Origin of the sequence: Thermoleptolyngbya sp. C42_A2020_037, from assembly GCF_015272455.1 — a bacterium.
In the GTDB taxonomy this organism is placed as follows: domain Bacteria; phylum Cyanobacteriota; class Cyanobacteriia; order Elainellales; family Elainellaceae; genus Thermoleptolyngbya.
In genome coordinates this window covers 1-57,671 of record NZ_JACYLP010000027.1, presented here as the reverse complement: position 1 = coordinate 57,671, position 57,671 = coordinate 1, and the positions used below count along the sequence as shown (strand labels likewise).

Genomic DNA, 57,671 nt, shown 5'->3' with positions numbered 1-57,671 from the left:
AACTCCATTGGCGGCTTGCCCGTCAGCAGATATAGGCAGGTCACACCGACCGCGTACAGGTCGCTGGCGTAGGTGGGGCGCAGGGCAAGCTGCTCTGGCGGCGCAAAACCCACCGTGCCCACAAACTGCGTCGTTGCGGTTTTGTGGGTGGTCTCGCCAGCTTCCACAATCCGCTCTTTTACTGCGCCAAAATCAATCAGCACCAGCCGCCCGTCGTCTTCGCAGCGGATCAGGTTGGGCGGCTTGATGTCGCGATGGATCACCTGCTGCTGGTGGACGTAGCCCAGAATCGGCAGCAATTCTCGCAAAAAGTGCTTGACGGCCAGTTCCGAAAAGGGGCCGTTTTGCTTGACCTGCTTCGCTAGGGTATATCCCCGCACGTATTCCTGCACCAGATAAAACTCACCTTCTACCTGAAAGTAATCCAGCAAGCGGGGAATACTCGCATGGCTGCCCAACTGGCTGAGGGTCTTGGCTTCCCGCTCGAACCGTTCAGAGGCCCGCTTTAGCACGGCAGGATTGTCCATCTTTGGGCAAAGCTGCTTGATGACGCAGAGGGGGCTGCTGGGCAGCGACACGTCTCGCGCCAAGAATGTGATGCCAAAACCGCCGCGTCCGAGGGCCTTCAGCACCTGATAGCGATCGCGAAACAGTTGGCTATTTTGGCAAAGCTGGCCGGGCTGAGTTAGCAGTTGCCGGGAGGATCGGGCTGCATTTAGGGGGGTGGTGGAGGACGCCATCATTAAGTTTGAGATGTGAAGTCAAAATTAAAGAAGCCAGCGCTGATCCGAAAAATCCCTGAGTCCGAGCCAGATGGTTCTGATACCTGCGCCAACGAAACGCACGAGCGGACTCTTCAACTGTCTGGAGCAGCGTTCGCTGCCCTTCACAACCTACCCAGTAGCATAAACCAATTTAGGAAATTCTGTGGATTTTCAAGGGATTTGCCCATCTCCAGATAGGCTTGGCATTCCTGATGCTCCCATTACATTTCCAATAGATTTCCAACCTTGGGATGATTCTGGTTTTAAACTGCATTCCCTCATTCTGGATAGGGGCTATACCCAAGCTTCATCTACTTAAATCCCTAGTAAAATTCTGACCCGCCTTGCCGGATAAAGCCTGCGTGGATTTGGGGAAATTCGTCTTGAGAGCTGGAAAGGCTGGTAGGCAAGGCGAAGCGCGAATCTCAGGGGACAAATTGTGAAGCGTCCTTTGAAGGAAAGCGGGGCTGGTGATGCGAGGCTAATTGGGGCAGGCGCAGCACAATCATGGCTCGATGCCTAAGACATAAGGTGAGGCGAAGGCAATGTGAACCAGGACAATGGGCGAATGACAGGCAAATGACAGGCAAATGACAGGCAAAGAGGGCTAGAAATTTATTCTGGTGAGGGCGATCGCCACCCGGAGGCTTCCCTGCCAGGTCTGGGCGAATTGCGCGATTATTGCGAAGTCCACAACTCGTGACGATATCGCGATCTAAAAGTGCTAAGGTTTTAGCATTCGAGTGTGTGTAATTCCACAAAGCGCAACTATTATGACCAAAGGACAGGGATTCGGCGGCTTTGGACTCGGCAAAATGAAAGAGCTGACCGAAGCGTTCAAAAAAGCTCAACAGGTGCAGGAGGGTGCAAAGCGCCTGCAAGAGGAGCTAGAAGTCATGGAAATTGAAGGCGAAGCGGGCGGCGGGCTGGTGAAGGTGGTGCTGAGCGGCAACCAGGAGCCTCGCCGGGTCGAGATTACGCAAGACGCAATGGGCGAGGGCCCAGAGGTTTTGGCAGACCTCGTGCTGGCGGCGGCCAAAGATGCCTACAACAAGTCCACTGCCACTATGCGTGAGCGAATGGAAGAATTGACGGGTGGGCTGAACCTGCCTGGAATGGGCTAGTCTAGCGGGGACTTGTAGCCAAAGTCTCAGGCTCAAGGGTTTGGGTCTTCAGGTTTTGAGCGCCTGTAGTCCTTGACAGTTCTAAGTCTCAGCAATTCTGAGTCTTGTCAATGTCTTTGTAACTCTGAGAGGAGGCGCAGTTTGAGGCTGCGTCTCTTTTGTCGATCCAAGATGTGTTGGTGCGTGAGGAGGGGGCGATCGCCCTTCCCTCTGCCTCTTTGCAACTTTCTGCAAAACGCCCTGGGACAGTCTTGTAACAAAATTCCTACAAAATTCCTACAAAATTCCCGCCGACTCGTACAGCCGCCGCACCAGCGCCATAATCTTGTCGCCATATTGTGGATCGGCTGACCAGCGCCCGCTGAGCTGCCCCACCAGCGGCGCAACCCCCCGCGCCACAAACCGAAAGCGCGGATCGACTAGCCCCTGCACCAGCGGAGCTGTGCTGCCGTAGGCCTTGAGGTGCTGAATGTGGGCCCGCACGCCTATGCGAGCGCTGGGAAAGGACGCACCGCTGGGGCTGCCCGCTGCATCGCCCAACCCGCCGAAGTTGTTTTGTCCTGGCTGGATTGTGCCGCCAAATTGCAAAAAGCTCGTCTCGACGCACATCTGGCAAAAGGCAAGGTCATAGTTCACGCCCTCCACGCTGCCCTCTTCGCGGTAGAGGCGCGGCAGATCAGGAAACTGGTTCAGCCCGGCTTCGTTATTGTTTTTCAAAAACATCCGCAGTTGCAGTTCTGAAGTCTGCCCAAGTCCCATAATTCGGTCGATTTGCCCCGGACAGATGCCAGAGTTTTGCAAAATCACAGTGCGCGTGGCTGCGTCCCAAGTGACGGAGATATTGAACGGCCGCAGTTCCACCGCCCGCACGTAGACAATATTGCGATAGGTGACACGACGGATGTCGGGCGACTGGCTGATATCGATGCCCAGGCGATCGACCAGATCGGCGGGAATAAAGGCATTGCCGTTGACGATAATGCCGCGCTCCTCATACAGCCCGCCGTTGATATTGATGCTGATGCTGGGGTAGGTTTCACCGCCGGGGTCGGGGGGCAGACCGGCCACGGCCCGGCTCCAGGACGAGAGTCCGTCAGCAATGCCCAGCGCCAGGTCGCGGCGCTGGTTTTGCAAAATGCTGCGATCTTCTGGACTCGTGAGAAAACCGACATTCATCAGCAGCGAGGGCACAATCAACTGGCGGCAGAAGGCGAGGCTGCCTGTACCCGAATCGGTGTCGGGCTTTGCGCCGCGATTGGGCAGTTGGGGAACGCGCCGCAGCAGTGCCAGCAGCAGCAGTTCCGCATGGGCTTTGCGCTGGCTGTTGGTGGGGATGTAGAACACGGTTGCGCCGCGCACGGAGGGGTTGGGGGAGGCATCGGCGTGGATTTCCAGCGCCACATCCAGGTTTTGCGCCCGGGCGTTGATCCAGGCGAGAGTCTGGGCCATGCTCAGGTCGTCCGGCACGGACAGCACCTCCAGCCCCCGCGCCCGCAGTTCGGCCACAATCAGGTCGCGGGTCAGGATCATCTCCCGCGCCTCCGTTGTGCCTGCTACCACAATGCCGGGGTCGATGCCTGCGCCTTCTGTACCGCCATGCCCCGCAGAGATAAAAATCCGTCCCATCGACTGCTGATCCTCGTTTGCGTGCCCGTTTCTAATTTGGCGGCGATCGCCCCTTGCACTCTAGAACCTGGAGACAGGGCGACCGCGCTACCCGTAAGACTAGCTAAATTCCGCACCCTTGGCGCAGGTTTATTGACCGCAATGCCCCCGGCCATTCGGCGTTAGAAATATTAGAAAACGCAATGTGCAACTCTGCTGATCCCCCTCCCCCTTTGCTGGGATGCCGAAGGCTTTAAGCCCTCTCCCACAGCAGAAGAGGGAGTTCAACCCTCTCTTGCTCCCCTTCTCCTAGCTTGGGAGAAGGGGTTGGGGGATGAGGGCAGATTGAGAATTGCACATCGCGTTACCCGTGCAAGTTCGTAGAAAAGCGTCAAAATAAAGGATACGCCCTTGCCCCCTCCAGCCGCATGGTTACGCCACGCCTCCACCCCGACACCATCGAAGACGTGAAGCAGCGGGTCGATATCGTCGATATCGTGTCTGAGCATGTGGTGCTAAAAAAGCAGGGCAAAGATTTCACCGGCCTGTGTCCGTTCCACGATGACAAATCGCCCAGCTTTTCTGTCAGCCCCAGCAAGCAGTTCTACTACTGCTTTAGCTGCGGAGCCGGGGGCAACGCCATCAAGTTTTTGATGGAGATCGGCAAGCAGTCTTTTGGGGAAGTGGTGCTGGAGCTGGCGCGGCGCTATCAGGTGCCTGTGAAGACGCTGGAACCGGAGCAGCGGCAGGAGTTTCAGCGGCAGTTGTCGCAGCGAGACCAGCTTTACGAAATTCTGGCGGTGACGGCCAAGTTTTTTGAACATGCGCTGCACCAGAGCCAGGGGGCGATCGCCCTCGACTATCTGCGAACCCAGCGCAAGCTGTCGCCCGAAATCATCCAGCAGTTTCAACTGGGCTATGCCCCTGGCGGCTGGCAGACGCTCTACGGCTATCTGGTGGAGCAAAAGCGCTATCCCGTGGAGCGGGTGGAGCAGGCGGGCTTGCTCGTGCCCCGGCAGGGCGGCAGTGGCTATTACGACCGATTCCGCGATCGCCTGATGATTCCCATCTGCGACGTGCAGGGGCGCGTCATTGGCTTTGGCGGGCGGGCCCTGGGCGACGAACAGCCCAAGTATCTCAATTCCCCAGAGGGCGAACTATTTGACAAGGGCAAGACGCTCTATGCGCTGGATCTAGCCAAAGGGGCGATCGCCAAGCGAGACGAAGCGATCGTGGTGGAGGGATACTTTGATGTCATTGCCCTGCACGCCGCAGGCATCACCAACGTCGTCGCGTCGATGGGCACTGCGCTGACCCAGGGGCAGATCAAGCAACTGCTGCGCTACACCGAATCCAAGCGGATTATCTTTAACTTTGACGACGACAAGGCCGGGCAAAAAGCCGCTGACCGGGCCATTGGCGAACTAGCAGATCTGGCCTATCGCGGCGAGGTGCAGGTGCGGATTCTGAACTTGCCGGAGGGCAAAGACCCGGATGAGTTTCTGAAGGCTCACTCCCCATCTGCCTATCAGGACTTGCTGCAAGACGCGCCGCTGTGGCTCGACTGGCAGATTCAAAAACTCCTGGCCGACAAAGACCTGAGCCAGCCTGACCAGTTTCATACCAGCACCCAGGCGATCGCCCAGCTCTTGGGCAGCCTGCCCAACGCCACCCTCCGCACCCACTATATCCACCGCTGCGCCGAACTGCTGAGCCGGGGCAACGCTCGCCTGTCCGTGCAGCTTGAGCAAGACCTGCGAACCCAGGTGCGGGGGCAGCGCTGGCACGGGCGATCGCAAAAATGGCAAACCCCGGGCGATCGCACGCTGCTAGAAGAAGCCGAAGCCCAACTGCTGCGCCTCTATCTACACCAGCCCGAACACCGCGCCGAAATCCGAGCAGCGCTAGAGTCCCGCGATCTGGAATTCAGCATCGCCCACCATCGCCTGCTGTGGCAGCAGATTTTGGAGATTGAGAACTCTGCCACAGCGCGGGATAGCGCGGAGCCGGAGAGCGGGACAGAGTGGCATACCAGCGCTCAGCCGCCCAACCCCGTCTCGCTCCTCACCCGTCTGCAAGACCACCTCGCCGAACTGCCGGGTCAGCACGAAGCCCTCTACTCTCTCTTTCAGCTGGACGAAAAAACGCGACGCGACCTGGCGCGAGCCGCCCTGGTGATTCGCACCGCCACAGCCTGCATGGAGATGGTGATGTGCGAAAAGCGGCGGCGGCATTTCCTCGACCTGTGGAAAAAAACGGACATCACCACGTCGCCGGAATTGGGCCAGTATTATCAGCAGCAGCTTTATCTGGAAGATCAGCGCATCAAGGTGCTGGAACAGGAGCAGCGCAACACCACCTTTGCCGATTTGGCCCAAACTCCGTGGGTCGGGGTCGGCCTCATAGAGTCATGAGGGATTCCCCTAATTCCCTATCTACTACCTATCTTATCCACTACCTATCCACTACCTATCACTACCTATCTACTGCGCCGAGTGGCGTGACCAGTCCATCCAGGCTGACGCGATTTTTCGTCTGGCGATAGATGTTCAGTCCGTCTTCGCCTTTCTGGCTGGCCCAGTCTACGAGTTCATTGCGCTGCCCTTCGTAGCCAAAGCGGGGAACCCCCATGCCGCAGGAGGTCTGAACTTTGGCAACCTCAACGTGGAGGATTTGTCGAGCGCCGGACAGCGGCGGGAACAGTGGGTAAAGCGTGTCCCATTCGGGAGATTGAGGCAAAACCGTCGTGCCCTGGCCGTAGATTCGCAGAATCATAGGCGACCCCTGAAAGGCGCAGAACATCAGGGTAATACGACCATTTTCCTGGACATGGGCAGAGGTTTCATTGCCGCTGCCTGTGAGATCCAGGTAGGCGACGCGATGGGGCGACAAAATGCGAAAGCTGTCGAGTCCTTTGGGGGACAGGTTAATATGCCCTTCGGCGCTGAGCGGGGCAGTGGCCACGAAGAAGATTTGCTGCTGGGCAATAAAGTCCTGGAGTTTGGGCGTGAGGGAGTCGTATTGCTGGGCCATGGGAGTAAGGGCGATCGCCCGGATTACAAGAGAATGGCAGCCATCCTAGCGCATTCCCCACATCGCTGCGCCCCGCCCCATTGAGGCATTGGATTGAGACCCACAGCCTAAGACAGCGCTCCGGAGTTTTTCAGATAGGAATACACCTGCGACAGCACTTGTCGCGCTGGATTGAACGTGATCTTTTTCACTGCATCGTTGTAGGGCAGCCAGGCATAGTCTTTGATTTCTTTTGCCTGACAGGTGACGACTGCTGACTTTACGAGCGCGGGAAAGTAGGTCACGGTCTTATCGACGGGCTTTTTGTCCCGCATGAAGCGATAGCGTTCCATAAAAGCGTCTTCGCTAAGCAGGTCGTAGGCGGTGATGCCTGTCTCTTCCTCAAACTCGCGGCAGGCAGCGGCGATCGCCGTTTCGCCGGGGTCGGCATGGCCTTTGGGAAAGCCCCAGTGGCCGGCGTGGTGCTGAATTAGCAAAAACTTGTCGCCGTCCTCTTGGCGTAAAATAGGCACAATGCCAAAAGCCTCGTCTTTCATAGCAAGTTCAGTCGTGTGGGAGTCAAACCTGGTCGTTTGTCTAGAATGCTTGCATCACAGTTTAATCGATGCGGATTCTAGGATGTCGTATCTTGCGACAGAAAAATGCACCCCAGTCCTACTGACCTGAGGTGCGTCGTGAATTAGGGGCGCTGAAAGTGGCGTAATATCAATTCTTCTAAAGAGCGCTGCGACTTGAACTGTCGGAAGTTCTGCTACAGCATTTTCTTGCGGGGTGAGGCACATGCTGCCCTCACAAGGCAAGGGCTTATTGACCATCCGTGCGCCTCACTAGCTTCAAAAACGCTGTAGCGGCTAATTGGCAATCCAAAATCGCCAACTCCAAAATCGAGAATCGATATTGCCCGTATGCTAAAAACTCGGCACTGGACTAGACAAACAGACCTGCGTTGATTTGGGCGACGCTGAAGTTTTTCAGAATGGCGATCGCATCACTGCCCACGCCGATCGTGGCTTCGCGGTTATTGCCTGTCACCGTCAGGTCGGCAAAGGTGAGGCCGCCGGTGAGCTGAATGCGATCGTTTAACCCGAAGCGGTTGATGGTGGCCACACCGCTGCCTGCCCCCAACACGAAGCGATCGCTGCCACTGCCTGCATTAATCACATCGTTGCCGATGCTGAAAATCAGGTTATTGCCTTCCCCGGCATTAATGGTGTTGTCGCCTGCTCCCCCATAAATCGTGTCGTTGCCTGCCCCCGCAAAAATCAGATCGTTGCCGTCGCCGCCGTCAATCCAGTTGGCCCCTTCGCCAGCGTAGATTGTGTCGTTGCCTGCGCTGCCCAAGATTTCATCATTGCCTGCGCCTGCATAGACCAAATCGTTGCCGTCGCCCGCCAAAATCAGGTTATTGCCCTCTCCGGCATAAATTTTGTCGTTGCCCGCGTTGCCATAGATTGTGTCGTTGCCGCTGCCTGCGTACAGATTATCATTGCCGTCGCCGCCATAGAGTCGGTTCTGACCTTCGCCGGCATAGAGGTCATCGTTGCCTGCGCCGCCATTCAGCACATCGTCGCCGTTGCCTGCATAGACCTTATCATTGCCGTTGCCTGCATAGACGCGGTTGTTGCCATCCCTTGCAAAGATATCGTCATTGCCATCAAAACCGTAGAAGATTTCGGTGGCGCTAGTTCCATTCAGGCGGTTGTTGCCGCTGGTGCCATTGATGACGGGCACAGTGCCTCGGCCGCTGGCGGTGGCAATTTCGTAAGTGGTCGTGGTATTGCTGACTTCGTGGGTCACAACCAGCAGCGGCTTGCCCGTGGGACTGTCTTCAGCAACCACAAACGCCAGTCCTTCTGGTGAGACATCGTCGGGCGTGTTGATGTATTGCACAAAGGCGGGGCTATTGGGATTCGTGACGTTGTAAACCATTACCCCGCCGGTGCGTTCTAGCCCGATGAAGGCATAGGTCTGACCATCAATTACCCCGATTACCACACCTTCGGGTTCGGGGCCCTTGTTGTCGCTGCGGGTGTCGAAGGTGCTTGCGGTGCCATTGGAGTTAAACAAGTCCGGCACTTGGACGGCGGTAATCTGCTCAAACTGGTCGCCGCTGTCGTAGACTAGATTGCCGCTGGCGTTCCAAATTGAAAAGGAGCGAGCGCCAAATACATAGATTTGGTCGAAGTCGTTGTCGCCATCCGGGTTGCCCAGTGCATTTGTAACAGTGAGCCGTCCTAGATTTGCATTGTTTTTGAGTGTGGCAGCGTTGGGGAACGCGGTTGGGTCGAGCCGATAGCTGTTGGCTCCTACGCGCACTTCTTCGGCAAAACCAGTGTAGTCGCGGGCATCGCCTTCATTGGCGGTGATTAGATAAGTCTGCCCGTTGACCGTGAAGCTGGCGATCGCATCGGGTTGATACATCCCCAAGACGGGCCAGTTTTGGATGTTGATGCCACTGTCGCGATCGCTCGCATCTAGCCCGTTCCCTGACAGGCTGTGATCTTTGAAGCCCAGCGGCTTGATTTCTTTCACCGTGGCCGTTTCCAGGTCAACGATCGCCAGGGCGTTGTTTTCTTGCAGCGTCACCCAGGCCGTTTTGGAATCGGGCGACACGGTGATGTATTCTGGCTCCAGGTCTTGGGCAACGGTCGCATTAGGCCCAAAGATTCGTACCCCAGCGGCAACCAGTGCGTCTTTTAACGCATTAAAGGCAGAAAAATCCGCCGTTTTGACGCTGCTCTGATCAAGCCGCAGCACGCCTTTTGACAGGTCGATAATGCTAATCGAGCCTTCTGGGTCTACAGAGTCAGATTGGTTATAGCTACTTGGCTCGCCTTCGTTGGCAACGACAATCTTTTTGCCGTCGGGGGTGAAGGTGAGCATATCGGGCAGTGCGCCGACCGTGACGGAATTCAGCAAATTGCCATCTAGGTCGTAAAAAGCCACAACGCCCGGAGCCTGTTTGCTCGTGCCGTTTTCAATGGCCACGGCGACAATGCCGTTTTTGACCGCGATGCTGTTGGCAATCCCAAAAGCAGAGGTGTCGATGGTTTTCACGAGCGTCGGCGCGGTGGGGGTGCTAACGTCTAGCACCTCTAGCGCACTAGTGCCTGCCACGACGTAGAGGCGCTGTGTGGTTACGTCATAGGCTGAGATTTCTGAGCCTGCGCCTTGATAGGTTCCAAGTTTTGAGAGCGTAATTGCCATAATCTTCGTAAAAATTAGAACTACGGTTGAGCGATCTACGTGAATTTACTTGGACAAGAGATGACCGTTCTTGCAAAGCAGTCTCAAACGCGCACCAAAACTTAAGGGCTGCAAAGGCAACCCTGAAATCTGGTTCCAAGGACAAGCTGAAGCCGGATGCCCGATCTCATCAGCAGATCGTCACCCTGATCCAGTTGCCATATTTCTGAGGAAATACTTAGCTAGAAAATACCATTGGTCTTTTCACTGACTCATGTATTCCTAAGCACAGAAGTCAACAAGAATGTGTAAAGCAATACTTTTTTGTAAACGGGCTTCACGTCCAGGGAATTGTTTGAGCCGGAAAGGTTTGATCAGGGAATCGAGCAGAACTTCCTGTGTTCCTTCTTGGAGTACTGGTATTGGAGTACTGGAGGGCTGACTTTAGGCGGGGGCTGAGGACATGGAACGCTGGGAGCGCAACGCCTGCACTGCCTGCAACACCGCTGCGCCTGCCTGCTCAATTTCCGCCTCAGTGTTGAAGCGCCCAAGGCCAAACCGCAGCGAGGCGAATGCCAAGTCGGGCGATCGCCCAATCGCCGTCAGCACATGGGAGGGCGCGATTTTTGTGGAACTACAGGCCGCACCGGAAGAGACTGCGATTTGCGACTGCAACGCCAGCAGCAGCGCCTGGCCGTCCACGCCTTCAATGCTGATGTTCAGGTTGCCAGGAAGCCGCTGGGTGGGATGGCCGTTGAGATACACGCCGCCAAGGGACTGGATCAGGGAAAAGAGGCGATCGCGCATTTCTGTCACTCTGACCGACTCCGCTTCCCGACTCTCCAGCGCCAGTTCCACCGCCTTGGCAAAGCCCACAATCTGCGGCACGTACAGCGTCCCCGACCGCATCCCCCGCTCATGCCCGCCGCCGTGAAGCTGCGCCGCAAGCTGCACCCGTGGGTCGCGCCGCCGCACGTACAGCGCCCCAATGCCCTTTGGCCCGTAGACCTTGTGGGCCGTCAGCGACATCAGGTCAATCTGCATCGCCTGCACGTCTAGCGGAATTTTGGCGATCGCCTGCGCTGCGTCCGTGTGAAACAGCACGTTGTGACGATGACAAATCGCGCCAATTTCTGCCAATGGTTGCAGCACGCCGATTTCGTTATTCGCCGCCATCACCGACACCAGGATCGTATCGGGCCGGATTGCCTTTTCTAGGACGGCTAAATCTACCAAGCCGTCGGGCTGCACGCCCAGCCGCGTAATTTCAAAGCCCAGAGATTCCAGATACGTGCAGGGATCGAGAACGGCGCTGTGTTCCGTCGCCAGGGTGATGATATGTCGCCCCTGTGAAACATAGGCTTCCGCTACACCCTTGATCGCCAGGTTGTTGGCTTCCGTTGCGCCGCTGGTGAAGATCAGTTCTTCAGGGGTCGCGTTGATCGCGGCGGAAAGGATGGAGCGCGATCGCCCCACCGCCGCCTCTGCCGCCCAGCCGTAGGAATGTGTCGTGCTAGAGGGGTTGCCAAAATGCTGCGTGAAATAGGGCAGCATCGCCTCCACCACTCGCGGATCGACGGGCGTAGTCGCGTGATAGTCGAGATAAATTGGCTGATGAGGCATTTCGTCTAAGAGGGCTAAACATCAGGGCAGGCAGCGCCCACCCTGTGCCTAAAGCCTCTCTTAGCAAAAATTAGCAAAGAGGCATTGGGAGGATCGCTCCTGCCCAGTTCTACACCAGCTTTTTCACTTTGTCGATGATGCCCACGGGGTCGATGCCTTGGTGGGGGAATTGTTCCCATAGCCCGCCACAGCCCTCTTCGTGCGTGCCGTAATAGGCGAACTTCGGCGTGTAGCCCCGCTCTAGCAGCCAAGACCCAAAGCGACTGCCCAGCCCTGTCCGGCGGTTAAAGGCTTCTACCACCATGACAAAGGGCGACTTGCCGATCTTCGCCATCACGTCTTCATCCACCACGTTTAGCGTGGACTTGTTAATCAGACCCACATCCAGCCCCTCTTGCTTCAGCCGCTCCACCGCATCCAGGGCGCGATAGACCGCATCGCCCACCGCAACGATGTAGCCCGCCGTGCCTTCCCGGACGACTTCATCTTTGCCAGGGACAAACGTGTAGTCGCCGCCGTAAAGCTCATTGCCGCTGCTGTCCAGCAAAATCGGCGTTTTGGAGCGGGTCGAGAAGATGAACCGCAGACCGGGGTCAAAGAAGATCGCTTCGACGCAGGCCTTCATCTGGTTGGCATCGGCGGGGAAATAGAGCTTGGTGTCGTAGCCGTCGTCTAGACCGTTGTCGGCAAAGAAGTTGTTGATCCCAAAGTGGCAGGTGTTGTCTGCCATGTCGTCGATGCCGGAGTGCGAGAAATGGCACAGCAGGTTGGAATAGTTCAGCCGCGCCATCGTGATTTCGGAAATGCACATTTCCAAGAAGGCGGCGAAGGTGGCGAAGATGCCCTGCTTGCCCTTCTCCATGCCAAAGCCCGCCGCCGCCGACAGGTTGCCCCGCTCCATGATGCCGGAGGGAATGAACACTTCCGGGTAGGCATCGTGAATTTTCTTCAGACCGCAGGAGCCTTCCAGGTCGCTATCGACCACCAGCACCTTTTCCTTGCGCTCGGTTTCGCTCATTTTGGCTAGCATTCCATTCACCGCGTCGCCAAACACGTTGCGGTTGGAATCCCATTTGTCGCTGATGCCCAGGAAGGTATAGTCTTGCTTGGGCTTTTGAATGCCGTTGAGGTGGGCGACGGCGGCGCTGTGGCCGCGGCTTTCCAGATATTGCAGCGCCAGCTTCACGGAGATCACGTCGTGCCCGTGGTTCGAGCCTTCCAGTCCTTCGATGCCGGGGCACATGGGGCGCTTGCAGATCACGGCGATTGGCCCGGGCGTGTTCACGGCTTCGCAGATGGCGGCGTAGAGCGCGTCAATGTCTTCACCGTTGACCTCCAGCACCTTCAGCCCGTGCCCTTCCAGGGTGCGCTTGACGCTGTAGCCGGGGAGGTACTTGGAGGGGTGTCCTGCGATGGTGACATCGTTGTCGTCGATGATCAGCTTGACGTTGAGGTGCTGCGCCACCGCAAGGCGGGCCGCTTCCGCATCGTTGCCCTCCTGCTGGGAGCCGTCGGAGCCGAGGCAGAAGACCGTCTTGCCAGGGTTAGCAAAGGCTACGCCGTTGACGTAGGGCCACATATGCCCCAGACGGCCAGAACTGAACTTGACACCGGGTGTTAGCCCCAGTTCTGGGTGGCCGGGCAGTTTGGAATGGGCCAAGCGATAGCTCATGAGCTGCTCAGCGGGTAGGTCGCCGTTTAGCGTCGCCATCAGGTATTGCGTGCCGACGCGGTGTCCGGCTTCGTCAAAGAAGATAGGCACAAAGCTATCGGGCTTGCCGCGAAACAGCGCGTCGAGAATCATCACTTCAGGCACGGTGTCGTAGGGGCCGCCCGTGTGACCGCCAACGCCGTGGGCTGCACCCGTCGCGGTGAAGAAAACGATCGCATCTCGACAAAGCTGGATATTGGCCTGGAGGGCCGCTTTTTGATCGGCTGTGAGCGTGGGTACGGCAGGATCAAGCGTTAGTTTTTGATATGCGCCGAGGTCGATAGGGAAGGTTGCGCCAGTTGCAGTCATAGCTTTTATCCGTAGAAGATTTTGGGGCAGTGCAAGCGATCGCCCGCGTCGGAGCATCGATCGGCTGCTATCGATTTTCCCTGAAAACCAGGGAACTCACCTCACTAGGGTTGATCCTAGAGATAGGCCTACCAGAATGCAAGTTTAGTGGCGAACGTACCCCCGCTGCTTAACTATTGATTAATAACTAACAACTATTGATTAAATTGTTTGCAAACCTGTCTGAGGAGGTTCATGAGCGGCGAGCCGCAGAGGTCTGGGTTTGCGGAGATCCAGAGCGCTGCTGTAGCGCCAAAGTGCAAGCTTCAGTCGGCTGGAGGTGTGATGGGGCGATCGCCCATTTGCATAACCCGTAACACCTCATCTCGAAAACCACAGTAAAATCAGGGCACGCTTGCAGGCGGTGTGATTGGGCAAGGCATAGCACGCAACGAATTTACGCTGAACTTACGCTACAGCATTTTTGAAGCTAGTGAGGCACACGGATGGTCAATAAGCCCTTGCCTCGTGAGGGCAGCGTGTGCCTCACCCCGCAAGAAAATGCTGTAGAACAAATCTTACGCTAGAGCAAATCTAGAGCAAGCTCGCCAGGTTTTTTAGAGCAGCGATCGCCTTCTGTCCCACGTTTTGATTCTGGAGGAAAAGATGTCTTTTCAGTTTAACCAGATCGATCGGATTAAAGATTTTGACAAGGCGATCGAAGCGCTGGAGTCGGAATACTTGCCGGGGCTAGTTGAGGCGTTTGGCAACTCTCCCGAAGGGCAGGCGTATTTGAACTCTCAGCCAGCGGAGGAGGCTTATCTGGGCGACTGGGTTGGCAATTTCGTCTATTTTGGCTATTCGTATCTGAACGTGACGCTGCCCAAAATGCAGAAGCGGGATGCCGAGGTCATATTGCAGCAGCTTTTCCCCAGCAAAATTGCCCTTTCGGAGCCGGACGATGCGAACCGCATTGTGCCAGAGCTGACGCCTTCTGGGAGTTTGTGCAGCGGGAACACAAACAGCGCCACAGCGGCAAAATCCTGACATTTCTCCGCAAGATTGAGCCGACCTTTGCTGCCACAATGAACGACCCGCGCAACTTTGGCATTGCCAAGTCGTTTTTCATGTCTGGGCAGGCAAGCGGGTTTGATATGACCACTCCAGAGGGGCTTGCCGCCTATCAGGAGCAGTATAACCAGCAGGTTCGCGATGATCCATCAGCGTCGATCTTGCCCCTGCAAGGGATGCAGGGAATGCCAATGGCGCTCAATCCCTTTGCTGGGGGCGTGCCAGAGGGGGTGCCGCCAGAGTTTGTGGCGCTGATGAGCCAGCAGCTTGGGCTTGGCCCGGTGCCAGGGCTGGAGCATTTACCGACCGATCGGGAGGAGCTAGTGAGTGCGATCGCCCAACATCTGGTGCGTGAGGGGCTGGTCACGCTTGAAAATATGGAAGACTCCGGTTTAGAGGATGAAAACGATGACAAACCGCTGGGCCTGCTTAGCTTTTCGTCCCAGCTTCAGCAGGACTTTTTGCGGCAAGCCGCTGAGTCCCAAGACCTAGCGCTATCCGAAGAGGCGATCGCCCTCCTGCAAGACCTCCGCATCACGCCCACCACCCCCGGCACCATTGTTCAAGATTTTGATCGGCTGCTGGAAAGAATCGGCGCGGACGGCATTCCAGTTAGCAACACCCGTCAACAGCTTAATCTCAACATCCTCAAAGAGCTGAACGCTTTGCTGAGCCAGCCGATTCAAATCGATCTCAAGCGGCCACAGCAAAAATCCTACCCCAATCTGTACGGACTCTATCTACTGTTGCGGGTGACAGGGCTAACCCAGATCCACCAAGCGGGCAAGACACCCAAGCTAGTGGTCAATCCTGACCTCTACGCGGCGTGGCAAACGCTTAACCCCACCGAAAAATATTTCACGCTGCTAGAGGCCTGGCTGATCCGGGGTGATCTGGAACTGCTGGGAGAAGGACGGAATCCGCTGAATGAAGGGAGCCGAGTTCCAAAAACCTGGACTAATTTGTCGAAGCAGCCCAAAACTTACCAAAACTACAGCGAACAAGATCGGCTGAACTATTGGCCCGGATTTCACAATCTGGCACTGATGCAGATGTTTGGCTGGGTGGAGTTGGTCTGCCCCCGCCCCGATGCAGGCAAGGGCTGGCGCGTTAAACAGGTGAAGCCCACGCCGATTGGAGATGCGATCGCCACTGTAGCGCTCAACGCCTATTACGACCAAGAATTCCAGTGGGCCTCGGAAAGCGACTTTACCCTGCCCTGGGGCGACTTTCAGCCCTATTTCCAGCCCTATTTCCCCGAATGGCGACAAAATCTGCCCGCGCTCCAGTCCCCAGCGCATCAAACCGGAACCTACATCTTCAAAGTTTCGCTCGGAAAAATCTGGCGGCGACTGTCGATTTCGAGCGAGTCTACTCTAGAGGCATTGGGTGACTTGATTCGAGAGTCGGTGGATTTCGACTCTGACCACCTCGATTTGTTTTCCTTCAAAGACGCGATGGGTCGCACGGTTGAAATTCATCATCCCTACAACGACTGGCGCGACAGCAAAGCCAGTAACGAAGTGCTGATTGGCGACCTGCCTTTACAGCCTGGTATGGCAATGACTTACCTATTCGACTTTGGCGACTGCTGGGAATTTAATGTGCAGCTTGAAGAAATTCAGCCCGGAAAACCCAAGCGGGGCAGCAACAAGATTTTGGAGCGCCACGGCGAAGCGCCGGAGCAATATCCCAACTGGGACGAGGACGAATAGATCTGGTTACAGGAGGCGATCGCCCGTTTCTGGATCAAACCCAAACAGCGCCTGCTCGTCGAACTGGAGCGACAGGCGATCGCCCACCTGCACCGCCTGCTCCGGCGCAGCCAGCAGGCTGATCGGACGCTCCTCTCCTGGCACCATCGCCCGCACCAGCGTTTCGCGGCCCAGCGGCTCCACTAGCGTCACCTGTGCCACCAGTCCGCTATCTTCTCCGGCTGGCGAAATTTGCAACTGCTCTGGCCGGATGCCCAGGTTGATGGACTGTCCGGGGCGATTCGCGAAGCGTTCGCGCAAGCGGTGCGGCGCACTTTCTCTACGGGAGTCGCCCAGCACTGACTGCAACCTCGCGGGACATGGCAGAGCTTGTTCGCCGATGTGCAGCTTATTCTCCAGATAGACTGCATTTAGAAGATTCATTGGCGGATTGCCCATAAACGTGGCCACCATCTGGTTTGCAGGCTGCTGGTAAATCTCCTGGGGTGTGCCGATTTGCTGAATCCGGCCCTGGTTCAGCACGACGATCTGATCGGCCAGGGTCATGGCTTCGGTCTGATCGTGGGTGACGTAGATCGTGGTGATGCCGAGGCGCTGATGCAGTTGCTTGAGTTCGGCGCGGGTGTCGTCGCGCAGTTGGGCATCCAGATTGCTCAGCGGCTCATCCATCAAAAACGCCTGGGGTTTGCGGGCGATCGCCCGACCCAGCGCCACCCGCTGCTGCTGTCCGCCGGAAAGCTGACCCGGCTTGCGATCGAGCAGGTGCGTCAGGTCAAGCGACTTGGCCACCGCCTCAATGCGCGGCCGAATCGTGTCGGGATCTGCCCCGCGCATCCGCAGCCCAAAAGCCAGATTTTCCGCCACCGTCATGTGCGGATACAGCGCGTAGTTTTGAAACACCATCGCCACGTCGCGCTGGCGGGCGGGCACGTCATTCACCCGGCGATCGCCAATATACAGATCGCCCAACGTAGCCATCTCCAGCCCCGCAATCGTCCGCAAAATCGTCGATTTGCCGCAGCCCGACGGCCCCACCATCACCCAAAACTGCCCATCGGGGACTTCAAAGGTAATATCGGCGATCGCCGTCGTTGCATTAAAGATTCGCGTAATTTGGTTCAGCGCAATTCGAGCCACAGAGCAAAAGGAGCAGTAATTTTTCTACTTTCCGTCTATCTAAGGAAAAACGAAAAACGAAAAACGAAAACCTGTTCTTCCCTCTTCGTTCTTCCCTCTTCGTTCTTCCCTCTTCGTTCTTCCCTCTTCCCCCTTCCCCCCCGTTCGGCCAAGTTTGACAACGTTTTAGCTATCAAATGTAGCAAATCTTGCAAATCTCTTTAGACCCGGCGTTCGTTTTGCCTCCGCGCTTAGAATAGGAAAATTATTCTCCACCCACCCAGGAGCAACTGTTATGACCCTGATCGCCGTTGTGGACTACGACATGGGCAACCTACACTCGGCCTGCAAAGGCCTGGCCAACGCTGGAGCCACTCCCCACGTCACCGATTCGGCCAAGGATATCGGACGGGCAGATGCCATTGTGCTGCCTGGCGTGGGTGCGTTTGACCCGGCAATTCAGCACTTGCGCGATCGCGACCTGATCTCACCCCTCAAAGATGCAGTCGCCAGCGGCAAACCCTTCCTGGGCATTTGCCTGGGGCTGCAAATTTTGCTGGATGGCAGCGAAGAGGGGCGTGAACCCGGTCTGGGCATTGTTCCCGGTTGGGTGCGCCGCTTCCGTCATGAACCGGGCATCACCATTCCCCACATGGGCTGGAACCAGTTGCAGCTTCGGCAGCCCAATCTGCCGCTGTGGAATCAGCTTGGAGCCGATCCGTGGGTTTATTTCGTCCACTCGTTCTATGCAGACCCGGCGGATGCAGGGGTGATTGCTGCAACGACCACCCACGGGTCGCAAACCGTAACCGCAGCGATCGCCCGCGACAACCTGATGGCCGTCCAGTTCCACCCCGAAAAATCCTCCGACACCGGGCTAAAGCTGCTGGCCAACTTCGTCGCCTCGGTGCAGGCCAAAGAACTTGCGGGTATTCGCGGCTAGCTGCCGACCGTTGGGGCGATCGCCCTGCTGTGAACCCAGACTAGATATCGGGGGGCAACAGACCCCCTGTTTTTTTGCCGACCGCCAACCATGTCTCTCCGCATCTATGGCAATCGTCTGATTAAAACCCTCCCTGGCGGCGACACCCGCCCCACGCCCTCGCGGGTACGGCAAGCGCTGTTCAACATCTGGCAGGGGGAGATCGAGGGCTGCCGCTGGCTAGATTTGTGCAGCGGCAGTGGCTCTATGGGGGCCGAAGCACTCTGTCGCGGTGCGGCGCTGGTCGTCGGTATCGAGCAGTCGGGGCGGGCCGCCGCCGTGATTGCAGAAAACTGGCAAACCGTCGCCAAACCGAATCAGCAGTTTCGGCTGCTGCGCGGCGATGTGCGGCAAATGCTGCCGAAACTGAGTGGGCAACGCTTCGACCGGATTTACTTTGACCCGCCCTACGCCAGTGAGTTGTATGAACCTGTGCTGGAGGCGATCGCCCGTCATCAGCTTCTAGCCCCCGATGGCGAACTGGCCGTCGAACACGGGGGCGATCGCTTTTCTGAAACGGCTCTGGCGACCCTGCTGCCCCGCATCGCGCCCCTGACTCCCCGCCGCAAGAAGGTCTATGGCAATACGGCGCTGATGTTTTTTGGGTGGCAAAATGAAGGGCTGGCGTGAATGGGGATCTAGGGAGTAGAGCGAGCTAAAAAAAGAGACCCCCGAAAGGGCCTCCATTCCGACAATTTTCCAGAAATTTCTAGAGATAGTTCACAAGGTTTTTTTCAAGTGTTGCTGGGGTGCGTCTCAAATGCCCCCTGCGGGATCTCAACACGGAGAGCAGGCAGAGATCCGCCTACAGACCCAACTGGTCGCCCCGGCGATATTGCAGATAAGCCGCGACAAACAGACCAGCCAGCGTCACGGGAATCAAGCCCAACACAATTCCAGAAAGCAGCGGTTCAACCACGGTTCAATCTCCTTAACGTTAAGTCAAATTTTAGCAACGAATGGTTGAGCAGTCAGCCCTGTGGCGATTTTTTGGCACGGCTTTTAAGGTTTTTTACGTTTTCGCTCGCCCCTTCTCAGAAAAGGGCGATCGCCCTCTCATCTGATCCACTCCGCCAGGACTTGGGGTCGGAACCGTTAGACCCAATGCACCCTTGCTATTTGCACTCCTTAAATAAATCTGTGCAGAGTTGCCGTCTCCGCTCAAGAAACTTTAAGCTAGGTTATAAATCGAAATGCTATTCACACCCCGCCTTGACCCCGAATCTCTTGAACGAGCCTATTCTAGAATCGCAAGTGACGAGTGCAGCCAGCGATGCTCCGGATCGGTCGCGGCAGGCGCTCTGGTTGCTGCTGGGTTCGGCGGTGGTAATGCTGGTGGCGATCGCCGCCCTGCTGCTGCTCCGCCATCCCGACCCCTACGTGCGGAGCGTGCTGGCTCTAGAGGGCAACCCGTCCCAGGGGCAAGTTATTTTCCAGATGAACTGTGCAACCTGCCACGGATTGACGGGGGATGGCGTAGTTGGCCCCAGCCTGCATCATGTTTCTGCCCGCAAGTCTCGCATCAAGCTAATCGAGCAGGTAATCAGCGGCAAAACGCCCCCCATGCCCCAGTTCCAGCCCAACGCCCAGGAAATGGCGGATTTGCTGGAGTATCTCGAATCTTTATGACTGTCCCTAGTCGCGGCATCTACACTGCGTTGGCCCACAGTCTCTCGGTTGGTCATCCACGCTTTATTGGGCTTATTGGGCTGACTAAAGTCGGCACTACGAGCATTTTTGGTAGGGTGCGGCACGCGCTGCCCGGACGAGATGAGGGCTTCTTGACTACAGCATTTTCTTGCGGGGTGAGGCACATGCTGCCCTCACGAGGCAAGGGCTTATTGACCATCCGTGTGCCTCACTAGCTTCAAAAACGCTGTATCTGCATACCTCACTAGCTTCAAGAAACCTGTAGCCGCGTCTAGCAGGTTCTATCGATCTCTAGGTGCTGGGTGCATCTTCAAACTTATAGCCCACGCCGATTACCGTTTTCACAAAGCTCGGCGTTGCTGGGTCGAACTCAATTTTTTTCCGCAGGCGGGCGATGTGCGTATCTACCACGCGCTCATCCCCAAAGAAATCGCTACCCCAGAGTTTCTCAATCAACTGTGCCCGGTTCCACACGCGGCCGGGATAGCTCATAAAGGTGGTCAACAGGTCAAATTCCAGCGTAGTTAGGTCAAGCCGTTCGCTCTTTTGTCCTGGCCCGTCGCCGTGGCGATAGGCCGCCCGCTGGTCTACGTCTACCGTAAAGTGCTGCGTATGGTAGGTTTTGCTCTGTCCACCCTGGCGCAGGGTGCGCCGCAGCAGCGCCCGGACGCGGGCCACCAGTTCTCGCGGACTAAACGGCTTCACCATATAGTCATCCGCGCCAGTAGACAGACCGATTACGCGATCCATCTCTTCGCCCTTTGCCGTCAGCATTAGAATGTAGGGGTCTTTGTGGCCGGGCTTTTGGCGAATGCGGGCACACACCTCTAGCCCGTCCAGTTCTGGCAGCATCAAGTCCAGAATAATCAAGTCGGGCTGGAGTTCTTGAAATACGCGAATAGCCGTCTGCCCGTCACTACAAACGCGGCAGGAAAAGCCTTCTTTTTCGAGGTAAAGCTGGATTAGCTGGGCAATTTCGGCTTCGTCTTCAACGATTAAAATATCCATGACCTGCGGAGGATTCGTCGCTTGCGTTTACCATTAAACCTGAGTGATGGTATGAGAGCAGTTTGTAAGCCGCTCGCTGCATCAGTCCTGGTTAATTCCTCTGGTCAATTGCTCTGGTCAATTGATTTGGGTGAGCATCCAGGGATATGGGACTCGATCCTAGCGTAGCGGTGTGGCAGACCGCTGATCTACGGTTCTTCTAGAGCATGATAGACGGCATGGTAACAGCACCCCCCCCTTCGGAATTGCATCGGTTGGGCTTCCAGTTGCAAACCTTGTTGCAGACGGCGCAGCCAGGATTGCCGCCAGTTCAGGTGCGGTGTGCGCTGCGGGAAAGCGTGCTGATGGTGCTGGTGCAGCAGGTTTCGCCTGACCCTGGAGCGGCTTCCGCTGTCCGTCGGTTAGAGACTTTTGAGGCTTCAGAGATGTTCGCTTGTCTGGAAGATGAACTGCGGCGATCGCCCCCCAAGATTCCCCCAGCAAAATCTCCCTTTTCTCCTACCCAGGTTCAACCACTGCCCGTGCGGGTGTATCTGCGGGCGGCGGGCCAGTCTCGCCCCTACGCCATCCATCAGTTTCGCATCGACGGATCAGCCCTCTCTGCGATCGCCTCAGAACAGACCCAGCCTGAGCAGGATGAATTAGACGCAGTCGTTCCTCCCTCAGCGCCAGAGCGGTTGCGTCGTCCTGCACAGGATGATGCAAGTCTGGATGGGGCAGCCTCGGCGGAGGCGTTGCTGCAAGATTCCGCGCAAGACCTGATTACAGCCGAAGCGGGGAGATTTTCACTGCCTAGAATGGCGATCGCCCTGGCGGCAGGGGTTGCGGCGCTGGCCTTTGGCGGCACATTTTACGCTCTGACGCGCCCCTGCGTGATTGGCAACTGTGTCGAGTTGCAAACCGTGGAGCGGCTGCATCAGGCGGTGAGCGACCAGTTAAGCCAGGGCGCGACGCTGCAAGACGTGTCCCAATCCTACACGCGGCTCACGGAGGCCAGCTATCGCCTCAGTCGGGTTCCTCGCTGGTCGCGCCACTATGCAGCGGCGAACCAGGTGCAGCAACAGACCGAATCGACGGTCGCCGCGCTGGGGCAAGTGCTGTCGGCCCAAGCGACCGCAACCGAAGCCGTCGAGATGGCCCAAAATCCCCCCCACCCGTTGGAGGTGTGGCAGCGGGCGCAAGCGCTCTGGGAAAAGGCGATCGCCCAGTTGCAGCAGGTGTCAGAATCCAGTCCGGTCTATGATTTGGCTCAGCAGAAGCGGCTGGAGTATGCCGAAAATCTGGCCATGATTGAGCAGCGCATCACCCTGGAGCAAAAGGCGCAGGACTGGGTGAATCGGGCGCGGCAGGCGGTGGAACTGGCGGAAGCACGGCAGGGCGCAGCCACGTCGATGGACACTCGGCTGGAGGCCCACGGCACCTGGCGAACGGCGATCGCCCTGTTGCAGCAGGTTCCCGAAACGGCGATGGCCTACGCCGAAGCTCAGCAGTTGTTGGCGCTCTATCAGCCGCGTCTGCTCGACAGCAGCGCCCGTCTCCAGCAGGAAGAAACGGCGGTGGCTGCCCATCAGCGGGCACTGCGGCTGGCAGATCTAGCGGCGCTGGCGGAGCAGCGCAGGCAATGGTCGCAGGCAGTGCAGCACTGGCAGGGGGCGCTGGCGGCGGCGCAGCAGGTGGCCGTGGGCACGACCGTCCATCCCCAAGTGCAGCCGCTGCTGTCGTCCTATCGGGCATCCCTGGCGGCGGCGCAGGAAAAGCTGAAAGGGGCGATCGCCGCTCAGGCGGCCGAGCAAGACCTGGAGCGCAACTGTAGCGGTACGCCGCGCATTTGCACCTACGCGCAGCAGGGCAGCGTCATGCAGGTGCGGATCACGCCCAGCTATGATCGGGTGCTGCAAGAGGCGGCCGCTATTACTCAGGTCACGCAAGAGACTGATCCGGACTCGGCCATCATGGCCCACTTCAACCCACTGCTGCGGGCGATCGCCACCGTTGGCGAAACGGCTCAAATCCCGATAGAGGTCTACAACGCTGACGGCTCCCTGTTTGGCATCTACGATCCTGCCCTGGACGGCTACGTTTCGCGCGAAGTCCGCAACCAGCAGCAAAAGCGTCCCTAACCCCCCAACCCCGAATGCACTGGCCCGACATTCTCGACTTTGCCGAAGCCGCTACTCACTCAGTTGGCCAGCAACTGCTCCAGGACTTTGGGCAGGTGCAGGCCGACGAAAAGACCGACGGCAGCCTGGTGACGGGGGCTGACCGCTGGGCCGATGAAACCCTGCGGGGGGCGATCGCCCAGCGGTTTCCCGACCACGGCATCCTCAGCGAAGAGTTGACCCACGTTTTTCCGCATCAGGACTGGTGCTGGATCATCGACCCCCTCGACGGCACGACCAACTTTGCGCGGGGCATTCCCATCTGGGGCATTTCCCTGGGGCTGCTCTATCGCGGCACGCCGGTCTTCGGCTACGTGCATCTGCCGCCGATTCAGCAGTCGTTTCAGGGCTATTGGCCCGGCGACAGCGGACTAGAGATGCCCACCGGAGCCTTTTGCAATGGACGGGCGATCGCCCCTAGCCCCGACGCGCCCAGCGGCAACCACTTCTTTAACCTGTGCGCCCGCAGCATTGCCATCCTCCAGCAGCAGCCCTTCCCCTGCAAAATCCGAATGCTGGGCGTTGCCACCTACAACCTGCTCACTGTGGCAGCAGGAGCGACCCTGGGCGCAGTCGAAGCCACCCCCAAAATCTGGGACATTGCCGCCGTGTGGCCCATTGTGCAAGCCGCTGGAGCCGTGTGGCAGCCCCTAGAGCCGGGGCCGATTTTTCCGCTGGTGCCGGGGCAAAACTATGGCGATCGCCCCTTCCCCACCCTCGTTGTCAGTCAGCCCGCCCTTCTGGAGGTGTTTCTCCCTAGAGTCGCCGTTTTGAGCAAGTAGGAAGAAGGAAGAGGGAAGAACGAAGAGGGAAAGGGAAAGAGCGAAGAGGGTTTTTATCCAGGATCGCTCTGAATCCTTGCCCCCTGTCTTGGTGTTGTAGACCTGTAGTCTCTAGCTGCGCGGCATCACGGGCAGGGATGAAACCGACTCGGCCCCCGCATCGCCTTTCACCCGGCGGATTTGGCCCCCCAGCAGCTTCAGCTTGCCTTCCAGGTCATCGTAGCCTCGATCCAGATGGTGTAAGCCCTGAATAATCGTGGTGCCGCGTGCCGCCAGCCCCGCCAGCACCAGCGCCGCCGATGCCCGCAGATCCGTTGCCACCACGGGCGCACCCGTGAGGAACGGCACCCCACGAATCACCGCGTGATTGCCCTTGGTGCGAATATCTGCGCCCATGCGGTTTAGCTCGGCCACATGGCCCATGCGGTTTTCAAACACGGTTTCGGTGATGATGCTATCGCCCTCGCTGAGGGTCAGCAGCGCCATAAACTGCGCCTGCATGTCCGTCGGAAAGCCAGGATAGGGCAGCGTTTCAATATCCGTCCCCAACCGCGATGTACCGGGCACAATGCGGAGACGGCTGGGCGTTTCTTGAACCACCTCCGAGCCGATCGCCCTCAGTTTGGCAATCACTGCCGTCAGATGGTCCGGCACGACGGGAGCCAGCGACAGTTCAGATTGGGTAATCGCACCTGCCACCAGAAACGTGCCCACTTCCACCCGGTCGGGAATCACCGCGTAATCGACCGAGTGCAGACTGGGCACGCCCGAAATCACGATCGTATTCGTGCCCGCACCGCGAATCCGTGCGCCCATCGCCCGACAGAAATTAGCCAAATCCACCACTTCCGGCTCCTGGGCGGCGTTTTCCAGAATCGTTTCGCCATCGGCCAGGGTCGCTGCCATCATCAGCGTTTCCGTTGCGCCGACGCTGGGATAGTCGAGGTAAATCCGTGCGCCTTTGAGCCGTCGATTCACCCCCGGAATACAGGCGTGAACCGTACCATGCTCGATCTGCACATCGGCTCCCATCGCTTGCAGGCCACGCACATGCAGATCGACTGGACGCGCTCCAATCGCGCAGCCGCCGGGTAGGGGAATCCGCGCAATGCCCAGCCGCGCCAGCAGGGGCCCAATGATGAAAAAGCTAGCCCGGAGTTGGCTGACTAGCTCGTAGGGGGCTTTGGACTGGCTGAGATGGCGAGCGTCGATTTCTAGCGCGTCATCCTTGCGGGTAATCTTTACGCCGAGGGCGCTCAGCACCTCGCCCATGCGGGCCACGTCGGCCAGCGAGGGGACATTGCGAATGCGGCAGTCTTGGCTACACAGCAGCGAACCAGCCATCAGCACCAGCGCCGAGTTTTTGGCACCGCTGATGCGAACCTCGCCGCTGAGGCGGTGTCCGCCGATGATTTCTAGGACTGGGCTGCGATCTTCAGGTGAAGAATGGGTCACGGGTGAATTGAGAGAGGGGTTAATGGGTCTATCCTCCAAGTGCGCCTGTCAATCTTAAAGCTTTTCTTCTGTTTGTTCTATTTCTGGCGTGCCTGTTTTTGGCTGCGCCTGCTTCTAGGTTTGCATTCCGGCTCATGCCCTATCGTTCCCTGAGTAGATGCTCAGCCTTCGCATCTATCTCAGCAGAATTTGGTCTTGATTTTACCGGAAAGGTTTCGTGTGTCTATAGCTCTGACCATTACTTTGCCAAAGCCGGGCGATCGCCCCCCGAACAGAAACGCCAAAAAAGCAGCAAAAAATTGTTGGCAGGAGTTGACGAAAGTTTCATCTATGCAGCATGATGGTAAATCGCAGCGTTGAAATGCGTTGATTGCGGAACTGGCGGAATTGGTAGACGCGCTAGATTCAGGTTCTAGTGTCTGCAAAGACTTCCGGGTTCAAGTCCCGGGTTCCGCATGGGTGAAGGGTGGCTAGTGGCGATTGCTGCTAGCCATTCTCTTTGGGAATTCTTCTGGCACTCACTGGGGTTAGGGTGTTCACGCATCCGCTAAAAGTTTTGAGAATTTCCGCCATTTTCGGGAAGGGCGATCGCTCGTTTGATTTACTTATCATTTCGTTACACCTTGTCATAAAAGACTAATCAGAAAATGCTTAGCGCCCAGAAGATGCCAGCATCGACTCCCCGCCCCCTCAACCTGTGCTGAACTCATGCTGACAAGCCTGCAAAATCCTCTGGTTAAGCAACTCCGCAAGCTGCATCAAGCCAGGGGACGGCGCGAACAGCAGCAGTTTTTGCTGGAGGGCACGCACTTGCTGCAAGAGGCACTGGCGGTGAGCTATCCGCTGGCGGTGGTGTGCTGCACGGAAACCTGGCGATCGCGCTATCCCGACCTGTTTGCGGCGGCCGGTCAGCGGGCGGAACGGCTGGAATTGGTGAGCGAGGCGGTGCTAGCGGCGATCGCCACCACCGTTAACCCCGATGGCGTGATCGCAACGGCTTTTCGCGTCGCGCCAAGACAGCCCAACGATCCCCGCCAAGTCAGCCTGGGGCTAGCGCTAGAGACCGTGCAAGATCCGGGCAACTTGGGCACGATGATTCGCACTGCGGCGGCGGCCGGCGTGGAGGGGCTATGGCTCAGCGCTGATAGTGTCGATCTAGATCATCCCAAGGTGCTGCGGGCGACGGCTGGGCAGTGGTTTCGGCTGCCGATGGCGGTGGCAGACGACCTGATCAACGTCGTGCAGCAGTTTCGAGCAGTGGGGGGGCAGGTGGTGTCTACTTTGCCCAGCGCCACGCAGACCTATTGGGAAACCGACTTCACCCGGCCCACGCTGATCTTGTTGGGAAATGAGGGCGCAGGCCTGTCGCCTGGGCTGGCGGCGCTGGCAGACAGTGCGGTGAGGATTCCCCTAGCGGCTGGTGTAGAGTCGCTGAATGTGGCGATCGCCGCGGCGCTATTGGTCTACGAAGCTCGACGGCAGCGCACCCCTGCGACGATGGCGGCTGGATCAGCGCCGAGCCCGCCTATGCCCCGCGCTCCTGAGTAAATTGCTCAATGTCTGCCACAGCATCTTCTAGGTCTTGAACCGTAATCTGGGGCGATCGCGCTTTGTCCACCTCCCGATGAGGCGCTTCTGCCGAGGCAGGCTCAGGCTGGCTGAGGCGATCGCTGAGCTGATTGAGCGACTCGATAAACGCTTGAGACGCTGCGTACCGTAGCTCTCGTTGCTGTGAGTTCATAGCAGACTCCTGATCGACGCTGGGAAAAACAGTCTCCATCGTCTCTATCCGAATCTCTCCACATATAGAAACCTCCATTTATGGAAAGCCCCTTATGAAAAGCCCCGGCGAGAGGAAACTCGTTTGTTCACGCGGTCTGGTCGGAAAACCCTTCCCAGTCTAGTGAACCGTGTTGGAAATGCCCAGCTTTGCTGGAGAACTGGGAGCAGCCCGGTGGGGCTGAGGAACACAATTCTGTTTCTTCAGCTTGCCCCTGAGAGTTTAGCAATGCGTCAGGAAATCTGCTTAATTTCCGGCGCTGAGGGGCGATCGCCTGCCTGTGAAATACGCGGAATTATGTGCGACGTTCCCCATATCCACCTTCCAAAGCCGTGCCCGAAATTCACGTAGAATTTAGAACAGATAAACAATTAAGAAATCCAAACGGACATCCCCTCGGAGAAGCAGACGTGAGCGAAGCATTTGATTACGACCTGGTGATTATTGGTGCGGGCGTGGGGGGGCACGGCGCGGCCCTCCATGCCGTCAGCAGCGGGCTAAAGACCGCCATTGTGGAAGCGGCTGACATGGGCGGCACCTGCGTCAACCGGGGCTGCATTCCCTCGAAGGCGCTGCTGGCCGCGTCGGGGCGGGTGCGCGAGCTGCGCGATGCTCATCACCTCAAGAATCTGGGCATTCAGTTGGGCAACGTGGGGTTTGACCGACAGGCGATCGCCGACCACGCCGCCAACCTCGTCAGCAAGATCCAAGGCGACCTCACCAACAGCCTCAAGCGGCTGGGGGTGGACATCATTCACGGTTGGGCCAGGCTGGCGGGCCTCCAAAAGGTAAGCATTGCCACCGCCGAGGGCGAAAAGACCGTAACCGCCAAAGACATTATTCTTTCGCCCGGATCTGTGCCCTTCGTACCGCCAGGAATTGAACTAGACGGCAAGACGGTATTTACCAGCGACGACGCGATCAAGCTCGACTGGCTGCCCAACTGGGTCGCGGTCATCGGCAGTGGCTATATTGGGCTAGAGTTTGCTGATGTCTACACCGCGCTGGGCAGCGAAGTCACCATCGTAGAAGCGCTGGATCAGCTGATGCCCGGATTTGACCCTGACATTGCTAAACTGGCGCAGCGCATCCTGATTGCGCCCCGCGACATCGAAACCCGCGTGGGGCTGCTGGCGAAGACTGTGAAACCCGGTTCCCCCGTGGTGATCGAGCTGGCGGATGTAAAAACCAAAGAAATCGTGGAAGTGCTGGAGGTCGATGCTTGCCTGGTGGCAACAGGCCGCATCCCCGCCACAAAGGACTTGGGTCTGGAAACCGTTGGCATCGAACTCGATCGACGCGGCTTTATTCCCGTGAACGACCAGATGCAGGTGCTAATAGACGGGCAGCCTGCGCCCCATCTGTGGGCCATCGGCGACGCAACGGGCAAAATGATGCTGGCCCATGCCGCCTCGGCCCAGGGCATTGTGGCCGTCGAAAATATGTGCGATCGCCCCCGCCAGGTGGATTACCGCAGCATTCCCGCCGCCGCCTTTACCCATCCCGAAGTCAGCTTTGTTGGCATGACGGAACCCGCTGCTGTGGAACTGGGCAAGGCTGAGGGCTTCAAGGTCGCTGTTTCTCGCTCCTACTTCAAAGGCAACTCCAAAGCCCTGGCCGAAGGCGAAACCGACGGCGTGGCCAAGGTGATCTACCGTGAAGACACGGGCGAAGTGCTGGGGGCCCACATTATCGGGCTACACGCCTCCGACCTGATCCAGGAAGCCGCCAATGCGATCGCCCAGCGCCGCTCCATCCGCGACCTCGCTTTCCTGGTGCATACCCATCCCACCCTGTCGGAAGTGCTGGACGAAGCCTATAAGCGGGCAGTTACAGCGCACTGAACGAAAAAAGAAGAACGAAAAAAGAAGAACGAAAAAAGAAAAAAAAACCTTTTATCTCTTCGTTCTTCCCTCTTCGTTCTTCTCTCTTCCCTCTTCCCTCTTTCCCTCTCCCCCTTTTCCCTCAATGCAAATTCGTCGTCGCCCGCCCAACCCCGCCGTTGCGGTAGATAATCTGCGGTACCAGATCAGTGCGCCCGACGCGCAGCCGCAGCATATTCTCGAAGAAATCGTCTGGCATAAGGAAACCGAGGTTGCCCAGATGCGGGAGCGTCTGTCGCTGCTGGATTTGCAAAAAAAAGTGAAAGATCTGCCGCCGCCGAGGGATTTCGTCGGGGCGCTGCGGCAGGGCAAGACCCGTCCAGCGCTGATTGCTGAGGTCAAGAAGGCTTCACCGAGCAAAGGCGTGATCCGGGAAGACTTTGACCCTGTGGCGATCGCCCGCGCCTATGAGCAAGCCGGAGCCGCCTGCATTTCTGTTTTAACGGACGAAAAGTTTTTTCAGGGCGGCTTTGCCTATCTCCAGCAGGTGCGCGATGCAGTCGAGGTGCCGCTGCTGTGCAAAGACTTTGTGATTTATCCTTACCAAATCTATATGGCCCGGTTGCACGGAGCCGATGCGGTATTACTGATTGCAGCAATTCTCTCAGACAAGGATTTACAATACTTTATTAAGATAGTTCGGGCGCTTAACATGACTGCCCTGGTCGAGGTTCACACCCTCGAAGAGTTGGATCGAGTGCTGGCACTGCAAGGTGTCCATTTGGTCGGCATCAACAACCGCAACTTGCAGGACTTTTCTGTAGACCTGCAAACCACTTGCAGCTTGTTGGCCGATCGCCAAGCTCAAATTCAAAAACAGGGCATTCTAATGGTAAGCGAGTCGGGACTGCACACTCCGACAGACCTCCGCCAGGTCGAGCAAGCCGGAGTGGAAGCTGTGCTAATTGGGGAGTCGCTGGTCAAACAGCCCGACCCCGCAGCAGCGATCGCCAGTCTGTTTGCTAGCTAATCCTCTAAGGCGGAAGTTCTGCCGATAGCTTGTAGTGCAGGCTATTAGACTGCCTCTGAGGGACTAGCCGTGAATAGCGACTGAAGTCACCACTACGAACGGCCAGCCTATTGACGCAGGCTCATAGTAGACTGCCGTCGCTCGATCGGGTCAGCCGGATGGGCAACCGACCGCAGTCATGCTCAGCGCTCCGATATCAGCAATAGATAGCGGTTTACGCCTAAGCAGGAGGTGGTGTATCTCAGGTTTGAACAAATTTGAACAAATCTGAGACGTTTGTTCACCGATTCTTTGGGTCGCCCCTGTCTGCCTCGCTCCAAGCTGCGCTGGACAAGACACTTTTCTGCATCTTTTTAGCCTTTTTAGCCCTGATTTAGAGTTAGCCTTTAGAACCCTATGGAGCCGATCCCCCTGCCGTCCCACATTCACTACGAACTGCTGCTGCAACTACTGGAACGCCAGACCACGCCCGCTGCTCAGCACCAGTCTCAGCATCAGGCCCAAGTTCATGAGCTAATCAGCACGCTGCGAAAGGCGCTGACCCAACAGAAGCGCCTAGAGGAAAGCCTGAGCCGCGCCAATGTGCCCATTGACTATCGCTGGTCGCTCAACAGCGCGGGTCTGGAGACGGTCTCTTCTGACGTGCGCTGAGGTGGCAGTCCGCGCCTTGTAGATTTCAGATTTCTTTAACAAATCGGGCGATCGCAGATGGATGGGCAGTGCTAGCTGGGTTGGCACGACAAGAAAGCGGATTCAGCCTTGCTTCTTTCAAGTTGAATCTCGGATCTGCTGAACACATCCTGTAAACTAGGATCAATTAGAAGCAAGCATCGGTCGCAAAGGCTATGTTCTTCATAGACTGCATGGTGATTGCTTGGTCTTCTTCACTACGCTTCTGTTTTTAATAGATTGATCGTGCATCTTCTAGAGCAGTTTTGTTCAGGTAAACTTGCCTGAGCGATTCGACATAAGCTTGACTTTAATTCCCTGGGTTGATCCTCTGGATAGAGGACGAGCCTGTTGTTGCGCCATTCATGAGGCTCAGACACATGGGGAATGATACAGATAATTCAAATGGTCGAGTTCAAATAATCGAGATCAAAAATTAATCGAGATCAAATAGTCGAGTTTTGTTCGTTGTTGGAATCTTCTAGGAGTTGGTTTGGTAACTGCTCATTGGTAACTGCTTAGCTGATGTTATAAGTGGCTTAAGTTAATACTTTTGGCATTTACTCTTGGCATTTTTGCTCTTGGTATGTGTTGACATTCCCTAGAGCGCTAAGCGTTGAGCAAGATTGAGCAGGTTTAATTCATTTTAATGGTTCGGTTTAATGGGTCGGTTCTTGTCATCCTGGGCATAAGGTTTAGTTTGTTGCTTTGATTAGTTTCTGCTGGCTACGCTTCTGATTTAAATTTCCCTTTAAACCCACTGGTTATCCCACGGCTGGCTGAGTATTGTGTGGCAAAACGATCGGGAGGCGCTGCGTGTCACAACCAGATTGGACAATGGTTTCCGCGACACCAGAGCGGCCATCTCTTTCTGTCGAAGCCAGTTCCGATGGAGCGAGCTTTAGTGGAAACGATTTGGGCGGCAGTCCTCTCAGGGGAGAGGATTCGAGTCCAAGCGCAGTGGCTGTTGAAGCGCCAGTTGTGGAACTATCAGCCGAATTGCCCGTTGAATCGCCACAATATACGCGGCTGTTGAGTGAGTTGGCCCAATTGCGATCGCAGGATCGAGAGCGCATCGCCCGCATTCACCACCTAGAACAGGCGCTCGATCAGGCCCTGTCTTGTATGGACGAACTGCGGCTGCAAATGCAGGACCAGGGCTTGCTAGAAACCCAACTGGCGGCGACTGAAAAGTTTGCCAGCGTGCAGCAGCAGGCGATCGCCCGCCTCAAAGTTCGCCTTAAGCAGCAGCAGCAGACCATTGATGCTCAGCTTGCCGAAGCCTACGAGCGCGATCGCCAAACCCAGGAAAAGCTTGCTGCGGCCGAAGCCCGCTTTCAGACACAGCAGGAAGAACTGGATCGGCTGCGAATCCAGCTTAGCGGCCTGAGCCAAGGCCACGGGCGCGATGGATGGAACGGCCGAGAATCGCCAGACGCAACCCACCAGCGGATGCAGCAGCTCGAAGAAGCGGCCCAGTACGCGCAAGAACTGTCCTATCGCCTCCAGGGACAGCTAGAAGCATCGCAGCAGCAGGTTCAGCATCTAGCCGTTGCTCTGAGCGCCGCCGAAACCCGAGTTGCCGAGATGGAATCGGCGCTGGCCCAGATTCAGGCGGCCCAGGGCCCCAGCCAGGAACCGACGAGTGGATTGCGGTCGGCGCTGCCCTCGTCTGCGATCCGGACTCGCCCTGTCGCTCGCCGGACAAATGCGATCGCTACGCTGGGGCAAGACCTGGCCCGCGCTCAGATCAAAGCCGATGAGCTAGAAATTGAGCTAGGACGGCAGATGCGGCTGCAAACCCTATGGCTGCAAAATAACCGGGAGTTGGAGGCAGAGTGCGATCGCTATCGGGCCCGCATTGCTGAGTTGGAAGCCCAAAATAGCGACATCCAGGAGCAAATCTTTCACCATGCCCGCCAGGTCAGCGAGTATGAAGCCACCATCCACCATTGGAAAGATCAGTACATTGCCAGCCAGCGCCAAATCGCTAGCTTCAAAGAACTGCTCGACAGCGTACAGGTGCATCTACTCGCCAGCGAACAGGTCGATCCAGAGCTAACTGCGATTTTCTCTGAGCTGATGACCATGATGGAAGTTGTGGCCACCCTCGACAGCAACAGCCTCAGCAGCCTCTCTGCACCGCCTGTCTCGCGGTTCAATCCGCTGGATTTGCCCGATTTTCTGGTGCGCTGCCGCAGCCACCGCCATCGCTAGCGACCTGATATACCCATCGCAAACGAGTCGAGGGCTTTAGAAACGCTGTAGACTGATGGAGACGTTTTCAGCGGGATTTGCCGTGACCCCAGCCGAGCTTGCTTTGCTGCTTTCCTCTATTGCCCTTGGCGTTGCGGGGCAGTTTTTTTTGAAGTCGGGCGCACTGAAGTTGGGTCGCGTTGAGGCGAGTAATGCCATCAGCCATGTGTTGAGCATTCTCACCGTGCCGGACTTGCTGATCGGGCTGGCTTGCTACGGGTTGGGTGCGGTGGTGTATATCTTGGTGCTGACTCGCGTCAAGCTCAGCGTCGTGGGGCCAACGGTCGCACTCAGCTATGTGTTTTCGGTGCTGTTGGGCTATTTTGTCTTCAAGGAAACGATTCCTGGTGTGCGGCTGGTGGGGCTGGGGCTGATCGTGGCGGGTGTGATTTTGGTAGTGTGGCAGCCGAAGTGAGGGGCGGGGTGGCTTGCTGCAAACGCTCCGGGAGCCAGTTGCGATAGACCTTGCTCAAGCGCTTGCTACAGAAATTGGCTACAAAAATTGACTCAGCAGTGCGCGAGTCGTGGCTCCGGTTTTTTCCCAGCTAAACTGGCGGGCGCGGGCCAGTCCAGCGGTGCGGAGGTGCGATCGCACGTCGGGTTCTGTCACCAAGCGCTGCATAGCATGGGCGATCGCCCCGGTATCTTCCGGGTTCACTAGCAGCGCCGCCTCCCCCGCCACCTCTGGCATTGACGAGCGATTCGACGTGATCACAGGCGTGCCACAGGCCATCGCCTCCAGCACCGGAAAGCCAAACCCTTCCCACAGGCTGGGAAACAGAAGCGCGATCGCCCGATTTAGCACCTGGGGCAGGTCGGCGTAGGGCACGTAGTCCAAAAATTTCACCTGAGCTGCGATGCCCAGCGCTTCGGCGTGCGTGATCAGGTCGGGCGCAAAGCGAGGGTCGGTCGAACCCACCAGCCACAGCTCATAGTCCTGGTGGCGGGGCAGCGCTGCAAACGCATCTAAAACGCGGTGCAGATTTTTGTAGGGATCTTGCCGCCCTAGATAAACAAAATAATTGCTGGTGGGTAAATCGAGCCAGCGAAAATGGTCGGCATTGTAAGCCAGCGGAATAGGCGTAATCTTATCCGCCGAAATGTTGTAAAAAGCAACAACATCGTTCGCTGTCGCCTGCGAGTTGCAGACGATATGGAGCGCCTGATTTAGCACCAGCGGCACATAGTATTTGGCATAAATTGTGAGGGGCGATCGCCAGTTTGGAAACCGCAGCGGAATCAGGTCATGCACCATCACCACTGAGCGACACCGACTCCATAGCGGCGCTTCGGGGAGTGGAGAAAAAACGAGCTTTGCCCTCAAAGTCTGATAAATTTTGGGAAGCTGAGCTTGGGTCCAGCGCAGTCGCCTAAAGTGCCCTGCCTTGCCATGTTCTGCGCTCATTCCGGCCGGAATCTCGTAGTAAGAAATGTCTCGCGCCTGGGTTTTAGAAATTTGACGCTGCGCTTCCAGGGAGGCTAAAAGCAGTGTGTTTTGAATGGATAAATAGGGCGCAACATTGAGCGCGTAGGTGGCCAATCCAGTTGGGCGATCGCCCACCACCGACAAACTCACCATCAGATCAACCAATTAGAGATTTCCTCCATTCTCAGCGTCCCAATTACAGCGCCCACTGCCCGGTTCACACTCCTGCCAACATCCTACAAGACATCGGTTCTCTGAGTTGCGATTGGATGTCCAGCAGTGGCGCAAACAGCGAGATTCAGCCACATCAAAAGCGTAAGCACTAGCTGAGGTTATATCCGCATTCTCTATCAATTGCTCCTGCATCCAGAAGCCGCTAAGCTCGACTGCTGGAACGTCTAGTTGAGCGTCTTCTGTTGTATAAGCTAGTGGTTCAGGGACTGCATTATCCGTGCCCAAATCCTCTGGTCGGCTATCTGAAGAGTTGGTTTGCCCCGACTGATTGCTGCACCAAATCAGCGAAAATAAACCGGGCAACCATAAGTTGATTCTATTTACACTAGATAAAATTAGATTGAGATACAGCCTGGATCGACCCTGCCTTTGCAAGGAGGCTCCAAGCATTGCCTGAGGGAATCGCCACTGCCTTTGGAAGGATGCTCCGAGCATCATCTGAGGAAGTGGCATTGCAGGATAACTGTACATAAGATCAACCCCAAAAATAAGCTAAGCGTTTGCAAAAGTTGTTAAACTTTCGCAATTTGAAGTGTCGCGGCCACGCAAATAGACTTGCAAAAAGTCATTTCCGTTTATTTGTGCCAGCTTGCTTCAGTATTGGATTCTGAAACGCAAGATCGGATTTGAATCTTCACTCCAGAAATTGAATGCCAAAATCCGGGAGGGAGAGTAATAACTCAATTCTCTCCCATCAAGAAACATATTTAGAGAATACTTTGAGGAAGGGGCGATCGCTTCACCCGCCCGCCTCACCCAGACGCATCATTTCTGAGTTTGATTAACGCTACATGCGGCTAAACGGGTACAGAAATCAACTAAAATTTAGATTAATAAAGCTATTCATTTCATTATTTATGCTGACCGTTGCGCTGCCCAAAGGTGGACTGCTAAAAGACAGTATTCAGCTTTTTCAAGCTATCGGGCTTGATTTCAGCGAGTTTCTCAACCCAGCCAATCGCCAGCTTGAAATCCTTGATGCCAGCGGACGGGCGCACGGGCTGCTAGTTCGTAATTACGACGTGCCCGTTTATGTGGAATATGGACAGGCACACCTGGGCGTAATTGGTTACGATGTGTTGCGTGAAAAACAGCCCAAGGTTGCCCATCTGGTGGACTTAGGATTTGGGCAATGCCGCATGTCGGTCGCGGTCAAAGCGACCAGCCCCTACCGCTCAGCGCTTGACCTGCCGCCCCACTGCCGAGTTGCGTCCAAGTTTGTGCGCTGCGCCCACGACTATTTTCAGAGCCTGGACTTACCCGTAGACATCGTGCCGCTCTATGGGTCTGTAGAGCTGGGGCCAATCACAGGGATGTCAGAGGCGATCGTGGACTTGGTGGCGACCGGGCGCACCCTCCAGGAAAATAACCTGATTGAAATCGATCGCCTGTTTGAAAGTACGGCCCGACTGATTGCCCATCCGCTCAGCTATCGGCTCAATCAAGACGGCGTGCAGGATATTGTGGAGCAACTGCGGGCACACACTTCTCAAGTAGTCGCTGGCAAAGCCGTGGCTGAGGCTGCAATTAAAACTGCGGCTGAAACTCCGGCTTCTGCCTGAGTCTTGACTCGACCGAGATTGCAAGAATGGCGCTTATTCCGATTGCCGACCCAAAAGCGTAAAGTGTAAAGAAATATTTAGTTTTCCCGACAGACCCCATATACAGTTGAATTTTTTCGATCAGACAACTATATATAGTAGTTACGGGAATAACTTTGGTCAGCAGTAGCGTCTTGAGGCGTGTTTTACATACTTCTGATCAGCGAATTTAGGTGTTGCTTCCTAAGCTGAGTTTCTGCATTGTGCGGTCTTTTTGTCTGTAAAGACTGTGTAATGATTTGAAAATCCGCTCTGGGAGCACGTCTAGATTGTTGAAAAAGAAGTTAGAACGTCAGCAGTCGGTTATGCTGGTGAGGCTGTGGAGATGATTTTGATCGGACGCAAATTCGATTGAAGTCGATCTGGCTTTGATGTTCCGGGTTTGATTTGGGTTTGATCTGAGCTTACGCTACGGGTTTCGATTACCACTCAGGTTTCAAGACTGTGGGCAGCGTTTGAACCGCTGCTGGGAGTTGTTTGACATAAGTTGTTTGAACTGCTGATTCTTCCATGTTTTTAGCATTGAAGATCCGCTTTTTGTCGGCTTGTTTCATGCCGCAGGTCAAGGATCAGGGTGCAGTGTGCCTGTATAGGCACTCAGATAGATTCGGCTTCATTGAAGAAGATTCAATCAGATCTTTCAGGATTAGACGCTGCTTCAGAGATCGCTCTGTCTGGAGTGCGCTACAGGGCTTTGCTTGACAAGCTGCTTCTCAAGTCCGGCGGCAATCATACCATTGCTTAAATTTCAACTAAATCTCAGCAAGGAGCCATTCTTATGACCTATCAAGATCAGCTTAGCCCTTGGGTTGTCTACAAGCTGCTGCCCACTATGCAGAATGTTCCCGTAGCGCGGTTTCGCTATCGCAACGATGCGGAGTCCTACCTAAAACTGGTGAGTCGCGTTTTGCCCCAAACTTCGTTTCTGATTTCCTTTGATGGGCCGATTCGACCTGCGGCAGAGCAGCCTACTAAAGCTACTCCGGCGACTGCTACGAAGACGGCTAAAAAAGCACGAACCACCCGCCGCAAAGCGTCGCTAGCCTGATTGGTGATGTTTCAAGCTGTCGATTGCTGAAGTGATCAGGCAGCTTGAAAACTGCGTAGCGGATTCTGAACGCTCTACGGGCGAACGGCTCGACATTCTAAATAGGTCGTCACGCCGCTGCCCATTTGCACGAGGTTGGGACCGATCTTTTTGCCCAGAAAGTCTTCTACGATGCCGCTGACCATGCCTGCCAGGAATGGCGGAACGTCCTTGAGCTTGCGGGGATCAATAATGAGTTCCCCCCGACTTTCGATCACGGTCATCCCCTGGTCTTCAAAGAAGTGGTTGGTGCCCAAGCAGCGCACCGCTTCGGTAAAGGCGTGGGTTTCAATTTGCCATTCGGTGGTGAAGCGATCGCCATGCCAGACGGCGTGTTCCGTCCAGGACAGCATCGATTCATTCAAAAAGGCGCGGGCGGCGGTTGGGATATCGCCGCCTCCCTGCCACTCGTTGACGAATTTTATCCAGTCGCCATTTCCCTCGCGCGATCGCACCTGCACGCCGCGAATATTCGGCATATAAGGCACCAGTTCCATGAGCTTGTCGCGGTAGGTGGAATAAACCAGCGGGCGGGGAAACGGAACGCGAGTATCGGCAGAGATGAGCATTGGCGGTGTCGGGAATTTACTATTTCCAGTTATAGAGGTTTTGGGTGCAAACCCGATGTATTCAAGACTGGGCTTGAAGTGGGCAATCCCGATCCCCCCTTCAGCCTAAAAAGGCCAAGGGGGGATGCAAGAGTTGCCTCATCGCGCCACTAGACGGTGGTTAGCTCGGCGGGCAGCCGCTTGAAGGCTAACCGCTCGTTCTCCACATCGACGTAGATTGTGTCGCCGTCGGTGAATTCGCCGCGCAGGATGGCTTTGGCGATCGCCGTTTCCAGTTCGCGCTGGATGGCCCGCTTCAGCGGACGAGCGCCATAGACCGGGTCGTAGCCCACGTCGGCAAGGAAGTCGAGGGCCGCGTCGGAGAGGCGCAGCGCCATCTTGCGGTCTTGCAGGCGTTGTTCCAGCCGGGCCACTTGCAGGCGCACGATGTTTCGCAGTTCCGACTTTTGCAGGCTGTGGAAGATGATGAACTCGTCCACGCGGTTGAGGAATTCGGGGCGGAAGTGCGATCGCATCGCATCGATCACCCGACCCCGCATTTCGTCGTAGCGGCTGTTGTCGCCGGCCACATCGAGGATGTACTGCGAACCAATATTGCTGGTCATGATGATGATGGTGTTTTTGAAATCCACCGTGCGTCCCTGAGAATCGGTGACGCGCCCATCATCGAGGATTTGCAGCATCACGTTAAACACGTCGGGATGGGCTTTTTCGATTTCGTCGAACAGCACCACGGCATAGGGACGGCGGCGAATGGCTTCGGTGAGTTGCCCGCCTTCGTCGTAGCCGACATAGCCCGGCGGCGCACCGATGAGTCTGGAAACCGCGTGCTTCTCCATGTATTCCGACATGTCGATCCGCACCATCGCTTCTTCGCTGTCGAACAGGTAGCTGGCCAGAGCTTTGGCGAGTTCTGTTTTGCCCACGCCCGTCGGCCCCAGGAAGATGAAGCTGGCGATTGGGCGGTTGGGGTCGGAGAGGCCGGCGCGCGATCGCTGGATCGCGTCCGCCACAGCGGTCACGGCTTCGTCTTGCCCAATCACGCGGCGGTGCAGTTCGTCCTCCAGGTGCAGGAGTTTTTGCATTTCCGACTCCACCAGCTTGCTGACAGGAATGCCCGTCCACTTGGAGATGATTTCGGCAATGTCAGATTCGGTGACTTCTTCCCGCAGCAAGGATTTGCCGCTGGTTTGGGTTTGGGCTAGGCGCGTTTCAGCATCGGTTAGTTCTTTTTGTAGACTAGCCAGCTTGCCATACTTCAACTCGGCGGCGCGGTTGAGGTCATAGTCGCGCTCGGCCTGCTGAATCTCGATGTTGACCTTTTCGATCTCCTGCTTGATGCGCTGGATGTCTTGAATGATGCCCTTTTCCGCATCCCACTGAGCATTTAGCGCGGTTTGGGTTTCCTTCAGGTCGGCCAGTTCTTTTTCGAGCCGCTCCAGGCGATCGCGCGAGGCGGTGTCCGTTTCTTTTTGCAGCGACAGCTTTTCCATCTCAAGCTGCAAAATCTTGCGGTCTACCTCGTCCAGTTCTTCTGGCTTGGAGGTAATCTCCATCTTCAGCTTGGCGGCGGCTTCGTCCACCAGGTCGATTGCCTTGTCAGGTAAGAATCGGTCAGAAATGTAGCGGTTCGACAGCATGGCGGCGGCCACCAGCGCACTGTCGGAGATCTTCACGCCGTGGTGGTTTTCGTAGCGTTCGCGCAGACCCCGCAGAATCGAGACCGTATCTTCCACCGATGGCTGATCCACATACACCTGCTGGAATCGGCGCTCTAGGGCAGCATCTTTTTCGATGTACTTGCGGTATTCATCCAGCGTGGTCGCGCCGATGCAGCGCAGTTCGCCCCGTGCCAGCATGGGCTTCAGCAGGTTGCCCGCGTCCATTGCGCCCTGGGTTGCGCCTGCGCCGACGACGGTGTGGATCTCGTCGATGAACAGAATAATTTGCCCATTGGAGTCGGTGACTTCCTTCAGCACTGCCTTCAGGCGTTCTTCAAACTCGCCGCGATACTTCGCACCCGCAATCAGCGCACCCATGTCCAGCGCAATCAGCCGCCGATCTTTCAGCGATTCTGGCACGTCGCCCTTAACGATGCGCTGGGCTAGCCCTTCGGCGATCGCCGTCTTACCGACACCAGGCTCACCGATCAGCACGGGGTTGTTCTTCGTCCGGCGCGACAGGATTTGGATCGTCCGGCGAATTTCGTCGTCCCGCCCAATCACGGGGTCAAGCTTGCCCAGCTTGGCCGATTCGGTCAGGTCGCGGCCGTATTTCTCTAGCGCTTCGTATTTGCCTTCGGGGTTTTGGTCGGTCACTTTTTGGCTGCCTCGCACTTGTTCTACGGTTTGCTTGAGCTTGGCTTCGTCGAGCCGGATGTCTTGAAACAGCGATCGCCCAAATCGGTCATCCTTGGGATAGGCCAGCAGCAGGTGTTCGACGGAAATATAGTCGTCGCCCAGTTCCTTGCGGGCGGCTTCGGCGCGATCCAGCAGCGTATCGAGCGATCGCCCTAGATAGACCGACGAGCCACCGCCCGACACCTTCGGCTGCCGCGCAATAAAGCTATCAGTAAACTCGCGCACCCGCTGCACGTTCACGCCCGCCCGGTTGAAAATGCTGACGGCCAGACCCTCTTGCTCTAGCAGCGCCTTCATCAGGTGTTCGGTTTCGATCTGCTGCTGCTTGGACTGACGGGCGATTTCCTGGGTGTTGACAATGGCTTCCCAGGCTTTTTCGGTGAATTTGTCAGGACTAGTCGGTTGCATAGTGTCTTTAGAAGTGGGGGGTTGGGGAATGGGAATTTTAGATTTTGGGATTTTGGATTTTGAGACTTTGGACGTTTAGGAGCCATCGGGGTTGAGCCGAAATCGAAAATCGAGAATCCAAAACCCGGTATCTGAATCCCTGAAGCGTGGGATCATACAGTCCGGCTAACCCGGTACATAAACTCATTCTACGGAGAGAGGAGCGATCGCCAGGATCGGGCTTCCCACCCCGCGCAATACGGTTTCCATTAATTTTTCTTAAAGCAATGGGCAATGCCTAGACGAGGGCAATTTGGCTGGTTCACGCTTGAGAAATTGCCTCCAGGAAGTGGGCATTCTGAAGCAGGGCAGTCTGAAACAGGCATCCACGTTTTCAGGGTTTGTCTAATACAGCTAATCCAGCGGTGAGCGCCGGGGGGCGCGATAGGGCAAAGCAATGTTAATCGGCGGGCGATATGAAACGATTCGAGAATTAGGACGGGGCGGCTTTGGCAAGACGTATCTCGCCGAAGATACCTATCGTCGCAACAGCCCCAAGTGCGTGGTCAAAAAGATTCAGCCCCAGTCGAAGCTGCCATCGGTGCTGGCGCAGGCGCGATCGCTCTTTGAAGCCGAAGTCGAGAAGCTGTATCTGATCGGCAAGCACGACCAGATTCCCAAACTGTACGACCATTTGGAGCAGGGCGGCGAGTTTTATCTGGTGCAGGAGCTGATCGACGGGCACGATTTGCGGCAGTCGCTCTTTTTGGGCGATCGCCGCGATGAGAAAGAAGTGCTGGGCTTTTTGCATGAGGCGCTAGAGATCCTGGCAGTGGCCCATGCCCAGAACGTCGTGCATCAAGACCTGAAGCCACAAAACCTGCTGCGCCGCTGGAGCGACAAAAAGCTAGTGCTGATCGACTTTGGCAATGTCAAGGTGATCCGCCACTTAATGGTGAATGCCGAGGGCAAGCCCTACTTTACGCAGACCGTTGGTACGGCAGGCTACGTGCCGCCCGAACAGTCTGCCGGACAGCCCGTTCCTGCCAGCGATCTCTACGCGCTGGGAATGCTGGCGATTCAGGCGCTCACGGGCTATTCTCCCAAACAGCTTCCCCGCGATCCGGCGACGGGCGAAATCGCGTGGCGGGACGAGGCGCGGGTCAGCGCTCAGCTTGCCGATGCGCTGGATGGCATGGTGCGTCAATCGGTCGAGCAGCGCTTCCGGTCTGTGGCCGAGGTACTGGCGGCGCTGCCCGTGCTGCCGACTGCAAAAACCCTTTCCCCAGAGGAACTTGCCCAATTTTTGGGCGAACCGGAGCGACCACGCTACGAACTGGCGATCGCCCCCCAGTTTGACCTGGCACGAAACTTTTCTGAAGGGCTGGCGGCCGTCGTGCTAAAGAATCGCCTCGGCTACATCAGCAAGTCTGGCGAAATTGCCATCCCGCTCAAAATCGAAGTCGATCCCATCGGCATCTACCGCGAAGGGGCCTACGAGTTCTCGGAAGGACTGGCGCGAATCTCCGTTGGGCAGCGCTGGGGCTACATTAATGACCTGGGAAAACTGGCGATCGCCCCCCAGTTCGACAGCGCCGAAAACTTTTCGGAAGGGCTAGCGCGGGTCGAGCAAAACCACCGCTACGGCTACATCGACACGCGCGGGCAGTGGCTGATCAAGCCCCAGTTTGAGAGCGCCGCGCCCGCCTTCCGCGAAGGACTGGCGGGGGTAGAAATCGACCATCGCTACGGCTACATCAGCCCCGCCGGAAAAGTCATCATTCCGCCCCAGTTCGACAGCGCCGACGAGTTTTCCGAAGGACTGGCGAGGGTCACGCTCCAGGGCAAATATGGCTTTATCGACAAAACCGGCACTTTGGTCATTCCCGCTGAGTTCGATGTGGCCCATACGTTTCAAAACGGGCTGGCGCGAGTCCGCATCGACGGGCGCTACGGCTATATCAATCCCGCAGGTGCACTCGTCATCCCCGCCCAGTTCGACGACACCTTTAGCTTTACCGATGGACTCGCCCTTGTACGCCACGAAGACCGCTATGGCTACATCTCTCCAGCGGGCAAAGTCTCGATTCCGCTCCAGTTTGAAGATGCCTATCCCTTTTCTGAAGGTCTGGCTGCCGTGAAGCTGGGCGGACTCTGGGGTTTCATTGACCCACAGGGAAGCTTCGTTGTCGAGCCGCAGTTTGCTGATGCAGGCTCCTTTCATGGCGATCGCGCTGCGGTCAAGCAGGGCGGGCGGTGGGGGTATTTGGGCAGGGCGTGAGCGAAGAGGGAAGAACGAAGAGGGAAGAACGAAGAACGAAGAACGAAGAACGAAAAACGAAGCGTTTTCCTTTTTCGTTTTTCCTTCTTAATTTTTTCTCCCATCACCCCGTCATCCCGTCGCACCCCTGAAGCCCTACATACACCAGCGCCAGCAGGCTCAGCAGTGCCAAAACTTTCAGACCCTTGATAAACCGCTTAGGGAAACTTTTTGCCAATTTGCGAGTCGGAGGCATGAGTACAGCGCTGTCGTGCAGCGTGGGTTGATTCTGTGCCTAACATTTTAGTTAGCTTGAACAAGCTTAGCTAGAACAAGCCGATCCTGATTCTCCGGAAACACTCTCCCGAAATAGTCTATGGAACGTCGCACCTTTCTCGGACTGACTGCCGCCAGCGCCGCCAGCGCTGCTCTGCCTGCTTGTCGATCTGCCGAGCCGCCCAGCCCGTCTGCGGCAGGAGGCACATTTCAGCAGGTGGGAACCCTGAGCCAGCTTGCCCAGAGTGGCGATCGCCTCGATACCCAGGTGGGCACAGCCCCCATCACGCTGCTCAAAAATCCTGACAGCGGCGACCTCATGGCCGTCAGCCGGATTTGCCCCCATGCAGGCTGCACCGTCGAATGGCAGACGCAAACCGCCCTCTTTGCCTGCCCCTGCCACAATTCTCTGTTTTCTGCCGGTGGCACAGTGGTGCAAGGCCCGGCGAGCCGTGCGCTGGCAACATATCCAGTCAAGATCGAAGGGGAGACCATCCTGGTGCAAGAGAGGAGTTGATGGGGTAGACCCGTCGCTTGCAGTCCATCCAACCCCAAACAAGACCTCGAACAGAATCTCACCTCTAGACAGCGTTCAGCCAAAGGTCTAAATTCTCTATTAACGTTTTGGCTGCAATGCGATGACTCAGACCGTCAAGCAGGTTGGCGAGGTGCAGGTGCGCCCAGTGCTATCGCCGGGCGACCAGGAGCTATTCCTGGATGTGCCGTCGGTGGTGTATGCGGGCGATCGCCACTGGGTTCCGCCCCTCCGCAGCAGCATCGCCAAGTATTTCAAACCTGAGAATACCTTTTTTGAATACGGGCGCTTGCAGCAGTTCATCGCCACGCGCTTTGGGCCAAACGGCACGCAGCCCGTGGGGCGTGTGGTGGCTGCGGTGAACGATCGCCTGATTGCGCGAGAGGGCGAAAATATTGGATTGGTGGGCTTTTTTGAATGCATCGACGAAGCCGAAGTCGGCAAGGCCCTGCTCGACTCTGCCTGCGACTGGTTGCGGCAGCAGGGCATGACCCAAGCGCGGGGCCCCATCGACCTGTCTACCCATAACAACTGCCTGTTTTTGGTAGACGGGTTCGACTCCATGCCCTACATGATGATGCCCTACAACCCGCCCCACTATCCCCGCCTGTTTGAGCAACACGGCTGGCAAAAAGCCAAGGATGCCTATGCTTACCTGCTAGATCTCACAAAACCCCTGCCGCCAGAGTTTGAGCGGGCATACCGGATTGCCTCAAAATCAGGCATCACCTTCCGCAACCTGCGGCTCAAGGGCGATGAATTTATCGAAGACTGCACCGCAATTTATCACCTGTTCAACAAGGCTTTTGCTAACAACTGGAGTTCTACGCCGCGCACGCTGGAAGAATTTCTGGAAGAGGCCAAATCGCTTCAGGATATTGCCGATGCCGACATCTTTGTGATTGCGGAATACGAGGGCGAAATGGTGGGCTTCTTTATGGCGCTGCCCAACTATAGCCCCGTGCTGCAAAAGGTGAACGGCAAGCTCGACTGGCTGGGCATTCTGAAATTTCTCTGGTATCGCCGCAGCATCGACACGGGGCGCGTCGTGGCGATCTGCTCCCTGCCGGAATACATCCGCAAACTGGTGCCGATGGCAGTAATTTATCTGGGGCGAGAGGGCGGTGTAACCAAGCGCAAACCCTACCGCGAAGCAGAACTCTCCTGGGTATATGAAGACAACATGCCGTCGCGTAAGATTATCGAAGCGACAGGCGCGAAGATTTACAAGACCTATCGCATTTACCAAAAGAGTTTGTGATGAGGGAATCAGGAGCGATGAATCATAGACGGATGGGCTGGGCGAGGTTGACGGTTTTGGGAACGATCCTGGGGGCGATCGCCCTTACGTCTTGTCGAGATCCCCTCACCAGCGACGGAACTCCTCCTCCAGCCACGCCTGCTACGCCTGTTGCGCCTACCTCACCCGATGTCCCCATATCCAGACAGCCCGTCACCTGCAACACGACCAACTACTTTGCCGAAGTGCTGTGGGAAAACAACCAGCCCTTGATGTCGTTTTTGCAAAAGCCCAACCTAAACAACCTCAGCCGCGCACAGGGCGTAACGGTCACCAGCAATCCCGACGGCAGCACCACCTACGGATATCAGGGTGAGACCATTTTCTACGCCCGCGTCTTTCCTGATGGCACCTGCTTTGTGCAATCCCTCACCAGTTCTGGGCAACTCCTCGTCGAAGAGTCCGGCAGAATAGCCGAGTTCACGCCTGCCCCGCCGCCCCCCGCGCCGACTCCCGCGCCGCCCGTCACCGTGGCTCCAGAAGAACCCAACCAGGATAATTTATCCATGACCTGCAACGGCACGGTGCAAGAGCGGGTTGATTTCACCGCCTTCTACACTCGCGAAGCCGGGTTTAGCCGCGTCGAGTTTCGCCCCCGCACGTCCACCAACGTCCTCACCTCCAACCTGTCCTACGTCGGCAAAAATGCCGCCGGAGAAACCATCTGGAAAGGCAATGTGGCCCAGATGGCAGACACGACGCTGGTTCACCTGTCGCCCTTTCCTGCAAAGCCCGGCGATCAGGTGTCGGTCAGCTACGACGGTCAATGGGGACGAGCGACCTGCCAATAATCCAAAATTTCAAATCCCTAGTATGCCTCGTCCGTTTCACGTTGCGTTTCCTGTCCGAGATCTATCTGCAACCCGTGCTTTTTATGAGGCTGTTTTGGGTTGTGCGGTAGGCAGGACTGATTCGCGGTGGATTGACTTCAACTTGTTTGGGCATCAGGTGACGGCACACTTGGTGGATGATACCCCAGAGGCAAGGGCCACTAATGCCACTAATCTAGTCGATGGCAAAGCAGTGCCCACCCAGCACTGGGGCGTAATTTTGGAGATGAATGAGTGGGAGGCGCTGGCAGACAGGCTGCGATCGCACGGCGTGGAGTTCATCATTGAACCGTACATTCGCTTCAAAGGCGAAGTGGGCGAGCAGGCAACAATGTTTCTACTCGACCCCAGCGGCAATGCGCTAGAGTTCAAAGCATTTGCAGACGATGCGGCGATCTTTGCTACGTCGTAGCTTGGGAAATCCGTCATGACTGACTTAAACATGACTGACTTAAAGGCATGACTGACTTAAAGGAGAGAGGGAGGGCGATCGCCCTCGACAATTCATAGAGCTTCCATACCCTCGAATTTTCCCGCCGAATTGGCCAAGTGACGCTTCACAACGCGTCCTACATTCCACCCCAATCGTCTCCGCGCTTATAGAAAAAATTCAGCCGTACTGCCGGATAGCCGCGCAAATTTGAGAAAAACTTAGAGTTGGGCATGGCTAGAATATCCTCAACTGCTGCCTTGCTGCACCCCAACTATATCGGCAGACCATCCAGCAGCTTTACCCAGAAAAATTAGTCTGCCGTCGGAGCAAAATAACCTGCCATCGATACTGTTCAAATCAACGCACCTACTTCTTTGTGCGCGATTGGTTAAGCGATTTGCTTTCGCAAAGGATATTATTCTTGCGGCAGATTGCAGTTAAACATCAGCGCCTTCCTCTCTTTGGTTTCTTTGGCAATCTTCATCGGGCCTGTCATTGCTGCAATAAAGCTGCTTCGATAAAAACGCCTAGTCGAAGCAACAATCAATCAACATTAACCTTCTCTTAGCTTGCTCTTATCCTAATAATCGCCGTAGTTACATCATCATATTTAGAGGAACGAGGGTATTAAAAAAGACCAGGGTGTTGTAGAGGTTAGCTTTCAAGCTAGGAAAAGTCACTAGAAGTTCATTAGGGAGCCTCGATTGATTGCAGTATCGAGAAAATAAGCCACAGCACACAGCATTTTTTATGGGGTAAGGCACGCGCTGCTCTGTCAAGGCGAGGGTCGCTTGACTATCCACGCACCTCATCGGTTTCAAAGACGCTGTATCTAGCTTTTCTCAAACAGCAACCCTACTTTCGAGGCTCCCATCAGTTACTTCTACTACTCCTAATCTCCTAATTTAGTGTCTAACTTCCTAGTGTTTGATCCCCGTCTCAATTACTAGATTAAAAAATCATCCCAACAGTTCTGTCTTTGAGATTCTATATGTCAGCTATGTCAGCGGCAAAATCCAACTCTCCGACTTATACATCGACGACGCTTATCCAGCTTCATCTAGGCTCGACATTGCAAGAACTAACTTCACATTATCTCGCTGTTGACATAGAAATACCTGGTGGACAATTGTTTCAGTACTTTGAACAAGAGCCACTACTTCCAGGTGTTATTTTGACAGAACATGGAACACTTGCAGGTATTATTTCGCGTCGTCGATTTTTTGAACGAATGAGTCGTCCCTATAGTTTGGAGTTGTTTACTCGAAGACCTCTCCGAATTTTGTATGATTTCGTGCGTACAGAGCCACTAATTTTACCTGGGGATACGCCGATTCCAATTGCATCTAAATTAGTGCTGGAGCGACCCGCTGACGAGCTGTATGAGCCTGTTTTAGTTGAGACAGAGCCTAGTAGCTATCGGTTGCTTGCTGTCGATCACCTGCTTCTGGCGCAATCTGAAATGCACCAACTTGCGCTACAGGCATTGCAACATAGTCAGCAGGCGCTAGCAATAGAAAAAGAGCAACTGGAGCAGCGGGTACTGGAGAGGACTCAAGCTCTGGCTGAAGCGCTACAACATCTCAAACAAGTTCAAGTTCAACTAATTCAAACAGAAAAGATGTCGAGCCTAGGTCAAATGATTGCGGGCATCGCACACGAAATTAATAACCCCGTGAATTTTATTTCTGGAAATTTGAACCATGTCATGGACTATGCCAATGATTTGCTAGAGCTGATTTCGCTATACCAGCAAGAGTGTCCTCAGCCTACTTCTAGGGTACGCGAAAAGATTGAGGCTATCGATCTTGATTTTTTGCAAAGCGATCTGCCAAAGACGTTGACATCCATGCGAGTCGGAACACAGCGAATTCAGCAAATCATTCTTTCGTTGCGTAACTTTTCTCGGTTAGACGAAGCATCCACAAAGCCTGCTGATCTTCATGCTGGGATAGAGGACACGTTACTGATTCTCAATAATCGACTAAAGCTTGGCGTGGATGTCGTTAAACAATACGGTGACCTACCGCTAGTTGAGTGTTGTCCGGCACAGATTAATCAGGTTTTCATGAATTTATTGAGCAATAGTATTGATGCGCTTCTCGAAGTACCTGAGGATCGTCCAAAGCAAATAACTATCTGCACTCGGCAAGTGGATGAGAATCAAGTCTGCATCTCTATTGCTGATAATGGCCCCGGTATTCCTAAAAATATACAGAATAAGCTGTTTGATCCGTTTTTCACAACTAAGCCTGTTGGAAAAGGAACAGGTCTGGGGCTGTCAATCTGTTATGACATCGTGAAAAAACATCAGGGCAAAATCTGCGTTCAGAGCGATCGCCCACAGGGAGCAGAATTTCAGGTTTTCTTGCCGATTCGGCTGAGCTGTGCCGTGGATAAGGCCGCGGTGAGGAAGTAGAGATATCGGGGGGCGATCGCCAAAGTGTATGAATGCTAGGAAAACTGGGCAATCGCCCTCCTAGCACCTTTATGCCCCGGACTTCAGCCCATTACCCTCCTAGCGTGAGCTAGAGCCTCGATAAATGCGATCCTGCTGTTCTGGCGACAGGCGCGTGCGAGGAAACCAGTGCGCCCTGCGAGACGCGCCTGAGCTCGCAGATTCTGACGCAGTCGGTGGGGCAGACGTTACGCCCTTAGATGCGCTATTGCCGTTCGATACGCTATTGCCATTTGCCGCCGCAGCACCACCGCTGCTGCTAGACCCTTTACTTGTGCTGTTAACATACCAGGTGTTGCTGGTCGTTGCACTGCTGCTTTTGCTGTCGGGGGCGCTCACTGCCGAACTCATTGGCATATCGCAGGCGATCGGCGCATCTGTCAGCAAATCAGGATCTAGATCGTCCTCCGGAAGCTGGGCATGGGGCGGAATATAGGCGTGCTTTTCGGCATCATAGGCCCAGACCTCACCGCGATCCATGTCGTAAATCCAGGCGTAAATCTTGAGCGTGCCGTCGTATAGCTTGGAGTGAATCGACGGATAGGTTTTCAGGTTTTCGATCTGCGTCAGGACATTTTCTGCAATCGTGGCGTTCAGCAGTTCCTCACCCTCTAGGTGGGTATAGTTTTCCTTGATCAGCAGACGGGTTGCCTCAGCGTGTTTTAGCCAGTTATAAACCAGCGGCATTTTTTCTTCTAGCGTGTTCAGCTTGAGTAGCCCTTTCATCGCGCCGCAGTGGGAGTGCCCGCAAATCACAATGTTGCGAATGCCCAACGCCTCTACTGCATACTCGACCGACGCACCCTCACCGCCGTTGGTTGCGCCATAGGGCGGAATAATGTTGCCTGCATTGCGAATTACAAAGATTTCACCAGGCTGTGCATTGGTCAATAGTTCTGGCCCGACTCGCGAGTCTGAGCAGCAGACGATAAGCGCTCTCGGATGCTGCCCCTGTGCTAGTTCTTCATAGAGGTCAAGGTGAGTACAGTAGAAGCTCTTTTTGAACTCACGCAGACCCTTGATTAGTTTTTTCATGGCTCGATGCCTTGGGCAGTAGAAGTGCGGGACGAGGGGGAGAATGCGCTCTCTCTGAACCAATTTCAACTTACAGAGAATGAGCAGCCTCAGTGTGTCTTAGCAAGCAATCTTTATTATCGAACAGCGCGGCCCGTCTTTACGTTCACGGATGCTAATTAGAGCAATAAGCAAGGGAGAGGGTGGCAGCATGGACAAGCCCGCTCCAAAACCCTGGCTCCTGCCCTTGTTTCCCTGAAATCGGCTGCAATTCTTCCTGCCAGCGTCCCTCACACTACAATGAGATGCAGTCTGCTGAAACGCAGCAACGAGATACAGCCTGCTGAAATGCATTGCGACAATACATTGCAATGATGCAGTGCAATGTAGCCTATAAACGCCCTCTGATTTAACTCGCAATACAATCCATGACCGCTGACACCCCGAATCCATCCCTGAATCGTCTCAATCGTTTTGACTGGCGGCTGTGGAATCGCTTCGTGGCGATCGCCCAGCCCTATTGGTTTCCCACCGGGCGCGGCGGCTGGCAGTTCTTTGTGCTGCTTGGGCTACTGATCGTGTTTCTGTTTGCGCTATTGGCGACGGTGGTGGGCCTGATCACACTTGCGATCGAACGGGGCTTTCCCGAATTCATGGCAGAAACCGCAGGCGGCATGGTGTCCCTGGCAAACACGCTGTTCAGCCCGCCGATGGTGTTTGTGCTAACGGCGGGGCTGATTGTTCCCTGGATTGCGTTCTTTTTGGCGCGAGACAAGGTGCTGCCGCGCTGGCAGCAGTGGACATTTTTGGCAGCACTGCTGCTGCTGCTGCTGTGTGTCAGCGGCATGAACGTGGTGATCAGCTTTGTGGGCAATTTCTTCACCACGGCGCTGGCGGAAAAAGACGCGCCGACGTTCTGGCGATTTTTCATCGTGTACGCGGGGGTGTTTGCGATCGCCACTCCCTTTGTGGTGTTCTATCGCTATGTGCAAGACCTGCTGGGGCTGCGCTGGCGAGAATGGATGACCAACAGCTTTTTGGGACAATACTTCAGCAATCGCGCCTATTACGACCTCAACTCGGACGACCTGATCGACAACCCCGACCAGCGCATCTCGCAAGACATTAACTCCTTTACCAGCTACAGTCTCAACTTCCTGCTGATCTTCCTAGGGTCGATCATCGACGTGATTTCCTTCACGGGCATCTTGCTCTCCAAGTCTGTCGGTCTGACCGTATTTCTGATTTTTTACGCTCTAGTGGGAACGGTCGTCGTGGCGCTGCTGGGGCGACGGCTGATTTCGCTTAATTTCAACCAGCTCAAAAAAGAAGCCGATTTTCGCTATGGCTTGGTGCATGTGCGCGATAATGCCGAATCGATCGCCTTCTACCAGGGCGAAGCGCAGGAGGCGGGGCAACTCCAGCGACGGTTTGTAGAGGTGCTGCGGAACTACAATTTCCTGATTGGCTGGCAGCGAACGATGGGCTTTTTTCGCACGCCCTACCGATATCTCACCTTCATTCTGCCGTCTGCGATTCTGGCTCCGATGCTGTTTCAAGACCAGATTCGATTTGGCGACATCAGCCAGGCCAACTTCGCCTTTTCCCAAATCTTTGAAGCCTTTGCCCTGGTCGTTTTGCAAATCAACCAGCTCAGCGAATTTGCGGCTGGCGTAAACCGTTTGGAAACCTTTACCGAGTCCCTCCAAGACAAGGTAGACAAGCCCCTGGAAGCAGGCGAAACCGCCATTGATACTGTGGAAGATTCTCAAATCTCGTTGGAGCACGTGACGCTGGTGACCCCCAAAAATCAGCGCCTCCTGGTGCGCGATTTGTCCGTCAAACTGGAGCCGGGCCAAGGACTAGTGATCGTGGGCCACAGCGGCGCGGGCAAGAGTTCCATTTTGCGGGCGATCGCCGGATTGTGGAACCAAGGCACCGGTCGCATCGTCCGCCCCGACCTAGACGAGATGCTGTTTTTGCCCCAGCGGCCCTACATGGTGCTGGGCACGCTGCGCGACCAGTTGCTCTATCCCCATCCTGACGCACTCATTGACGAGGGGCAGTTGCGCTACGCCCTAGAACAGGTGAATCTGTCGGATTTGCCGGAGCGGGTCGGCGGCTTTGATGTAGAGCTAGACTGGGCCAACGTGCTGTCTTTGGGCGAACAGCAGCGCCTCGCCTTTGCCCGCTTGCTGCTGACCCGGCCGCGCTACGCCATTCTAGACGAGGCCACCAGCGCTCTGGATTTGGCAAACGAGCGCCGCCTCTACGACCAACTCCGCCAAAAAGACACGACCTACATCAGCGTTGGCCATCGCCCCAGCCTGCTGAAATATCACGACTACGTGCTGGAACTCACAGGCGACACCACCTGGCGGCTCACCCCCACGGCTGAATATCAGCCCGATGATTACGTGTTCGCCTGATCGACCCGCTCCTTAAATTCTCGAAACCCGACTCCTGTTTGCGATTGATGGCTTTCGACGCTGACCTTGCGCTTCCCGGTGCCCTACCCCTTGACCCAGTAGATGCGCTGCTAAGTCGCTTCACCCACTTTGGCGTAGAGTTGGGGCTGGAGCGAATTACGCGGCTGCTCGCTGCCCTGGGAAATCCCCAGCGTCAAGTGCCCGTGCTGCACGTTGCAGGCAGCAATGGGAAAGGATCGGTGTGTGCCTATTTGTCTGCCGTGCTGATGCAGGCGGGCTATCGAGTGGGACGCTATACGTCTCCGCATTTGGAACACTGGTGCGAACGGATCTGGCTCAACGGCGAGGATATCTCGGCGAACGCGCTGCACTCGCTTCTGGAAGAGGTTGTGGCCGCGATTGATCCCAACTACCCGTCGCCTACCCAGTTTGAAGTCGTCACTGCGGCGGCATGGCTGTACTTTGCGCGACAGCAGGTTGATGTAGCGGTGATGGAAGTGGGGCTGGGCGGGCGGCTGGATGCGACCAATGTGTGCGATCGCCCCTTGGTCAGCCTGATTACTTCCCTCAGCCGCGAACACTGGCAGCGCCTCGGCCCCACCCTAGCCGACATCACCGGCGAAAAAGCCGGAATCCTGAAAGCCCATTGTCCAGCGGCGATCGCCCCCCAGCCGCCAGAAGCCGCCGCCGTGCTGCAAGCCCGCCTGCAAGCGCTCCAGTGTCCTGCGATTTGGGTGCAGCCTGCGGTCGATCTGGGCAACGGCTGGGCCGAGTGGCAGTGGGATAGCGGATTAGGCAATGAGGTAGGCAACGAGATAGGTAACGAGGTAGAAAACGAGGTAGAAAACGCCCTACGCCCCAAAGCCGTCATCTCCTACCCGCTCCCGCTCCCCGGCGCACACCATCTCACCAACTCCGCCGTTGCCCTGGCCGCCTTGCAACTGCTGCGGCTCCAGGGGTGGGCCATTTCGGATGCAGACATCGTGGCAGGCATGGCCAGGGCGCAGTGGCGCGGACGGATGCAGTGGATGGACTGGCAAGGGCATCGGCTGCTGATCGACGGGGCGCACAATCCGGCTGGGGCGATCGCCCTCCGGCAGTATGTCGATCAGCAGATCGAGCAGCAAATCGAGCTGGGCGATATTGCGCCAGAACGCTGGCGCGATATTGCTCCGCAACGCTGGCGCGACCGCCTCTCGTCCCCCATCACCTGGGTCATCGGCATGATCGGCACGAAGGATCACGCGGACGTATTTCGGGCGCTGCTGCGGCCGGGCGATCGCCTCCATCTTGTGCCCGTTCCAGAGCATTCTCCCGTTGACCTAGAAAAGCTGGCTGCGCTGGCCACTGAGGCACAGCCGCAACTGGCGCGATCGCAGCAGCATTCAGACGTATGGTTGGCACTGGAGGCGGCCTTCAGTCCTCCTGAAGCGTCTGTCCCGATTGCTACACAATCGGCTAATGGTGCACCCTCCGTCGTGTTGTGTGGATCGCTGTATCTAATCGGGCATTTTCTGAAGCGCTGTCGGCTGACAAGCACCAAGAATCTTGCGTAATCTGGTTCATTTTGGGCGCAAGTGACATAGGATGTAAGCGCATAGAGAGCAGGCGATAGACAAACTCGTTTAGAGCGTCCGCTTGGTTTATCAAAACGCTAAACAAGACCGTTTCATCTGATTCATCTGAGATTTGCGCTATGAGTAGGATTCAACATCGGGGAACCTCCGCCGCGACGCTGGTGTTTCTGCTGTCGGCAGCGATCGCACCGCCCATCGCGGGGACTGCTGCCTGGAAAACAATGGGCATAGCGCCGGCCCTGGCTCAAAGCGGCACAACCGGATTTGCGCTGCCTGCCAGCGTTCCCAGCGGCACTCGCATTAATATCAACGGTTCCCCCAGCCTCAGCGCAATTAATCAGGTACTCAAACAGCAGTTTGAATCGCGCTATGCCGGGACGCAGGTCAATCTTTCTGCCGACGGGGCCGAAGATGCGTTGCAGGCGGTGGATGCTGGCCGGGTAGACTTAGCGGCGATCGCCCGTCCGCTGACGGATGCCGAAAAAGCGCGAGGGCTAGTGGCGGTGCCTGCGGGACGGCGCAAAATTGCCTTTATCGTCGGCAGCAATAACCCATTCAACGGCAGCCTCAGTGATGAAGCCGTCTCCCAAATTTACTGGGGCGATGTGACCGACTGGTCTGCCTTTGGCGGTGCGCCAGGAGCCATTCGCCCCATCGACCGACCCGAAGGCAATGACCTGCGGCGGGCGATCGCCACCTATGACAAATATCGCAGTCGTCCTTTTGGCAGTGGCGGCAACGTGGTGCGGCTGAATCAAGACACCACCGATGAACTGGTGCGGCAGTTGGGCAACGATGGCATTGGCTATGCGATCGCCGATGAAGTGCTGGGCCGCTCAGACGTTCGCGCTGTACCGATGGACGACGTGCTGCCGTCCGACCCCCGCTATCCCTTCTCGCTGCCGGTGTTTTATGTCTATAAAGGACCCCAGCCCAACGAGGCGGCCCAAGCGTTCCTAGGCTTTGCGACTGATGCCAATGTGCAGGCTGCGGTCAGCCCTGGTGCCAGCGGCGCACCTGTTGCCCCGCCCCCGGTCGCCGTCGCGCCGGCCTCGCCTGCCGCGCCGGATGCCTCGCCCGTCGCGCCGGATACCTCGCCCGTGCCCGATGCCTCGCCTGCGGAGCCTGCCGCAACGCCCGCGCCGGGCGAACCCGTGCCAGGGGAAACGCCTGCGGGAGCCGTTTCCCCTGCGCCAGAGTCTCCCGTTGAGACTGCCGATGAGCCTGCGGAAGGCGGCAGTTTCCCCTGGTTCCTGCTGCTGGCTGTGCCGGTGCTGGGTGGGCTGCTGTGGTGGCTATTCCGCAAGCCCGAAGACGAAGCCTTGCTTGATTTACCAGGCACCAGTCGGCTGGTGTTGACTCCCCGTTCTTGCCGCGATGTCTATGCCTATTGGGAATTGTCGGAGGCGGATCGAGCCTTGCTGACGGAGCAAGGCGGGCGCAATCTCCAGTTGCGACTGTATGACGTGACGGGAAAAGACGCAAGCCGCGCCGATGAGCGCAATATGCAGCAGTTTGACTGCGATGAAAATACGCAGGATTGCCACATCCCAGTTGCCGAAGCAGCCGGAGATTACGTCGCAGAAATTGGCTATCTTTCGGAGCGAGAAGAGTGGCTGCCGCTGGCACGTTCGGCGACGGTGCATGTGCCTGCCTGCGTGCCGGGTGAAACCGAGGGCGGTTGGGCAGAGTCTGGCACTGGGTCGGGTACTGGGTCGGGCACTGAGTCGGGTACTGAGTCGGGCATTGCGACAGGTGCAGTGCCTCCCGTTGGCGTGCCAGCCCCGACTGCGCCGCCAATTGGGGCGATCGCCCCCAGCCGCATCATCCTGGTGCCCCGCGATGAGAGCGATGCCTACGTGTATTGGGAAGTGTCGGAACAACGGAAAGCAGCGGCGCGGCAAAACGGCGGCGAGGTGATGGCGCTGCATCTCTACGACGTGACTGAGCGCGAAACGGGCGGTGTGTTGCGCCCTGTGCGCCAGTTCCAGTGCAACGAGGCCATACCCGATTGCCACATCCCAATTCCGCAGCCCCATCGGGATTATCTGGTGGAACTGGGTTACGTGACGCGCGATCGCCGCTGGATCAAGCTAGCCCAGTCTGAACCTGTCCGAGTTCCCCCAGCGTCGGACGTAGTCACGGCGGAACAGGTGCTTGCGGCGGAACCTGACCCGCTCAGCAACTTAAACCTGAGCGACCTGGATTTGGACGACCTGGATCTTGACCTGTAAGACAACAACGCTGGCTACAGCGTGGTATCCTTAAAACTTTGAAGAAGCTGCCCGGACGAGAACCCACGGCGATTGTAGTTTCACAGTATAATCGCCGATATGGGCGAAGTTTTATTGACCTTGCCCGGTGAAGTTTTCAACTCACAAGTCCTCTACCTTAGAAAGCATCGAAGACGCAATCTGAGTAGACGGATGCCCATAAGTCAAAGCTGGGAGTCCTGCGCGTGTTGCAACGCAAGGCGCGTGGGTTCTAGCGCGGCTCGAAGGTGTCCAACCGCTTAGATCTTGCAACTCGAAAAAGCATTCTAAGGCTACTTTCACGAGGTAATCCTCACAACCCAACCATGAAACAAAAGCCGTGTGCGGGGCGGGGCATTTTGTCCCAGAGCCAAGCCACGCGGCGACACGCACACAATCAAGTCCCACGCCAGGGGAAGGAGACTCGAAATGACCCTAGATCAACAGCGGGCGATCGCCAGCAAGCCACTTGCAACGGCAATCGTTTCTGCCAACCCAACCTGTTTGTACCCGTGGGATACGGGACACGCCGTTGCCGAAGTGCAGGAACTCCTCTGCGCTCATGGCTATCGGGTTAAGGTGGATGGGGATTTTGGCTGGCTGACGGAAGAAGCAGTTCGCGCCTTCCAGCGGCGGCAAAATCTGCGGGTAGACGGGATCGTTGATCCCACCACCCTCGCCACCCTCAAGGCCACCCTCCAGCCCGGCTGTCGCACCCTGCGCCCTGGCCATTCTGGAGCCGATGTCTACGTATTGCAGAAAGTCCTGAATCGATTGGGCAATGCCTTGACCGTGGATGGCGTGTTTGGCGAAAAAACGGCTGAGGCGGCGATCGCCTTTCAAGCCCAAAACAGCCTCACCCCCAACGGCACTGTCTGTCCCCGCACCTGGACGGCGCTCCACAAAGCGCTCAATCCTGACCCCCAAACGGCTCAACCTGAGCAACCCAGGGTGAAAATGCATCGTCTGCGCCGTCTGGTGCCCGCTCTTGGGCGAGTTTAGCCGGTCGTCGCCATTGTCGAGTTGAGAGGTTTAATTATTTTGGATAGCCATAGTTGAGTGGGGCGCTTAATCAAGTGCCCCATTCTTGTTTTAGAGTGACTTTTGTAGCGTGTTTTGTCAGGACTTGGAAGGTTACGATGAGAGAATAAGGAGGACAGGGGATCTTAATGTGGCATAATCACCTCCAGCACTTGCTCACAAGTGCGACCTTGAGCAAACAGTCCTTGCACCAGATGCAGGAGTTGGTGATAAACCTCACGGGTGAGACTGTAGAGCCGTTGTCCCACAGTTTGCTTTTCATTGGCAAACGCAAATCGTTCTGATTTTTTGCCCTGACAAGTCGCTTGCCCTAGTAACGACTGCGCGATGCAACTTAAGCGGAAATGGCGTTTGACCGCTTCCTGGTTGCGAACCTGAGCCGACTCGAAACCTGCGACTTGCTTGCAAAACTCATGAAAGATCTCGCAAGCCCAACGGTAACTCCAGGTTTGGATCACCCGTGCACTTTCCCAGTGCAAAGCATCGGTGAGGAGAAATCGGGGTGTATCACTCAAATCCTCCTGTTCATGCACAATCACTAATCGTTTGCGTCCATAGCGTTTGAGCCGAACCGTCTTGGTAAATGCCCAGCACTCCTTAAGCTCTCCGTTCCGGCAACGCACCTGTAAATGACGAAAGCCTTGTGGATGCTCAGTGCGTAGCTGAGTGGCGACACTATCGACTCGACTCCATTGCCCATTCCAGAGAATCAAGCGGGGGTAGTGCCTTTTAGTAAAGGACGGAGGAAAAGCCAGCCTCTTCCCGCTCTGCT

General features: G+C 56.3%; 45 protein-coding genes, 1 tRNA gene and 1 pseudogene (1 of these 47 running past the window's edge). 28 read left to right on the top strand and 19 right to left on the bottom strand.

Annotated features, from left to right (window positions below; all coding sequences use genetic code 11):
• Window positions 1-740, bottom strand: partial view of a serine/threonine-protein kinase gene (locus IGS16_RS08070; protein ID WP_297084873.1) — the 5' portion only. Its footprint begins 364 nt before the window's first position; 740 of the gene's 1,104 nt are visible here — the first part of the coding sequence; it begins with the start codon at window positions 738-740; its stop codon lies off the left edge, out of view.
• A gap of 797 nt (window positions 741-1,537) precedes the next feature.
• Between IGS16_RS08070 and IGS16_RS08065 the strand changes: the two genes are divergently transcribed.
• Complete coding sequence (locus IGS16_RS08065; RefSeq protein WP_297084871.1) at window positions 1,538-1,888, top strand: YbaB/EbfC family nucleoid-associated protein; 351 nt, start codon at window positions 1,538-1,540, stop codon at window positions 1,886-1,888.
• A 276-nt stretch (window positions 1,889-2,164) separates the two neighbouring features.
• Here the strand turns inward: IGS16_RS08065 and IGS16_RS08060 are convergent, their stop codons facing one another.
• A complete protein-coding gene (locus IGS16_RS08060) occupies window positions 2,165-3,514 on the bottom strand; it encodes an N-acetylmuramoyl-L-alanine amidase (RefSeq protein ID WP_297084869.1) in 1,350 nt (449 codons plus the stop codon).
• A gap of 407 nt (window positions 3,515-3,921) precedes the next feature.
• On the opposite strand from IGS16_RS08060, the gene dnaG reads away from it, so the two are divergent.
• Entirely contained in the window at window positions 3,922-5,907 is a 1,986-nt protein-coding gene (gene dnaG, locus IGS16_RS08055; RefSeq protein WP_297084867.1) for a DNA primase, read from the top strand.
• A 61-nt stretch (window positions 5,908-5,968) separates the two neighbouring features.
• Here dnaG and IGS16_RS08050 read toward each other — a convergent pair whose 3' ends face one another.
• The 5 genes from IGS16_RS08050 to IGS16_RS08030 form a co-directional block, all read right to left on the bottom strand.
• Window positions 5,969-6,526, bottom strand: coding sequence for a pyridoxamine 5'-phosphate oxidase family protein (locus IGS16_RS08050; RefSeq protein WP_297084866.1), 558 nt, complete (start codon window positions 6,524-6,526; stop codon window positions 5,969-5,971).
• A 107-nt stretch (window positions 6,527-6,633) separates the two neighbouring features.
• Window positions 6,634-7,062, bottom strand: a complete 429-nt coding sequence (locus tag IGS16_RS08045; protein ID WP_297084865.1) for an NUDIX domain-containing protein — start codon at window positions 7,060-7,062, stop codon at window positions 6,634-6,636.
• Window positions 7,063-7,453: 391 nt separating this feature from the next.
• Window positions 7,454-9,733 (bottom strand): choice-of-anchor I family protein, encoded by a 2,280-nt coding sequence (locus IGS16_RS08040; protein WP_297084863.1) that lies wholly within the window; start codon window positions 9,731-9,733, stop codon window positions 7,454-7,456.
• Window positions 9,734-10,156: 423 nt separating this feature from the next.
• A complete protein-coding gene (locus tag IGS16_RS08035) occupies window positions 10,157-11,335 on the bottom strand; it encodes a cysteine desulfurase family protein (RefSeq protein WP_297084861.1) in 1,179 nt (392 codons plus the stop codon).
• Between the two features lie 109 nt (window positions 11,336-11,444).
• On the bottom strand, window positions 11,445-13,355 hold the full coding sequence (locus IGS16_RS08030; protein ID WP_297084860.1) for a transketolase C-terminal domain-containing protein: 1,911 nt from the start codon (window positions 13,353-13,355) through the stop codon (window positions 11,445-11,447).
• 645 nt (window positions 13,356-14,000) lie between these two features.
• Here IGS16_RS08030 and IGS16_RS08025 point away from each other — a divergent pair.
• Both IGS16_RS08025 and IGS16_RS08020 read left to right on the top strand, forming a co-directional pair.
• The gene (locus IGS16_RS08025) at window positions 14,001-14,381 is read left to right on the top strand and encodes a hypothetical protein (protein WP_297084858.1); all 381 of its coding nucleotides are present in this window, start codon (window positions 14,001-14,003) and stop codon (window positions 14,379-14,381) included.
• Window positions 14,339-16,120 carry a hypothetical protein gene (locus IGS16_RS08020; RefSeq protein WP_297084856.1) on the top strand — a complete coding sequence of 594 codons (1,782 nt, stop codon included), beginning with the start codon at window positions 14,339-14,341 and terminating at the stop codon, window positions 16,118-16,120. Before IGS16_RS08025 ends, IGS16_RS08020 begins: the two co-directional genes overlap by 43 nt.
• Before the next feature lie 6 nt (window positions 16,121-16,126).
• Here the strand turns inward: IGS16_RS08020 and IGS16_RS08015 are convergent, their stop codons facing one another.
• Complete coding sequence (locus IGS16_RS08015; RefSeq protein WP_297084854.1) at window positions 16,127-17,257, bottom strand: ABC transporter ATP-binding protein; 1,131 nt, start codon at window positions 17,255-17,257, stop codon at window positions 16,127-16,129.
• A 274-nt stretch (window positions 17,258-17,531) separates the two neighbouring features.
• Here IGS16_RS08015 and hisH point away from each other — a divergent pair, with 274 nt between their 5' ends.
• Together hisH and rsmD are read left to right on the top strand one after the other, a co-directional pair.
• Window positions 17,532-18,179 (top strand): imidazole glycerol phosphate synthase subunit HisH, encoded by a 648-nt coding sequence (gene hisH, locus IGS16_RS08010; protein WP_297084852.1) that lies wholly within the window; start codon window positions 17,532-17,534, stop codon window positions 18,177-18,179.
• Window positions 18,180-18,269: 90 nt separating this feature from the next.
• Window positions 18,270-18,848 carry a 16S rRNA (guanine(966)-N(2))-methyltransferase RsmD gene (gene rsmD / locus IGS16_RS08005; RefSeq protein WP_297084850.1) on the top strand — a complete coding sequence of 193 codons (579 nt, stop codon included), beginning with the start codon at window positions 18,270-18,272 and terminating at the stop codon, window positions 18,846-18,848.
• Between the two features lie 175 nt (window positions 18,849-19,023).
• On the opposite strand, the gene petG is transcribed toward rsmD, so the two are convergent.
• Window positions 19,024-19,137: a cytochrome b6-f complex subunit V gene (petG, locus tag IGS16_RS08000; RefSeq protein ID WP_068512313.1), complete on the bottom strand. Its 114-nt coding sequence runs from the start codon at window positions 19,135-19,137 to the stop codon at window positions 19,024-19,026.
• Between the two features lie 392 nt (window positions 19,138-19,529).
• Here petG and IGS16_RS07995 point away from each other — a divergent pair, with 392 nt between their 5' ends.
• A complete protein-coding gene (locus IGS16_RS07995) occupies window positions 19,530-19,847 on the top strand; it encodes a cytochrome c (RefSeq protein ID WP_225894789.1) in 318 nt (105 codons plus the stop codon).
• 312 nt (window positions 19,848-20,159) lie between these two features.
• On the opposite strand, the gene IGS16_RS07990 is transcribed toward IGS16_RS07995, so the two are convergent.
• Entirely contained in the window at window positions 20,160-20,876 is a 717-nt protein-coding gene (locus IGS16_RS07990) for a response regulator transcription factor (RefSeq protein WP_172354536.1), read from the bottom strand.
• 218 nt (window positions 20,877-21,094) lie between these two features.
• On the opposite strand from IGS16_RS07990, the gene IGS16_RS07985 reads away from it, so the two are divergent.
• Window positions 21,095-22,996 (top strand): hypothetical protein, encoded by a 1,902-nt coding sequence (locus IGS16_RS07985; RefSeq protein WP_297084847.1) that lies wholly within the window; start codon window positions 21,095-21,097, stop codon window positions 22,994-22,996.
• A 14-nt stretch (window positions 22,997-23,010) separates the two neighbouring features.
• Window positions 23,011-23,817 carry an inositol monophosphatase family protein gene (locus IGS16_RS07980; protein ID WP_297084845.1) on the top strand — a complete coding sequence of 269 codons (807 nt, stop codon included), beginning with the start codon at window positions 23,011-23,013 and terminating at the stop codon, window positions 23,815-23,817.
• A 111-nt stretch (window positions 23,818-23,928) separates the two neighbouring features.
• On the opposite strand, the gene murA is transcribed toward IGS16_RS07980, so the two are convergent.
• The gene (gene murA, locus IGS16_RS07975; protein WP_297084843.1) at window positions 23,929-25,272 is read right to left on the bottom strand and encodes a UDP-N-acetylglucosamine 1-carboxyvinyltransferase; all 1,344 of its coding nucleotides are present in this window, start codon (window positions 25,270-25,272) and stop codon (window positions 23,929-23,931) included.
• Between the two features lie 372 nt (window positions 25,273-25,644).
• Here murA and IGS16_RS07970 point away from each other — a divergent pair.
• Both IGS16_RS07970 and IGS16_RS07965 read left to right on the top strand, forming a co-directional pair.
• Window positions 25,645-25,728 (top strand) — tRNA-Leu (locus IGS16_RS07970).
• Between the two features lie 252 nt (window positions 25,729-25,980).
• Window positions 25,981-26,820 carry an RNA methyltransferase gene (locus IGS16_RS07965; RefSeq protein WP_297084842.1) on the top strand — a complete coding sequence of 280 codons (840 nt, stop codon included), beginning with the start codon at window positions 25,981-25,983 and terminating at the stop codon, window positions 26,818-26,820.
• Here IGS16_RS07965 and IGS16_RS07960 read toward each other — a convergent pair.
• Window positions 26,798-27,013, bottom strand: a complete 216-nt coding sequence (locus IGS16_RS07960; RefSeq protein WP_297084841.1) for a hypothetical protein — start codon at window positions 27,011-27,013, stop codon at window positions 26,798-26,800. The two genes, IGS16_RS07965 and IGS16_RS07960, sit on opposite strands and share 23 nt — an antisense overlap.
• 449 nt (window positions 27,014-27,462) lie before the next feature.
• On the opposite strand from IGS16_RS07960, the gene lpdA reads away from it, so the two are divergent.
• From lpdA to IGS16_RS07935, 5 genes are all read left to right on the top strand, one after another.
• On the top strand, window positions 27,463-28,896 hold the full coding sequence (gene lpdA / locus IGS16_RS07955; protein ID WP_297084839.1) for a dihydrolipoyl dehydrogenase: 1,434 nt from the start codon (window positions 27,463-27,465) through the stop codon (window positions 28,894-28,896).
• Window positions 28,897-29,020: 124 nt separating this feature from the next.
• On the top strand, window positions 29,021-29,905 hold the full coding sequence (trpC, locus tag IGS16_RS07950) for an indole-3-glycerol phosphate synthase TrpC (protein WP_297084838.1): 885 nt from the start codon (window positions 29,021-29,023) through the stop codon (window positions 29,903-29,905).
• Window positions 29,906-30,301: 396 nt separating this feature from the next.
• Entirely contained in the window at window positions 30,302-30,556 is a 255-nt protein-coding gene (locus IGS16_RS07945; RefSeq protein ID WP_068512337.1) for a DUF5340 domain-containing protein, read from the top strand.
• A gap of 978 nt (window positions 30,557-31,534) precedes the next feature.
• Window positions 31,535-32,791, top strand: a complete 1,257-nt coding sequence (locus IGS16_RS07940) for a hypothetical protein (RefSeq protein WP_297084836.1) — start codon at window positions 31,535-31,537, stop codon at window positions 32,789-32,791.
• A 55-nt stretch (window positions 32,792-32,846) separates the two neighbouring features.
• Complete coding sequence (locus IGS16_RS07935; protein ID WP_297084833.1) at window positions 32,847-33,245, top strand: EamA family transporter; 399 nt, start codon at window positions 32,847-32,849, stop codon at window positions 33,243-33,245.
• A 78-nt stretch (window positions 33,246-33,323) separates the two neighbouring features.
• Here the strand turns inward: IGS16_RS07935 and IGS16_RS07930 are convergent, their stop codons facing one another.
• Complete coding sequence (locus IGS16_RS07930; protein ID WP_297084831.1) at window positions 33,324-34,409, bottom strand: glycosyltransferase family 1 protein; 1,086 nt, start codon at window positions 34,407-34,409, stop codon at window positions 33,324-33,326.
• Between the two features lie 938 nt (window positions 34,410-35,347).
• On the opposite strand from IGS16_RS07930, the gene hisG reads away from it, so the two are divergent.
• Entirely contained in the window at window positions 35,348-36,052 is a 705-nt protein-coding gene (gene hisG / locus IGS16_RS07925) for an ATP phosphoribosyltransferase (protein WP_297084829.1), read from the top strand.
• Window positions 36,053-36,513: 461 nt separating this feature from the next.
• Here the strand turns inward: hisG and IGS16_RS07920 are convergent, their stop codons facing one another.
• Window positions 36,514-36,645, bottom strand: a complete 132-nt coding sequence (locus IGS16_RS07920; protein ID WP_297084828.1) for a hypothetical protein — start codon at window positions 36,643-36,645, stop codon at window positions 36,514-36,516.
• A gap of 224 nt (window positions 36,646-36,869) precedes the next feature.
• Between IGS16_RS07920 and IGS16_RS07915 the strand changes: the two genes are divergently transcribed.
• Entirely contained in the window at window positions 36,870-37,139 is a 270-nt protein-coding gene (locus IGS16_RS07915; RefSeq protein WP_297084826.1) for a hypothetical protein, read from the top strand.
• A 74-nt stretch (window positions 37,140-37,213) separates the two neighbouring features.
• Here IGS16_RS07915 and IGS16_RS07910 read toward each other — a convergent pair whose 3' ends face one another.
• Together IGS16_RS07910 and clpB are read right to left on the bottom strand one after the other, a co-directional pair.
• Complete coding sequence (locus tag IGS16_RS07910; protein ID WP_297084824.1) at window positions 37,214-37,747, bottom strand: hypothetical protein; 534 nt, start codon at window positions 37,745-37,747, stop codon at window positions 37,214-37,216.
• 149 nt (window positions 37,748-37,896) lie between these two features.
• Window positions 37,897-40,515: an ATP-dependent chaperone ClpB gene (gene clpB / locus IGS16_RS07905; RefSeq protein ID WP_297084823.1), complete on the bottom strand. Its 2,619-nt coding sequence runs from the start codon at window positions 40,513-40,515 to the stop codon at window positions 37,897-37,899.
• 436 nt (window positions 40,516-40,951) lie between these two features.
• Between clpB and IGS16_RS07900 the strand changes: the two genes are divergently transcribed.
• A complete protein-coding gene (locus IGS16_RS07900; RefSeq protein WP_297084821.1) occupies window positions 40,952-42,775 on the top strand; it encodes a WG repeat-containing protein in 1,824 nt (607 codons plus the stop codon).
• A 103-nt stretch (window positions 42,776-42,878) separates the two neighbouring features.
• Here IGS16_RS07900 and IGS16_RS07895 read toward each other — a convergent pair whose 3' ends face one another.
• Complete coding sequence (locus IGS16_RS07895; RefSeq protein WP_297084819.1) at window positions 42,879-43,010, bottom strand: hypothetical protein; 132 nt, start codon at window positions 43,008-43,010, stop codon at window positions 42,879-42,881.
• Between the two features lie 120 nt (window positions 43,011-43,130).
• Here IGS16_RS07895 and IGS16_RS07890 point away from each other — a divergent pair, with 120 nt between their 5' ends.
• The 5 genes from IGS16_RS07890 to IGS16_RS07870 all read left to right on the top strand — a co-directional run bounded on the left by IGS16_RS07890 (window position 43,131) and on the right by IGS16_RS07870 (window position 48,547).
• The gene (locus tag IGS16_RS07890; protein WP_297084817.1) at window positions 43,131-43,547 is read left to right on the top strand and encodes a Rieske (2Fe-2S) protein; all 417 of its coding nucleotides are present in this window, start codon (window positions 43,131-43,133) and stop codon (window positions 43,545-43,547) included.
• Between the two features lie 121 nt (window positions 43,548-43,668).
• Window positions 43,669-44,826, top strand: coding sequence for a hypothetical protein (locus IGS16_RS07885; protein WP_297084815.1), 1,158 nt, complete (start codon window positions 43,669-43,671; stop codon window positions 44,824-44,826).
• A 17-nt stretch (window positions 44,827-44,843) separates the two neighbouring features.
• Entirely contained in the window at window positions 44,844-45,656 is an 813-nt protein-coding gene (locus tag IGS16_RS07880; protein WP_297084813.1) for a hypothetical protein, read from the top strand.
• A 22-nt stretch (window positions 45,657-45,678) separates the two neighbouring features.
• Window positions 45,679-46,107: a VOC family protein gene (locus tag IGS16_RS07875; RefSeq protein ID WP_297084812.1), complete on the top strand. Its 429-nt coding sequence runs from the start codon at window positions 45,679-45,681 to the stop codon at window positions 46,105-46,107.
• A 1,021-nt stretch (window positions 46,108-47,128) separates the two neighbouring features.
• Window positions 47,129-48,547: an ATP-binding protein gene (locus tag IGS16_RS07870; protein ID WP_297084811.1), complete on the top strand. Its 1,419-nt coding sequence runs from the start codon at window positions 47,129-47,131 to the stop codon at window positions 48,545-48,547.
• Window positions 48,548-48,646: 99 nt separating this feature from the next.
• On the opposite strand, the gene IGS16_RS07865 is transcribed toward IGS16_RS07870, so the two are convergent.
• Window positions 48,647-49,621 carry a carbonic anhydrase gene (locus tag IGS16_RS07865; protein ID WP_297084810.1) on the bottom strand — a complete coding sequence of 325 codons (975 nt, stop codon included), beginning with the start codon at window positions 49,619-49,621 and terminating at the stop codon, window positions 48,647-48,649.
• 407 nt (window positions 49,622-50,028) lie between these two features.
• Between IGS16_RS07865 and IGS16_RS07860 the strand changes: the two genes are divergently transcribed.
• From IGS16_RS07860 to IGS16_RS07845, 4 genes are all read left to right on the top strand, one after another.
• A complete protein-coding gene (locus IGS16_RS07860; RefSeq protein ID WP_297084809.1) occupies window positions 50,029-52,029 on the top strand; it encodes an ABC transporter ATP-binding protein/permease in 2,001 nt (666 codons plus the stop codon).
• Between the two features lie 47 nt (window positions 52,030-52,076).
• Complete coding sequence (locus tag IGS16_RS07855; protein WP_297084808.1) at window positions 52,077-53,585, top strand: folylpolyglutamate synthase/dihydrofolate synthase family protein; 1,509 nt, start codon at window positions 52,077-52,079, stop codon at window positions 53,583-53,585.
• 140 nt (window positions 53,586-53,725) lie between these two features.
• Window positions 53,726-55,840 carry a DUF4912 domain-containing protein gene (locus tag IGS16_RS07850; RefSeq protein WP_297084807.1) on the top strand — a complete coding sequence of 705 codons (2,115 nt, stop codon included), beginning with the start codon at window positions 53,726-53,728 and terminating at the stop codon, window positions 55,838-55,840.
• A gap of 447 nt (window positions 55,841-56,287) precedes the next feature.
• Entirely contained in the window at window positions 56,288-56,860 is a 573-nt protein-coding gene (locus tag IGS16_RS07845) for a peptidoglycan-binding protein (protein ID WP_297084805.1), read from the top strand.
• 164 nt (window positions 56,861-57,024) lie between these two features.
• Here IGS16_RS07845 and IGS16_RS07840 read toward each other — a convergent pair.
• A pseudogene (locus tag IGS16_RS07840) lies at window positions 57,025-57,671 on the bottom strand (hypothetical protein); the annotation flags it as partial.

What these genes read in the sequence shown, in the direction of transcription:
- IGS16_RS07910 (WP_297084824.1), bottom strand. Translation starts at nt 37,747, where the DNA reads ATGCTCATCTCTGCCGATACTCGCGTTCCGTTTCCCCGCCCGCTGGTT.
- IGS16_RS08045 (WP_297084865.1), bottom strand. Translation starts at nt 7,062, where the DNA reads ATGAAAGACGAGGCTTTTGGCATTGTGCCTATTTTACGCCAAGAGGAC.
- hisG (WP_297084829.1), top strand. Translation starts at nt 35,348, where the DNA reads ATGCTGACCGTTGCGCTGCCCAAAGGTGGACTGCTAAAAGACAGTATT.
- IGS16_RS07915 (WP_297084826.1), top strand. Translation starts at nt 36,870, where the DNA reads ATGACCTATCAAGATCAGCTTAGCCCTTGGGTTGTCTACAAGCTGCTG.
- dnaG (WP_297084867.1), top strand. Translation starts at nt 3,922, where the DNA reads ATGGTTACGCCACGCCTCCACCCCGACACCATCGAAGACGTGAAGCAG.
- IGS16_RS07880 (WP_297084813.1), top strand. Translation starts at nt 44,844, where the DNA reads ATGAATCATAGACGGATGGGCTGGGCGAGGTTGACGGTTTTGGGAACG.
- IGS16_RS08035 (WP_297084861.1), bottom strand. Translation starts at nt 11,335, where the DNA reads ATGCCTCATCAGCCAATTTATCTCGACTATCACGCGACTACGCCCGTC.
- IGS16_RS08050 (WP_297084866.1), bottom strand. Translation starts at nt 6,526, where the DNA reads ATGGCCCAGCAATACGACTCCCTCACGCCCAAACTCCAGGACTTTATT.
- IGS16_RS07875 (WP_297084812.1), top strand. Translation starts at nt 45,679, where the DNA reads ATGCCTCGTCCGTTTCACGTTGCGTTTCCTGTCCGAGATCTATCTGCA.
- IGS16_RS07865 (WP_297084810.1), bottom strand. Translation starts at nt 49,621, where the DNA reads ATGAAAAAACTAATCAAGGGTCTGCGTGAGTTCAAAAAGAGCTTCTAC.
- IGS16_RS07985 (WP_297084847.1), top strand. Translation starts at nt 21,095, where the DNA reads ATGGTAACAGCACCCCCCCCTTCGGAATTGCATCGGTTGGGCTTCCAG.
- IGS16_RS07920 (WP_297084828.1), bottom strand. Translation starts at nt 36,645, where the DNA reads ATGAAACAAGCCGACAAAAAGCGGATCTTCAATGCTAAAAACATGGAA.
- IGS16_RS07960 (WP_297084841.1), bottom strand. Translation starts at nt 27,013, where the DNA reads ATGAACTCACAGCAACGAGAGCTACGGTACGCAGCGTCTCAAGCGTTT.
- IGS16_RS07855 (WP_297084808.1), top strand. Translation starts at nt 52,077, where the DNA reads ATGGCTTTCGACGCTGACCTTGCGCTTCCCGGTGCCCTACCCCTTGAC.
- IGS16_RS07965 (WP_297084842.1), top strand. Translation starts at nt 25,981, where the DNA reads ATGCTGACAAGCCTGCAAAATCCTCTGGTTAAGCAACTCCGCAAGCTG.
- IGS16_RS07860 (WP_297084809.1), top strand. Translation starts at nt 50,029, where the DNA reads ATGACCGCTGACACCCCGAATCCATCCCTGAATCGTCTCAATCGTTTT.
- IGS16_RS07885 (WP_297084815.1), top strand. Translation starts at nt 43,669, where the DNA reads ATGACTCAGACCGTCAAGCAGGTTGGCGAGGTGCAGGTGCGCCCAGTG.
- IGS16_RS07845 (WP_297084805.1), top strand. Translation starts at nt 56,288, where the DNA reads ATGACCCTAGATCAACAGCGGGCGATCGCCAGCAAGCCACTTGCAACG.
- clpB (WP_297084823.1), bottom strand. Translation starts at nt 40,515, where the DNA reads ATGCAACCGACTAGTCCTGACAAATTCACCGAAAAAGCCTGGGAAGCC.
- IGS16_RS07945 (WP_068512337.1), top strand. Translation starts at nt 30,302, where the DNA reads ATGGAGCCGATCCCCCTGCCGTCCCACATTCACTACGAACTGCTGCTG.
- IGS16_RS08030 (WP_297084860.1), bottom strand. Translation starts at nt 13,355, where the DNA reads ATGACTGCAACTGGCGCAACCTTCCCTATCGACCTCGGCGCATATCAA.
- IGS16_RS07935 (WP_297084833.1), top strand. Translation starts at nt 32,847, where the DNA reads ATGGAGACGTTTTCAGCGGGATTTGCCGTGACCCCAGCCGAGCTTGCT.
- IGS16_RS08065 (WP_297084871.1), top strand. Translation starts at nt 1,538, where the DNA reads ATGACCAAAGGACAGGGATTCGGCGGCTTTGGACTCGGCAAAATGAAA.
- IGS16_RS07930 (WP_297084831.1), bottom strand. Translation starts at nt 34,409, where the DNA reads ATGGTGAGTTTGTCGGTGGTGGGCGATCGCCCAACTGGATTGGCCACC.
- IGS16_RS07895 (WP_297084819.1), bottom strand. Translation starts at nt 43,010, where the DNA reads ATGCCTCCGACTCGCAAATTGGCAAAAAGTTTCCCTAAGCGGTTTATC.
- IGS16_RS07870 (WP_297084811.1), top strand. Translation starts at nt 47,129, where the DNA reads ATGTCAGCGGCAAAATCCAACTCTCCGACTTATACATCGACGACGCTT.
- IGS16_RS07990 (WP_172354536.1), bottom strand. Translation starts at nt 20,876, where the DNA reads ATGGATATTTTAATCGTTGAAGACGAAGCCGAAATTGCCCAGCTAATC.
- IGS16_RS08025 (WP_297084858.1), top strand. Translation starts at nt 14,001, where the DNA reads ATGTCTTTTCAGTTTAACCAGATCGATCGGATTAAAGATTTTGACAAG.
- hisH (WP_297084852.1), top strand. Translation starts at nt 17,532, where the DNA reads ATGACCCTGATCGCCGTTGTGGACTACGACATGGGCAACCTACACTCG.
- IGS16_RS07980 (WP_297084845.1), top strand. Translation starts at nt 23,011, where the DNA reads ATGCACTGGCCCGACATTCTCGACTTTGCCGAAGCCGCTACTCACTCA.
- IGS16_RS07890 (WP_297084817.1), top strand. Translation starts at nt 43,131, where the DNA reads ATGGAACGTCGCACCTTTCTCGGACTGACTGCCGCCAGCGCCGCCAGC.
- IGS16_RS08060 (WP_297084869.1), bottom strand. Translation starts at nt 3,514, where the DNA reads ATGGGACGGATTTTTATCTCTGCGGGGCATGGCGGTACAGAAGGCGCA.
- IGS16_RS08040 (WP_297084863.1), bottom strand. Translation starts at nt 9,733, where the DNA reads ATGGCAATTACGCTCTCAAAACTTGGAACCTATCAAGGCGCAGGCTCA.
- rsmD (WP_297084850.1), top strand. Translation starts at nt 18,270, where the DNA reads ATGTCTCTCCGCATCTATGGCAATCGTCTGATTAAAACCCTCCCTGGC.
- IGS16_RS07900 (WP_297084821.1), top strand. Translation starts at nt 40,952, where the DNA reads ATGTTAATCGGCGGGCGATATGAAACGATTCGAGAATTAGGACGGGGC.
- IGS16_RS07850 (WP_297084807.1), top strand. Translation starts at nt 53,726, where the DNA reads ATGAGTAGGATTCAACATCGGGGAACCTCCGCCGCGACGCTGGTGTTT.
- trpC (WP_297084838.1), top strand. Translation starts at nt 29,021, where the DNA reads ATGCAAATTCGTCGTCGCCCGCCCAACCCCGCCGTTGCGGTAGATAAT.